This window comes from Prosthecodimorpha staleyi, from assembly GCF_018729455.1.
GTDB lineage: Bacteria > Pseudomonadota > Alphaproteobacteria > Rhizobiales > Ancalomicrobiaceae > Prosthecodimorpha > Prosthecodimorpha staleyi.
In genome coordinates this window covers 1-55766 of the sequence record NZ_JAHHZF010000001.1, presented here as the reverse complement: position 1 = coordinate 55766, position 55766 = coordinate 1, and the positions used below count along the sequence as shown (strand labels likewise).

General features: G+C 67.3%; 54 protein-coding genes, 1 tRNA gene and 1 pseudogene (1 of these 56 running past the window's edge). 12 read left to right on the top strand and 44 right to left on the bottom strand.

What is annotated here, in order from left to right; genetic code table 11:
* On the top strand, nucleotides 1–1056 hold the 3' portion of the coding sequence (locus tag KL771_RS00280; RefSeq protein WP_261966576.1) for a diaminopropionate ammonia-lyase. 150 nt of this gene lie to the left of the window's left edge; the window shows 1056 of its 1206 coding nt (coding positions 151–1206); the start codon falls outside the window, past its left edge; it ends in the stop codon at nucleotides 1054–1056.
* A 441-nt stretch (nucleotides 1057–1497) separates the two neighbouring features.
* Here the strand turns inward: KL771_RS00280 and KL771_RS00275 are convergent, their stop codons facing one another.
* The 7 genes from KL771_RS00275 to KL771_RS28335 form a co-directional block, all read right to left on the bottom strand.
* The gene (locus KL771_RS00275) at nucleotides 1498–2307 is read right to left on the bottom strand and encodes an MBL fold metallo-hydrolase (protein ID WP_261966575.1); all 810 of its coding nucleotides are present in this window, start codon (nucleotides 2305–2307) and stop codon (nucleotides 1498–1500) included.
* Nucleotides 2308–2314: 7 nt separating this feature from the next.
* Nucleotides 2315–3094, bottom strand: a complete 780-nt coding sequence (locus tag KL771_RS00270; RefSeq protein WP_261966574.1) for a TatD family hydrolase — start codon at nucleotides 3092–3094, stop codon at nucleotides 2315–2317.
* Between the two features lie 67 nt (nucleotides 3095–3161).
* The gene (gene metG, locus KL771_RS00265) at nucleotides 3162–4721 is read right to left on the bottom strand and encodes a methionine--tRNA ligase (protein WP_261966573.1); all 1560 of its coding nucleotides are present in this window, start codon (nucleotides 4719–4721) and stop codon (nucleotides 3162–3164) included.
* A gap of 142 nt (nucleotides 4722–4863) precedes the next feature.
* Entirely contained in the window at nucleotides 4864–5943 is a 1080-nt protein-coding gene (locus KL771_RS00260) for a DNA polymerase III subunit delta' (RefSeq protein ID WP_261966572.1), read from the bottom strand.
* Between the two features lie 9 nt (nucleotides 5944–5952).
* Nucleotides 5953–6615 (bottom strand): dTMP kinase, encoded by a 663-nt coding sequence (tmk, locus tag KL771_RS00255; RefSeq protein WP_261966571.1) that lies wholly within the window; start codon nucleotides 6613–6615, stop codon nucleotides 5953–5955.
* 17 nt (nucleotides 6616–6632) lie between these two features.
* On the bottom strand, nucleotides 6633–7922 hold the full coding sequence (locus KL771_RS00250) for a D-alanyl-D-alanine carboxypeptidase family protein (RefSeq protein WP_261966570.1): 1290 nt from the start codon (nucleotides 7920–7922) through the stop codon (nucleotides 6633–6635).
* Nucleotides 7923–8138: 216 nt separating this feature from the next.
* Nucleotides 8139–9746: a septal ring lytic transglycosylase RlpA family protein gene (locus KL771_RS28335; protein WP_390866497.1), complete on the bottom strand. Its 1608-nt coding sequence runs from the start codon at nucleotides 9744–9746 to the stop codon at nucleotides 8139–8141.
* A gap of 413 nt (nucleotides 9747–10159) precedes the next feature.
* On the opposite strand from KL771_RS28335, the gene ugpB reads away from it, so the two are divergent.
* From ugpB to KL771_RS00225, 4 genes are all read left to right on the top strand, one after another.
* On the top strand, nucleotides 10160–11476 hold the full coding sequence (ugpB, locus tag KL771_RS00240) for a sn-glycerol-3-phosphate ABC transporter substrate-binding protein UgpB (protein WP_261966569.1): 1317 nt from the start codon (nucleotides 10160–10162) through the stop codon (nucleotides 11474–11476).
* Between the two features lie 184 nt (nucleotides 11477–11660).
* Nucleotides 11661–12542 carry a sn-glycerol-3-phosphate ABC transporter permease UgpA gene (gene ugpA, locus KL771_RS00235; RefSeq protein ID WP_261966568.1) on the top strand — a complete coding sequence of 294 codons (882 nt, stop codon included), beginning with the start codon at nucleotides 11661–11663 and terminating at the stop codon, nucleotides 12540–12542.
* On the top strand, nucleotides 12542–13390 hold the full coding sequence (ugpE, locus tag KL771_RS00230; protein WP_054362357.1) for a sn-glycerol-3-phosphate ABC transporter permease UgpE: 849 nt from the start codon (nucleotides 12542–12544) through the stop codon (nucleotides 13388–13390). The genes ugpA and ugpE overlap by 1 nt, the downstream gene beginning before the upstream one ends.
* Before the next feature lies 1 nt (nucleotide 13391).
* Nucleotides 13392–14489, top strand: a complete 1098-nt coding sequence (locus KL771_RS00225) for a sn-glycerol-3-phosphate import ATP-binding protein UgpC (RefSeq protein WP_261966567.1) — start codon at nucleotides 13392–13394, stop codon at nucleotides 14487–14489.
* A gap of 197 nt (nucleotides 14490–14686) precedes the next feature.
* Here the strand turns inward: KL771_RS00225 and KL771_RS00220 are convergent, their stop codons facing one another.
* The 26 genes and pseudogenes from KL771_RS00220 to KL771_RS00095 all read right to left on the bottom strand — a co-directional run bounded on the left by KL771_RS00220 (nucleotide 14687) and on the right by KL771_RS00095 (nucleotide 39656).
* The gene (locus KL771_RS00220; protein WP_390866512.1) at nucleotides 14687–15439 is read right to left on the bottom strand and encodes an ABC transporter ATP-binding protein; all 753 of its coding nucleotides are present in this window, start codon (nucleotides 15437–15439) and stop codon (nucleotides 14687–14689) included.
* Between the two features lie 5 nt (nucleotides 15440–15444).
* Nucleotides 15445–16776 carry a lipoprotein-releasing ABC transporter permease subunit gene (locus KL771_RS00215; RefSeq protein ID WP_390866496.1) on the bottom strand — a complete coding sequence of 444 codons (1332 nt, stop codon included), beginning with the start codon at nucleotides 16774–16776 and terminating at the stop codon, nucleotides 15445–15447.
* Nucleotides 16773–18095 carry a proline--tRNA ligase gene (proS, locus tag KL771_RS00210; RefSeq protein WP_261966565.1) on the bottom strand — a complete coding sequence of 441 codons (1323 nt, stop codon included), beginning with the start codon at nucleotides 18093–18095 and terminating at the stop codon, nucleotides 16773–16775. The genes KL771_RS00215 and proS overlap by 4 nt, the downstream gene beginning before the upstream one ends.
* Before the next feature lie 57 nt (nucleotides 18096–18152).
* Nucleotides 18153–18311: a hypothetical protein gene (locus tag KL771_RS00205; protein ID WP_261966564.1), complete on the bottom strand. Its 159-nt coding sequence runs from the start codon at nucleotides 18309–18311 to the stop codon at nucleotides 18153–18155.
* Nucleotides 18312–19232: 921 nt separating this feature from the next.
* Nucleotides 19233–19496 carry a DUF1467 family protein gene (locus tag KL771_RS00200; RefSeq protein WP_261966563.1) on the bottom strand — a complete coding sequence of 88 codons (264 nt, stop codon included), beginning with the start codon at nucleotides 19494–19496 and terminating at the stop codon, nucleotides 19233–19235.
* A 183-nt stretch (nucleotides 19497–19679) separates the two neighbouring features.
* Complete coding sequence (mce, locus tag KL771_RS00195) at nucleotides 19680–20084, bottom strand: methylmalonyl-CoA epimerase (protein WP_054362360.1); 405 nt, start codon at nucleotides 20082–20084, stop codon at nucleotides 19680–19682.
* Between the two features lie 111 nt (nucleotides 20085–20195).
* A complete protein-coding gene (locus tag KL771_RS00190) occupies nucleotides 20196–21305 on the bottom strand; it encodes a hypothetical protein (protein ID WP_261966562.1) in 1110 nt (369 codons plus the stop codon).
* 90 nt (nucleotides 21306–21395) lie between these two features.
* Nucleotides 21396–23077 (bottom strand): annotated as a pseudogene (locus KL771_RS00185) (ribonuclease J).
* Nucleotides 23078–23196: 119 nt separating this feature from the next.
* A complete protein-coding gene (locus tag KL771_RS00180; protein WP_261966561.1) occupies nucleotides 23197–23979 on the bottom strand; it encodes a biotin--[acetyl-CoA-carboxylase] ligase in 783 nt (260 codons plus the stop codon).
* Complete coding sequence (gene nuoN, locus KL771_RS00175; RefSeq protein ID WP_261966560.1) at nucleotides 23979–25406, bottom strand: NADH-quinone oxidoreductase subunit NuoN; 1428 nt, start codon at nucleotides 25404–25406, stop codon at nucleotides 23979–23981. Before nuoN ends, KL771_RS00180 begins: the two co-directional genes overlap by 1 nt.
* Nucleotides 25407–25568: 162 nt before the next feature.
* The gene (locus tag KL771_RS00170) at nucleotides 25569–27080 is read right to left on the bottom strand and encodes an NADH-quinone oxidoreductase subunit M (protein ID WP_261966559.1); all 1512 of its coding nucleotides are present in this window, start codon (nucleotides 27078–27080) and stop codon (nucleotides 25569–25571) included.
* Nucleotides 27080–29218: an NADH-quinone oxidoreductase subunit L gene (nuoL, locus tag KL771_RS00165; protein ID WP_261966558.1), complete on the bottom strand. Its 2139-nt coding sequence runs from the start codon at nucleotides 29216–29218 to the stop codon at nucleotides 27080–27082. Before nuoL ends, KL771_RS00170 begins: the two co-directional genes overlap by 1 nt.
* Nucleotides 29219–29225: 7 nt before the next feature.
* A complete protein-coding gene (nuoK, locus tag KL771_RS00160; RefSeq protein ID WP_054362367.1) occupies nucleotides 29226–29534 on the bottom strand; it encodes an NADH-quinone oxidoreductase subunit NuoK in 309 nt (102 codons plus the stop codon).
* 120 nt (nucleotides 29535–29654) lie between these two features.
* The gene (locus tag KL771_RS00155; protein ID WP_261966557.1) at nucleotides 29655–30263 is read right to left on the bottom strand and encodes an NADH-quinone oxidoreductase subunit J; all 609 of its coding nucleotides are present in this window, start codon (nucleotides 30261–30263) and stop codon (nucleotides 29655–29657) included.
* A gap of 77 nt (nucleotides 30264–30340) precedes the next feature.
* A complete protein-coding gene (nuoI, locus tag KL771_RS00150; RefSeq protein WP_054362369.1) occupies nucleotides 30341–30829 on the bottom strand; it encodes an NADH-quinone oxidoreductase subunit NuoI in 489 nt (162 codons plus the stop codon).
* A gap of 32 nt (nucleotides 30830–30861) precedes the next feature.
* The gene (locus tag KL771_RS00145; protein WP_261966556.1) at nucleotides 30862–31098 is read right to left on the bottom strand and encodes a hypothetical protein; all 237 of its coding nucleotides are present in this window, start codon (nucleotides 31096–31098) and stop codon (nucleotides 30862–30864) included.
* A gap of 10 nt (nucleotides 31099–31108) precedes the next feature.
* On the bottom strand, nucleotides 31109–32161 hold the full coding sequence (gene nuoH / locus KL771_RS00140) for an NADH-quinone oxidoreductase subunit NuoH (RefSeq protein ID WP_261966555.1): 1053 nt from the start codon (nucleotides 32159–32161) through the stop codon (nucleotides 31109–31111).
* A gap of 12 nt (nucleotides 32162–32173) precedes the next feature.
* On the bottom strand, nucleotides 32174–34279 hold the full coding sequence (gene nuoG / locus KL771_RS00135) for an NADH-quinone oxidoreductase subunit NuoG (RefSeq protein WP_261966554.1): 2106 nt from the start codon (nucleotides 34277–34279) through the stop codon (nucleotides 32174–32176).
* Nucleotides 34280–34287: 8 nt separating this feature from the next.
* Nucleotides 34288–34539 carry a hypothetical protein gene (locus KL771_RS00130; RefSeq protein WP_261966553.1) on the bottom strand — a complete coding sequence of 84 codons (252 nt, stop codon included), beginning with the start codon at nucleotides 34537–34539 and terminating at the stop codon, nucleotides 34288–34290.
* Between the two features lie 10 nt (nucleotides 34540–34549).
* A complete protein-coding gene (gene nuoF, locus KL771_RS00125; protein ID WP_261966552.1) occupies nucleotides 34550–35839 on the bottom strand; it encodes an NADH-quinone oxidoreductase subunit NuoF in 1290 nt (429 codons plus the stop codon).
* Between the two features lie 61 nt (nucleotides 35840–35900).
* Entirely contained in the window at nucleotides 35901–36581 is a 681-nt protein-coding gene (nuoE, locus tag KL771_RS00120) for an NADH-quinone oxidoreductase subunit NuoE (protein WP_261966551.1), read from the bottom strand.
* An 11-nt stretch (nucleotides 36582–36592) separates the two neighbouring features.
* Nucleotides 36593–36868, bottom strand: coding sequence for a hypothetical protein (locus KL771_RS00115; protein WP_261966550.1), 276 nt, complete (start codon nucleotides 36866–36868; stop codon nucleotides 36593–36595).
* Nucleotides 36868–38058: an NADH-quinone oxidoreductase subunit D gene (locus KL771_RS00110; RefSeq protein WP_261966549.1), complete on the bottom strand. Its 1191-nt coding sequence runs from the start codon at nucleotides 38056–38058 to the stop codon at nucleotides 36868–36870. Before KL771_RS00110 ends, KL771_RS00115 begins: the two co-directional genes overlap by 1 nt.
* Before the next feature lie 15 nt (nucleotides 38059–38073).
* Nucleotides 38074–38679: an NADH-quinone oxidoreductase subunit C gene (locus KL771_RS00105; protein WP_261966548.1), complete on the bottom strand. Its 606-nt coding sequence runs from the start codon at nucleotides 38677–38679 to the stop codon at nucleotides 38074–38076.
* 36 nt (nucleotides 38680–38715) lie between these two features.
* Nucleotides 38716–39300, bottom strand: a complete 585-nt coding sequence (locus KL771_RS00100; RefSeq protein WP_054362379.1) for a NuoB/complex I 20 kDa subunit family protein — start codon at nucleotides 39298–39300, stop codon at nucleotides 38716–38718.
* The gene (locus KL771_RS00095) at nucleotides 39291–39656 is read right to left on the bottom strand and encodes an NADH-quinone oxidoreductase subunit A (protein ID WP_054362380.1); all 366 of its coding nucleotides are present in this window, start codon (nucleotides 39654–39656) and stop codon (nucleotides 39291–39293) included. The genes KL771_RS00100 and KL771_RS00095 overlap by 10 nt, the downstream gene beginning before the upstream one ends.
* Nucleotides 39657–40199: 543 nt before the next feature.
* Here KL771_RS00095 and xth point away from each other — a divergent pair.
* The 3 genes from xth (at nucleotide 40200) to KL771_RS00080 (ending at nucleotide 41886) form a co-directional block, all read left to right on the top strand.
* Nucleotides 40200–40988 carry an exodeoxyribonuclease III gene (xth, locus tag KL771_RS00090; RefSeq protein WP_261966547.1) on the top strand — a complete coding sequence of 263 codons (789 nt, stop codon included), beginning with the start codon at nucleotides 40200–40202 and terminating at the stop codon, nucleotides 40986–40988.
* Entirely contained in the window at nucleotides 40985–41419 is a 435-nt protein-coding gene (locus tag KL771_RS00085) for a GFA family protein (RefSeq protein ID WP_261966546.1), read from the top strand. Before xth ends, KL771_RS00085 begins: the two co-directional genes overlap by 4 nt.
* Nucleotides 41420–41604: 185 nt before the next feature.
* The gene (locus KL771_RS00080) at nucleotides 41605–41886 is read left to right on the top strand and encodes a hypothetical protein (RefSeq protein WP_261966545.1); all 282 of its coding nucleotides are present in this window, start codon (nucleotides 41605–41607) and stop codon (nucleotides 41884–41886) included.
* A gap of 131 nt (nucleotides 41887–42017) precedes the next feature.
* Here KL771_RS00080 and arfB read toward each other — a convergent pair whose 3' ends face one another.
* Nucleotides 42018–42452, bottom strand: coding sequence for an alternative ribosome rescue aminoacyl-tRNA hydrolase ArfB (arfB, locus tag KL771_RS00075; RefSeq protein ID WP_261967064.1), 435 nt, complete (start codon nucleotides 42450–42452; stop codon nucleotides 42018–42020).
* A 91-nt stretch (nucleotides 42453–42543) separates the two neighbouring features.
* Here arfB and KL771_RS00070 point away from each other — a divergent pair, with 91 nt between their 5' ends.
* Together KL771_RS00070 and mazG are read left to right on the top strand one after the other, a co-directional pair.
* Complete coding sequence (locus KL771_RS00070; RefSeq protein WP_261966544.1) at nucleotides 42544–43014, top strand: lysozyme inhibitor LprI family protein; 471 nt, start codon at nucleotides 42544–42546, stop codon at nucleotides 43012–43014.
* 240 nt (nucleotides 43015–43254) lie between these two features.
* A complete protein-coding gene (gene mazG / locus KL771_RS00065) occupies nucleotides 43255–44085 on the top strand; it encodes a nucleoside triphosphate pyrophosphohydrolase (protein WP_261966543.1) in 831 nt (276 codons plus the stop codon).
* Nucleotides 44086–44145: 60 nt separating this feature from the next.
* Here the strand turns inward: mazG and KL771_RS00060 are convergent, their stop codons facing one another.
* The 8 genes from KL771_RS00060 to KL771_RS00025 all read right to left on the bottom strand — a co-directional run bounded on the left by KL771_RS00060 (nucleotide 44146) and on the right by KL771_RS00025 (nucleotide 49304).
* Nucleotides 44146–44346 (bottom strand): hypothetical protein, encoded by a 201-nt coding sequence (locus tag KL771_RS00060; RefSeq protein WP_054362385.1) that lies wholly within the window; start codon nucleotides 44344–44346, stop codon nucleotides 44146–44148.
* 144 nt (nucleotides 44347–44490) lie between these two features.
* Complete coding sequence (gene kdsA, locus KL771_RS00055) at nucleotides 44491–45333, bottom strand: 3-deoxy-8-phosphooctulonate synthase (protein ID WP_261966542.1); 843 nt, start codon at nucleotides 45331–45333, stop codon at nucleotides 44491–44493.
* An 83-nt stretch (nucleotides 45334–45416) separates the two neighbouring features.
* A complete protein-coding gene (locus tag KL771_RS00050) occupies nucleotides 45417–46184 on the bottom strand; it encodes a hypothetical protein (protein WP_261966541.1) in 768 nt (255 codons plus the stop codon).
* The gene (locus KL771_RS00045) at nucleotides 46181–46387 is read right to left on the bottom strand and encodes a hypothetical protein (RefSeq protein WP_261966540.1); all 207 of its coding nucleotides are present in this window, start codon (nucleotides 46385–46387) and stop codon (nucleotides 46181–46183) included. The genes KL771_RS00050 and KL771_RS00045 overlap by 4 nt, the downstream gene beginning before the upstream one ends.
* A 95-nt stretch (nucleotides 46388–46482) precedes the next feature.
* Nucleotides 46483–47373: a VOC family protein gene (locus KL771_RS00040; protein WP_261966539.1), complete on the bottom strand. Its 891-nt coding sequence runs from the start codon at nucleotides 47371–47373 to the stop codon at nucleotides 46483–46485.
* 3 nt (nucleotides 47374–47376) lie between these two features.
* Nucleotides 47377–47796: a DUF350 domain-containing protein gene (locus KL771_RS00035; RefSeq protein ID WP_261966538.1), complete on the bottom strand. Its 420-nt coding sequence runs from the start codon at nucleotides 47794–47796 to the stop codon at nucleotides 47377–47379.
* A 107-nt stretch (nucleotides 47797–47903) separates the two neighbouring features.
* Complete coding sequence (locus KL771_RS00030) at nucleotides 47904–48641, bottom strand: cytochrome c biogenesis CcdA family protein (RefSeq protein WP_261966537.1); 738 nt, start codon at nucleotides 48639–48641, stop codon at nucleotides 47904–47906.
* 255 nt (nucleotides 48642–48896) lie between these two features.
* On the bottom strand, nucleotides 48897–49304 hold the full coding sequence (locus KL771_RS00025) for a hypothetical protein (RefSeq protein WP_261966536.1): 408 nt from the start codon (nucleotides 49302–49304) through the stop codon (nucleotides 48897–48899).
* Between the two features lie 303 nt (nucleotides 49305–49607).
* Here KL771_RS00025 and KL771_RS00020 point away from each other — a divergent pair, with 303 nt between their 5' ends.
* Together KL771_RS00020 and KL771_RS00015 are read left to right on the top strand one after the other, a co-directional pair.
* The gene (locus KL771_RS00020) at nucleotides 49608–51881 is read left to right on the top strand and encodes a DUF6600 domain-containing protein (protein ID WP_261966535.1); all 2274 of its coding nucleotides are present in this window, start codon (nucleotides 49608–49610) and stop codon (nucleotides 51879–51881) included.
* A 138-nt stretch (nucleotides 51882–52019) separates the two neighbouring features.
* Nucleotides 52020–52109: transfer RNA gene (locus KL771_RS00015), tRNA-Ser, on the top strand.
* Nucleotides 52110–52328: 219 nt separating this feature from the next.
* On the opposite strand, the gene KL771_RS00010 is transcribed toward KL771_RS00015, so the two are convergent.
* Together KL771_RS00010 and KL771_RS00005 are read right to left on the bottom strand one after the other, a co-directional pair.
* Complete coding sequence (locus KL771_RS00010) at nucleotides 52329–53702, bottom strand: hypothetical protein (RefSeq protein ID WP_261966534.1); 1374 nt, start codon at nucleotides 53700–53702, stop codon at nucleotides 52329–52331.
* Between the two features lie 164 nt (nucleotides 53703–53866).
* On the bottom strand, nucleotides 53867–55552 hold the full coding sequence (locus KL771_RS00005) for a PIN domain-containing protein (RefSeq protein WP_261966533.1): 1686 nt from the start codon (nucleotides 55550–55552) through the stop codon (nucleotides 53867–53869).
* Between the last annotated feature and the right edge of the window lie 214 nt (nucleotides 55553–55766).

The window sequence follows — 55766 nt, the reverse complement described above, 5'->3', positions numbered from 1 at the left end:
GTGCGGCTCGACGGTCTGGCCGGCCGGCTCGGGCTCGGCGCCGTGCACTACAAGGACGAGAGCCGGCGCTTCGGGCTGAAGAGTTTCAAGGCGTTGGGCGGGGCCTATGCGGTGCTGCGCATCCTGCAGGAGCGCCTGGCCGGAGAGGGCATCACGGCCACGAGTTCCGATCTTCTGGCCGGACGCTATCGCGACCGCACCGCGGACGTGACGGTCGCGACCGCGACGGACGGCAATCACGGCCGCTCGGTCGCCTGGGGCGCGGGCCTGTTCGGCTGCCGCTCGGTGGTCTTCATCCATGAGGGGGTCAGCGCCGAGCGCGAAGCCGCGATCGCCGCCTATGGGGCCGAAATGCGCCGCGTCCCGGGCGGCTACGACGACAGCGTGCGGGCGGTGGCGCGCGCGGCCGCGGCGGCGGGCTGGTCCCTGGTGGCGGACACGTCGAGCGAAGGCAGCGCTACGGTGCCGATCCGGGTCATGGAAGGCTACATGCTGATCGCCGCGGAGGCGCTGCGGCAGATGGACGGGGAGGCGCCGCCGACCCATGTCTTCGTTCAGGCCGGCGTCGGCGGTCTTGCGGCCGCCCTCGCGGGCTATCTGTGGGAGGCCTACGGGTCCGACCGGCCGCGCTGCATCGTCGTCGAGCCGGTCCTGGCCGATTGCGTCTTCCGCACCGTGGCGGCCGGCCATCCGGTCGCAATCGAGGGGTCGACCGACACCTTCATGGCCTGCCTGGCCGCCGGCGAAGTGTCGCCGGTCGCCTGGGACATCCTGAAAGGTGGGCTCGACGACGTGATCGCCTTGCCGGACGAGGCCGCCATCGCGGCGATGCGGCTGCTCGCGGCGGCCCAGCCGGGCGACCGGCCGATCGTGGCGGGCGAATCCGGAGCGGCCGCGACCGCGGGCCTCGTCGCCGCCGCGCTCGATCCGGGCCTGCGGGCGACGCTGGGTCTCGACCGGTCGGTCCGGGTGCTGGTCATCGGCAGCGAAGGCGCGACCGATCCGGCGACCTACGAACGCGTCGTCGGCCGGCGTGCCGAGGACGTCGACGGGTGAGACGCGGGCCGCGTCCGGCCATGCGGGCGATCGCCGCGCGTAGCCCGGTGCGGCCGCGATCGCGGCATCTGATCCGCGGGCCGATCGCGGCCGCCGTCCTGGTCGCTGCCTCGCACGTCGGAGGGCGTCGCGGTGAGGCCGCATGGTTGGCAGACGCGGACCGTTCCGGCTGGGGCCAGTCGGACAGGGGATCGGTCGGGTCGGAGACCGATCCGGATCGCGACTTCCATATCGATGATTCGCATAAGATGGATTATGGAACTTTTATGTGGACGGTTGTTGGGTCGAACGATCAGGTCGATATCCGGTGATGCCCCCTGCCGCCGCAAGGATCGGCGCCCGCGCAGGCGTCCCCCCGACCATGGATCGCCCAATCCTGGCCACCCGAGCCTGGACCGTCCAATCCCGGACCACCCGAGCATGGGCCGCGCCGGACTTGCGTCAGGCCGGCAGCTCGATCTCCAGGCCGTCATAGGCCGGCTCGACATGGTCGGGCAGCTTGGCCTTCAGGATGCGGTAGTCGAGATCGATGTGCATGTGGGTCAGGATGGCGCGCTTCGGCTTCAGGCGCGCGATCACCTCGAGCGCCTCGTCGACCGAGAAATGGCTCGGATGCGGGACCCAGCGCAGCGCGTCGATGATCAGCACGTCGAGACCGCCAAGCCGGTCGAAGGCGTCCTCCGGCATGGCGCTCACGTCCGGCGAATAGGCCAGACTGCCGAAGCGGAAGCCGAGCGACGTGATGTCGCCATGGCTCTGGCGATACGGCACGGCCGTGATCGGGCCACCCGGGCCGTTCACCGTCACGGGCACGCCATCTTCGATCCGGTGCTCGTTCAGGATCGGCGGGTAGCTGGAGCCCGGCGGCGTCACGAAGCAATAGTCGAAGGCGTGGCGGACGCGCTCGGCGGTGGGCGCGTCCATGTGGACATCGACGCGCTGACGCCGGTTGAGCACGAAGCTCCGGAGATCGTCGATGCCGTGGATATGGTCGGCATGCGGATGGGTCAGAAAGACACCGTCGACCCAGTCGACATCGGCGTCGAGCATCTGTTCGCGCAGGTCCGGACCGGTATCGACCAGCACGCGGGTCGGCTCGCCGTCGCCGTCCCGGCGCGTGACCAGGAGGCTCGCGCGTCGGCGCCGGTTCTTCGGGTTGCGAGGGTCGCACTGACCCCAGTCGTTGCCGATGCGCGGCACGCCCGGCGACGAGCCGCAGCCGAGGATGCGGAAGGTCAGCCGCGGCGCCATGGCATCGTCACCGCGGGACCTTGGCGAACAGCCGGTGGAAATTGTCGGTGGTGATGCGCGCGATCTCAGCGTCCGAGACGCCGCGGACCTTGGCCAGCACGGCGGCCGTCTTGGCCGTATAGGCCGGCTCGTTGCGCTTGCCGCGATACGGCAGCGGCGCCAGATAGGGCGCGTCGGTCTCGACCAGGATGCGGTCTTCGGGCGCGAAGGCGGCGACCTCGCGGATGGTCTCGGCGGTCTTGAAGGTCAGGATGCCCGAGAAGGACAGATAGGCGCCGCAGGCGAGGCCGCGCCTGGCGAGTTCAGCGCCCGACGAGAAGCAGTGCAGGACCATCGGGAACGGCCCCCTCGCCGTCTCCTCCTCCAGGATGCGCGCCACGTCCTCGTCGGCGTCGCGGGCATGGATCACGAGCGGCAGCCCGGTCATGCGCGCGGCGGCGATATGGCGGCGGAAGCCCTCCTCCTGCGCGTCGCGCGGCGACAGGTCGTAATGGTAGTCGAGCCCCGCCTCGCCGATCGCCACACAGCGCGGATGCTCGGCCAGCCGGGCGAGATCGTCGGCCGTGATGTCGAGTTCCTCATGGGCGTTCTGGCAATGGGTGCCGACCGAGCACCAGACACTGTCGAAACGCTCGGCGATCGCCTTGATCGCCTCAAAGCGGCGCACCCGCGTGGAGATGGTCACCATCTTGGCGACGCCGGCGGCGTGGGCGCGCGTGACCACCTGGTCGAGTTCCTCAGCGAAATCGGGAAAATCAAGGTGGCAATGGGAATCGACGAGGGTCATGGCAGGTCCGCTGCCCGGGCCGCGAGCGGCCCGGATTGGCTTGGGGGAAGACGGGACGGGCGCGGGGTCAGGCCCCCTCGCCCGTCTCCGGCTCGACATATTTCGGGAAGACCGGCGCGGGTGCCGGCAGCACCGTGCCACCGGCAATGCGGGTGCCGATCGCGGCGAAGGCGCGCGCCTCCGGCGCCTGCTGGCCGAGCAGGTCGAGCAGCGTGCCGGCCGATTTCGGCATGATCGGCTGGATCAGCAGACCGACGATGCGCAGCACCTCGGCGGTGACCCAGAGCACGGTCTCCATGCGGGCGAAGTCGGTCTTGCGCAGCGCCCACGGCTCCTGGGCGGTGAAATAGCGGTTGGTCTCAGCGACCACGAACCAGATCGCCTCCAGGGCCTTGTGGATCTCCTGGGCATCGAAGGCCGTGCGCGCGGCCGCCATCAGTCCGTCGGCCTGGGCGAGCAGCGTCTCGTCGGCAGCCGCGAGCGGCCCCGGTTGCGGCAGCACGCCGCCGCAGTTCTTGGCGATCATCGACAGCGAGCGCTGCGCCAGATTGCCGAGATCGTTGGCGAGATCGGCATTCATCCGCGCCACAATGGCGTCATGGCTGTAGTTGCCGTCCTGGCCGAACGGCACCTCGCGCAGGAAGAAGAAGCGCATCGGGTCGACGCCATAGGCATGCGCCAGGTCGAACGGATCGACCACGTTGCCGACCGACTTCGACATCTTCTCGCCGCGGTTGAAGATGAACCCATGCGCGAAGACGCGCCGGGGCAGCGGCAGACCGGCCGACATCAGGAAGGCCGGCCAATAGACCGCGTGGAAGCGCACGATGTCCTTGCCGATGACGTGCAGGTCCGCCGGCCAGTAGGTCTTGTACTTCTCCGAGGCCTCGTCCGGAAAGCCGGCGCCGGTGATGTAGTTGGTCAGCGCATCGATCCAGACATACATCACATGGCCGGGCGCATCCGGCACCGGCACGCCCCAGTCGAAGGTGGTGCGGCTGATCGAGAGATCCTCCAGGCCGCCCTCGACGAAGGAGATCACCTCGTTCTTGCGCGAGGCCGGGCCGATGAAGTCCGGCTGGTCGCGGTAAAGGGCGAGCAGGCGCTCCGCATAGGCCGAGAGCTTGAAGAAGTAGCTCTCCTCCTCGGTCCATTCGACCGGAGTGCCGGTGCCGATCGAGCGGCGCACGCCGTCGTCGCCGACCTGGGTCTCGCCCTCGGCGTAGTAGGCCTCGTCGCGCACCGAGTACCAGCCGGCATATTTGGCCTTGTAGATGTCGCCGGCCTTCTCCATCCGCCGCCAGATTTCCTGCACGGAGGCATGGTGGCGCGGCTCGGTGGTGCGGATGAAGTCGTCATAGGAGACGTTCAGCAGCGCGTCCATGTCCTTGAAGACCGCCGAATTGCGGTCGACCAGCTGGCGCGGCGTCAGCCCCTCGCGCGCCGCGGTCTGGTGCATCTTCAGGCCGTGTTCGTCGGTACCGGTCAGGAACAGGACGTCGAAGCCGTCCAGCCGCTTGAAGCGGGCCAGGGCGTCGGAGGCGATCTTCTCGTAGGCGTGGCCGACATGGGGCCGGCCGTTCGGGTAGTCGATCGCGGTCGTGATGAAGAATTTCGGTTTCGTCATGTCTCGGAGCGTCCTGATCGCCGGCGGAGTCCGGCGCTGGAGCACCCCCGCATCCGGGCGGATGCCGGCAGGGCGCTCGTACCCTTTCGGTCTGGAATAACCTGCCTGCGCATCATTCCATAGAGGGTCCCGCAGGGGATACTCAATTCCGCGCAGCTTCGACAAGGGTCCGCACGAGGGAAATCAGGGCGGCACGCTTGTCGAGATTGAGCGCGTCGACGGCGCCGAGGTCGCGGCGGGCGGCGATCTCGGCCTCTGCCCAGAGGGCAGCGCGGCGCCCCTGCCCGGCCAGACCGGCTTCGCGCGCCCGCATCGCGGCATGGCCGAGGAAGAATTCCGTCGCCGTCTCGAAGGCCTCGTCGGCGCCCCGCCCGGCGACCTCGTCGGCGAGCCGGTGCAGGTCCTTCACGTCCAGCGCCGGCAGCCGGCGGGCCAGCGTCTCGACCTTGCGATAGAGCGCCACGCCGTCGCTCTCGATCAGTTGGATCGCGCGGCGCAGGCTGCCGTCGGCGATGCCGGCGGCGGTCTTCAGCGTCGAGGCATCGCTGTTGCGGCCATAGCCGAGGCCGGTCAGGCCGCCGATCAGGTCGTCCTCGGACAGGCTCGGCAGCAACAGGCGCCGGCAGCGCGAGCGGATGGTCGGCAGCAGGCGGCCGGGCTGATGGGTCAGCACCAGGAACAGGCAGCGCGCCGGCGGTTCCTCCAGGATCTTCAGGAGCGCATTGGCGGCGCTGGCATTGAGATCGTCGGCCGCGTCGACGATCGCCACGCGCCAGCCGCCCTCCGCCGCCGTGGAGCCGAAGAAGCCGACCGTGCGGCGGATTTCGGCGACCGTCAGCACGGTCTTGTGGCGCTTGGTCTTCTCGTCCCAGGGCCGGCGCAGGTGAAGGAGGTCGCCATGGGCGCCGGCGGCGATGCGGCGGGAAACGGGGTTGTCCGGATCGACCGCCAGGCTGGTCGCGTCGCGCACTGCTGGGGCTGCGGGGTCCGGATGGGCCAGGACGAAGCGGGCGAAGCGGAAGGCGAGCGTCGCCTTGCCGATGCCCTTGGCGCCGCCGATCAGCCAGCCGTGATGGATGCGCCCCGACCGGTAGGCGTCGAGCAGGGTGCGCTCGCCCTCCCGGTGGCCGATCAGCGTGTGCCGCTCGCGCGGCAGCGGCGCGCCGTCGATCGCATCGGCCTCGGGGGCCGCCTCCAGGGGGGTCGTCGCTGCGCGTGCCATGACGAGGCTCTACCCGGCCCGGCCGTCGGACGCCAGATCGAACCGGCCTGCGACTGCCGCCCAGACCGCGGCGGCGACCGCGTCCGCTTCAGCTCCCGCATCGATCACGACCATCCGTTCCGGATGGCGGCGCGCGAGCGCCAGGAAGGCCTCGCGGCGGGCGACATGCAGGGCGAGGGCGTCCTTCTCGAAGCGGTCGACCTCGTCCGCACCGCGCCGCGTCCGGGCCCGTTCCAGGCCGATTTCCGCCGGCAGGTCCAGGAGCAGGGTCAGGTCGGGCACCACCCCATCCAGCGCCACGCTCTCCAGGGCGTCGATCAGGCCGTCGCCGATCTCGGCCTGATAGACGCGTGTCGAGTCGGCGAAGCGGTCGCAGATGACCCAGTCGCCACGTTCCAGCGCCGGGCGGATGGTCTCGTCGACATGGTCGGCGCGGGCGGCGGCGAACAGGATCGCCTCGACGTCCGGCCCGAACCGTTCGGCGGCACCGGACAGAAGGACATGGCGGACGGCCTCGGCGCCGGGCGAGCCGCCCGGTTCGCGCGTCGAGACGGTGCCGATGCCGAGACCCTGCAGGCGGTCGGCGAGACGGCGGGCCTGGGTCGACTTGCCCGCGCCCTCCCCGCCTTCCAGCGTGATGAACCGCGCCGGCCGGCGAGGGGCGTCGGGCATGCCGACGCCGGCCGCCATCACTTGAGGCCCACGGTCTCGCGCACGAAGCGCACGACCGACTCGTAGGCCGCATCCATCGCGCGGCTGTGCATCGGACCGAGCCCGACCGCCTCGGCGGCATAAAGCGGCTTCTCCTGGATCACGCTGTCGCCGCGCAGGACCTGGAGCTTGCCGATCTGGGCCCCCTTCTCGATCGGGGCCTTGACCGGGCCGCGATAGATGACATGCGCCCTGAGCTTGTCGCGGTTGCCGCGCGGCACCAGGAGCGTGAGGGCCTTCTCGCCGACCAGCGGCACCGATGCGGAGGCGCCGCCGAACACCTTGGCGTCGCCGGGCGACTCGCCGGCCTTGTAGAGGGTGATCTGTTCGAAGGAGCGGAAGCCCCATTCCAGGAGCTTGCGGGCTTCCTCGGCGCGCTCCTTCTCGCTCTTCATGCCGCCCATCACGGCGATCAGCCGCTGGCCGCCCTGCACGGCCGAGCCGACGATATTGTAGCCGGATTCTTTGATGTAACCGGTCTTGAAGCCGTCGGCGCCGATGCCGTCGTTCAGAAGCGGATTGCGGTTCTGCTGTCGGATCTTGTTGTAGGTGAATTCGCGCTGCGAATAGACCTTGTAGAGGTCCGGATGGTTGGCGATGATATAGGTCGCCAGCTTGGCGTATTCGCGCGCGGTGATCTTCTGGTCTGGATCGGGCAGGCCGGTCGGATTGCGGAACACCGACTTGGTCATGCCGATGTCGCGCGCCTTCTTGTTCATCATCTCCGAGAAGGCCAGTTCCGTCCCGGCGAGGCCTTCCGCGACGGCGATCGCCCCATCATTGGCCGACTGCACGCAGATGCCCTGGATCAGGTCGTTGACGGTCACGCGGGAATTGATCGGCGCGAACATCGAGGACGTGCGCGACGGGGCGCCGCCGGTCCGCCAGGCATGCTCGGAGATCGTGAAGTCCTGCTCCAGTGTCAGCTTGCCGGCCTTGATCTGGTCGAACACGACCGCGATCGTCATCATCTTGGCGAGGCTCGCCGGGGCGAACAGCTTGTCGGCATTCTTCTCGAAGAGAACGGTGTTCGATTCGAAATCGATCAGGATCGCCTGCTCGGCCTTCGTTTCGAAGGTCTGCGCCTGCGCGAGGACCGATGCCGGAGCTGCGAACAGCGCCGCCATGCCGACCACGGCCGCAGCCAAGCCAACGACCGCACGACGCGACACCGAACGGGCATGCGACGGCGACCCGGCCTCCGGACGGTCGAGCTCCGGCTCGTACCGGGCCGGACCGAAGCCAGCCTTCCCGACATGTCGCACCATTTGCGCTCACTCCACCGTCCGGGTCCCGCCCGTCGGCGCGGTATCCAGCCAAGCCCGCGCCCCGACGGACCCGGCCGGACGCGCTCCCGAATCCGGGACGATCCTCCGCGCGACTATCCGACATGCCGCAGGCGCGGCCAACCGAATAGTGGGGGCGGGCCGATCCGGCGGGGCGGAAATTGCGGCCCTACCGCCTCGCCGAGGACCGCCGGCCCGTCAGCGGCGGGGCACCGGAACCGCCTCGACGCCTGCGCTGCGGGCCGCAGCGGCGGCGGCAGCCGCGTGCCCGGCCTCGACGACGAGCGTAACCGCCGTCAGGCGGCGACCGTCGGATTTGGCGACGATCTGACTGCGCACATCGCCATGGACACGCATCCGGGCGATCAGGCGCTCGGCATTGGCCGCGTCGGCATAGGCGCCGAGATCGAGCGTGACGGCGGCCGCCGGGATCCGGGAGGTTCCGTCGTTCGGGCTCCTGCCGCCGCCGAGCGCCGAGAACGAGCGCCCCTCGCCCATCCGGGTGAAGACGGCGGCCGTCGCGGCGGCCGGGCCGGCACTGTCCGAATAGGAGAGGCGCGACGACGGACGGACCGGGGCGGGCTGGACGGCCGGCTTCGGCGCCCCGATGACCGGACGCCGGGTCGGCGCGAGCGACAGGGCATCGGCATCGATGCCGTCGTCGTCCGGATCCGGCAAGGCCCCCGGCATGGCCGGCGCGCGCCGGCCGGCGGCGACGGGTTCGGGACCGACCTGCCAGCCGGGCGGTATGGCGCCGCGTGCGGCCGGCTGGCCATCAGCGGGATAGACGTAACGTGGCGACTGGCCGGCGCCCGCCCCGGCCCGGCCGGCACCCGGGTCGGCCGCGCCATAGGACGGCCGCATCATGGCGGGAGACGCCGGACCGGCGCCGGTGGGCATCGGGGCCGCGCCATAGGCGGGGCCCGGTCCGGCGCCGTAGTTCGGGCCAGAGCCGGGACGACCGGCGGCGGCACCGCGGGGCGGCGGCGGGGCGGGCCAGCCGTCGTCGTCGTCCTCGGACGGCGCCGGCCTGCGGCTGGCAGTACGGACGGGAGCCGGCCCGATATCGGGCGGCGCGGCCGCGCGGCCGGCGCCGGGATAGCCGGGCGTTCCGGAGGCGTCGGCCAGTTGGATGCGCGGCGGCACCTGCGGCGCCCGTCCGCCGGCCTCGGCGACCATCACCCGGTCGCCGGCGATCGACGGCGCGCCGCCCTCGGTCAGGGTCGCCATCAGTTGGCGATCGTCGGACCCTTCGACCGGCGCGCGGCCGACATATTGGACGCGGACCTCGGCGAGGCCCTTGCTCTTGAACTCGAGCAGTTCGGCGGTCCGCTCCGACAGGTCAATCTCGCGATTGCCGGCATAGGGGCCGCGGTCGTTGACCCGGACGACGATCGAGCGTCCGTTGCGCAGGTTGGTCACGCGCGCATAGGAGGGCAGCGGCATGGTCGGATGCGCAGCCGAAATGGCGGTGCGGTCGTAGATCTCGCCATTGGCGGTCAGACGGCCGTGGAAGTCGCTGCCGTACCAGGAAGCGACGCCGGTATTGTCGTAGTTCGGATCCTCGCGCGGTACATAGGTCCGGCCAGCGATGTTGTAGGGCTTGCCGACCTGTTCGCGGCCGCCGCCCTTGGGGATCGGCTGGCCGTCGGCATAGACCCGCCGGCTCGCCGAGACGCCGTAGCGCGAGTCGGTGCCGTTCGGCGCGCTCGAGCAGGCCGCAAGCGCCGTGCAGGTCATCAGGAAGGCCGCGCCGCGGCCGAAAGCCTGGAAGCGGGTGCGCGAGGAACGCAGGAACAAGGACATCGCGGCCACCTTGCCGCCCCGCGAGGCGGCACCCTCCCCGGCCCTCCGTTCTGTCGGGCCCGTGAGGTGTTGCGCCAGGGACACCGACGCCCGGAATTCTTTCCGGCCCCGGCCCTGTCCGCTCAAATTTGCATTGAGCCGTTACCCGATCCTTAACCGAAGCGAATTCGACCGGATCCGATGCAATCCGGCGCCAATTTCGATTGCCGGAACGCCTTTCGGCGATCCGTAGCCGGCTTGTCTGTTGCCGGGGACTTGCCAAGCTGGCTTTCGCCCGGGAAGCTGATACGACAGTCGGAAACAAAACCGTCACAGAACCGTGACGCGGGACGGCTAGCCGGTGAGCTTCCATCGGACGTCGCGCCGCCATCGGGATCGACGCAACGACGTCTGGAAACGACCGGGAGACCGCCATGACCACGGTGAAGCCGCTTATCCTCGCCGCTGCCTTCTCGTTCGCCGCCAGCGCCGCCCAGGCGCAGGTCGAGCTGCAGTGGTGGCACGCCATGACCGGCGCGAACAACGACGTGATCGTCAAGCTCGCGGAAGAGTTCAACGCCAGCCAGAAGGACTACAAGGTCGTTCCGAGCTACAAGGGCTCCTATGCCGACACGCTGAATGCCGGCATCGCCGCCTACCGGGCCGGCAACGCACCGCACATCATGCAGGTCTTCGAGGTCGGCACCGCCACCATGATGGCCGCCAAGGGCGCCATCATGCCGGTCCAGACGATGATGAAGGATGCCGGCGAGAGCTTCGACCCGAAGTCCTACCTGCCCGCGATCACCGGCTACTATTCGACCGTGAAGGGCGAGATGCTGTCCTTCCCGTTCAACTCCTCCAGCATGGTGATGTGGGTCAACCGCGACGCCCTGCGCAAGGCCGGCCTGAACCCGGACCAGCCGCCGAAGACCTGGCCGGAGGTGTTCGAGGCCGCCAAGAAGCTGAAGGCTGCCGGCTATGCCACCTGCGGCGTCTCCACTGCCTGGACGACCTGGGCCAATATCGAGCAGCTCGGCGCCTGGCACAACGTACCGCTGGCCACCCGGGCCAACGGCATGGACGGCTTCGACACCGTCCTGCAGATCAACGCGCCGCTCTACGTCAAGCATCTGGAGACGCTGGTCGCGCTGCAGAAGGACAAGACCTTCGACTATTCCGGCCGCACCAACACCGGCGAGGGCCGCTTCACCTCCGGTGAATGCCCGCTGTTCCTGACCTCCTCGGCCTTCTACGGCAACGTCAAGGCCAACGCCAAGTTCGACTATTCCAACGCGCCGATGCCCTATTATCCCGACGTGCCGGGTGCGCCGCAGAATTCGATCATCGGCGGCGCCTCGCTCTGGGTGATGGGCGGCAAGCCGGCGGCCGAATACAAGGGCGTGGCGAAGTTCTTCACCTTCCTGTCCGACACCGACCGCCAGGCCAAGCTGCACACCGAGTCCGGCTACCTGCCGATCACCAAGGCGGCCTACGAGAAGGTCAAGACTTCGGGCTTCTACGACAAGAACCCGCTGCTGGAGACGGCGCTGAAGGAACTGACCAACAAGGAGCCGACCGAGAATTCGCGCGGCCTGCGCTTCGGCGGCATGGTCCAGATGCGCGACGTGTGGTCGGAGGAGATCGAGGCGGCGCTGGCCGGCAAGAAGTCCGCCAAGGAAGCGCTCGACGCCGCCGTGGCGCGCGGCAACGAGATGCTGCGCAAGTTCGAGCAGACCGCCACGCGCTGATCGGCGAGAGGCTCGGGGCGATCGGGGCGGGCCGTCCACCGCGACGTGCCCCGCCCCCTCGGCCCGTGGTCTCCCACCGGCCCTGGCTGCCCTCCCTGCCCGCCCGCACAATCGGCGGCGGCCGCACAAGCCGCCGCCTCGCCGTCCGCGCGATCCGCGCCCCCGCGATCCGAGTGCTCCCGCGATGGAAAAACGCGCCATCTTCCAGGGCCGCCTGCTGCCCTTCGCACTGGTCGCGCCGCAACTGGCCGTGACGCTGGTTTTCTTCTACTGGCCCGCCAGCCAGGCGGTCTGGCAATCCTTCCTGCAGGAGGACGCCTTCGGCCTCTCGTCCGAATTCGTCGGGTTCGCCAACTACCGCGACCTGTTCGCCAAGGCCGACTACTACCGGACCATCGGCACGACGGCCTTCTTCTCGGCGCTCGTCACCGCCCTGTCGCTGTCGATCGCGCTGTTCCTGGCCGTGCAGGCGGACCGGCAGCTGAAGGGCGGCACCGCCTATCGGACGCTCCTGATCTGGCCCTATGCGGTCGCCCCGGCGGTCGCCGGCGTGCTCTGGTTCTTCATGTTCCAGCCCTCGCTCGGGCTCGTCTCGCAGGGCCTGCGCGGGCTCGGCTTCACCTGGAACCCACTGCTCGATTCCACCGACGCCATGGCGCTGGTCGTGATGGCGGCGACCTGGAAGCAGGTCTCCTACAATTTCCTGTTCTTCCTGGCCGGGCTGCAGGCGATCCCGAAGTCGGTCATTGAGGCGGCGGCGATCGACGGTGCGCGTCCCGTCCGGCGCTTCTGGACCATCGTCTTCCCGCTCCTGTCGCCGACGACCTTCTATCTCTTCGTCGTGAACGTGGTCTACGTGTTCTTCGACACCTTCGGCATCATCGACGCGACCACCGCCGGCGGTCCCGCCAAGGCGACCGAGACGCTGGTCTACAAGGTCTATTCCGACGGCCGCGTCGGCGGCGACCTCGGCGGCTCGGCGGCGCAGTCGGTGATCCTGATGGTCATCGTGATCGCGCTGACCGCCGTGCAGTTCCGCTTCATCGAGCGCAAGGTGCAATACTGATGGTCGAGCACCGTCCCTTCGGCACCGCCCTCGCCCACCTGACGCTGCTGATCGGCATCGCCATCCTGGCCTTCCCGGTCTATCTCGCCTTCGTCGCCTCGACCTGGGACGCGGCAACCATCGCCAACGGAAAGATGCCGCTGACGCCCGGCCCGCTGTTCCTGGAAAACTACTGGCGTACCCTGTTCGTCGGCACCTCCGGCACCACCCGCCAGCCGGTCGGCGGCATGCTGTTCAACAGCTTCGTGATGGCCATGACGATCGCGATCGGCAAGATCGTCATCTCGCTGACCTCGGCCTTCGCGGTGGTCTATTTCAGGTTTCCGTTCCGGATGACGATCTTCTGGCTGATCTTCGTCACCCTGATGCTGCCGGTCGAGGTCCGCATCTATCCGACCTACAAGATCGTCGCCGACCTCAACATGCTCGATACCTATGCGGGGCTGACCATCCCGCTGATCGCTTCGGCCACCGCGACGCTCCTGTTCCGCCAGTTCTTCATGACCGTGCCGGACGAACTGGTCGAGGCCTCCAAGATCGACGGCGCCGGTCCGATGAAGTTCTTCCGCGACACGCTGGTGCCGCTCTCGGTCACCTCGGTCGCGGCGATGTTCGTGATCCAGTTCATCTATGGCTGGAACCAGTATCTCTGGCCCCTCCTGATCACCACGCGCGACGATATGCAGACCATCGTGATCGGCATCAAGAAGATGATCGTCACGCAGGATGCCTTGACCGAGTGGCAACTGGCCATGGCGACCGCCGTGCTGGCCATGCTGCCGCCGGTGCTGGTCGTGATCGTGATGCAGAAGCTGTTCGTCAGGGGCCTCGTGGAGACGGAGAAATAGCATGGCCGAGGTCGTTCTGACCGGCGTGGGCAAGACCTATGCGGGCGGCGTCACCGCCGTGACGGATGTCGAATTCACCGTTCCGGACGGCGCCTTCTGCGTGCTGGTCGGCCCGTCCGGCTGCGGCAAGTCAACGCTGCTGCGCATGATCGCCGGGCTGGAGACGATCACCACCGGCACGGTCTTGATCGGTGGGCGCGTCGTCAACGCGGTCGAGCCGGCCGAGCGCGACATCGCCATGGTGTTCCAGAACTACGCGCTCTATCCGCACATGTCGGTCTACGACAACATGGCCTACGGCCTGCGCAACCGCGGCACGCCCAAGGCCGAGATCGAGACCCGCGTGCGCGAGGCCGCGCGCGTGCTCGAACTCGGCGAGCTGCTCGCCCGCAAGCCGCGTCAGCTCTCCGGAGGCCAGCGCCAGCGCGTCGCCATGGGCCGGGCGATCGTCCGCAAGCCACAGGTGTTCCTGTTCGACGAACCCCTGTCCAACCTCGACGCCAAGCTGCGCGTGCAGATGCGCGTCGAGATCCGCCGCCTGCAGCGTTCGCTCGCCACCACCTCGGTCTATGTCACCCACGACCAGTTGGAGGCCATGACGCTGGCCGACATGCTGGTGGTCATGAACAAGGGCCGCGTCGAGCAGATCGGCGCCCCGCTCGATCTCTACCGCCGGCCGGAAACCCTGTTCGTCGCCGGCTTCATCGGCGCCCCGCCGATGAACCTGATCGAAGTCGCCGCCGGCCCCGACGGGCTGCGTCCGGTGACGGGTGACGCCGGCATCATCGGCGGCCTCGGCATCGTGGTACCGGTCTCCGGCGCACGGCTCGGCATCCGTCCGGAACATCTGCATGTCGTCGGCGACGAAGCTGCGCCCGAGGGCGGCATCGCCCTGTCTTACACTGTGACGGCCGTCGAGGCTGTGGGCGCGGAGACCTTCCTGCACGGCCGTCTCGGCGCCAACGGACCGGATGTCGTCATCCGCGAGCCGGGTACCATCGCGGCCGCTCCCGGCACGGTCCGCCGCGTGGTCGCCCGGCGCGACGACCTGCATCTGTTCGACCGCGAATCCGGCCGCCGCATTCCGCTCGACGCCTGATGCCCCCTGCCCCTCTCACGCCCGTTCGGTTCTCGCCGGATGGGCGAAGGGGACGGTGACGGATTGTGGAACTCGGCCGGCGCCCGGGTTGGAGGGATCGTCGATCAGACGGCCGGCTGCGGCGCAGCCGCATGCACGGGCGCATCGACACGGCCAGAACCCGCGGCCGGATTCGGCTGGATCGCGGCCGTACCCAGTCAGATCTCCTCGATCTTGCCGTCCTGGAGGGTGATCCGGCGGTCCATGCGATCGGCGATGTCGAGATTGTGGGTTGCAATCAGAGCCGCGAGACCGGAGGCGCGCACCAGCGCCTGGAGGGCGTCGAAGACATAGTGGGCGGTCTTCGGGTCGAGATTGCCGGTCGGCTCGTCGGCGAGCAGAAGCTTCGGCGCATTGGCGACCGCGCGGGCGATGGCGACGCGCTGCTGCTCGCCGCCGGACAGTTCGGACGGCCGATGGCTCGCCCGCTCGGCCAGCTTCATATAGGCGAGCAACTCGCGCGACCGCTCGGCGGCGATCTTGCGGTCGAGCCCGCGGATCATCTGCGGCATCATGATGTTCTCCTCCGCGGTGAATTCCGGGAGGAGGTGATGGAACTGGTAGACGAAGCCGATCTGCATCCGCCGCATGCGTGTGCGGCCCGCATCGTCGAGCGAGCCGGCCGCGACGCCGCCGATATAGACCTCGCCGGCGTCAGGCTTCTCCAGAAGCCCGGCGACATGCAGCAGGGTCGACTTGCCGGCGCCCGACGGCGCGATCAGCGCCACCACCTCACCGGCCTGGATGGCCAGATTGGCGCTGCGCAGGACCTCGAGATAGTGGTCGCCCTCGCGATAGCGCCGCTCGACGCCGCGCAGCCGCAGCGACGGGATCGCCCTGCCGTTGTTGCCCTGAGGCTCGGCTGGATGAACGTCGGCGGTCGCATCGGCGCCTTCAGGGCGGGCATCCATGGCCATCACTCGTTCCTCAGAGCTTCGACCGGATCGAGCTTGGCGGCCCGCCGGGAGGGCGGAATGGTGGCGAGCAGCGACAGGATCAGCGCCATCACGATCACCGAGACCGTCTCGCCGGAATGCACGACCGCCCGCATCTTGGTCAGGAAATAGACCTCGGGCGGATAGAGCTGCGTGCCGCTCAGCCAGGACAGGGCGCTGCGGATCGGCTCGATATAGCGGCACAGCACCATGCCGAGCAGGAAGCCGGCGAGCGTTCCGGTCGCGCCGATCGACGATCCGGCGATGAAGAAGATGCGCATGATCGCGCCCGAGGTCGCCCCCATCGTCCTCAGGATGGCGATGTCGCGCGTCTTGTCCTTGACCAGCATGGTCAGGCCCGAAACGATGTTCAGCGCCGCGACCAGCACGATCAGCGTCAGGATCATGAACATCGCGTTGCGCTCGACTTCGAGCGCCGAGAAGAAGGTCATGTCCTTGTAGCGCCAGTCGGTCACCAGCACCGGGCGCTGCGCGGCGATCTCGACCGACTTCGTGATCTCGCCGACCCGGTCGGGCTCGGAAACATAGATGTCGATCGCCGAGACGCGGCCTTCCAGATTGAAATAGTTCTGCGCGTCGCCGAGCGGCATGAAGATGTAGGTGTTGTCGTACTGCGTCATGCCGATCTGGAAGATCGCCATGATCGGGAAGGACTTCACGCGCGGGGTGACGCCGAGCGGCGTGACGTTGCCGCGCGGGGTGACGATGGTGATCTGGTCACCGACCTGCAGCCCGAGGCTGCGAGCCAGCCGCGAGCCGACCGCCACGCCGCCGCCGTCCTTGAAGGTGTCGAGCGTACCCTGCTGGACGTTGCCGGAGACGAGGCCGAGCTTGTCCATGTCGTCCTTGCGGACGCCGCGCACGATGGCGCCGAGCGCCTGGCGCGGACCGGAGGCGAGTGCCTGGCCGTCGATGAAGGGAATCGCGGCCGTGACGCCCGGCACGAAGGAGACGCGGTCGGCCACCTCGCCATAGTCGGTGAAGGCGGCATCGGTCGCCTGGACCAGGATATGTCCGTTGAAGCCGAGGATCTTCGAGATCAGCTCATCGCGGAATCCGTTCATCACCGCCATCACGGTGATCAGGGCGGCGACGCCGATCATGATGCCGAGGAACGAGAACAGCGCGATCACCGACACGGCCGCCTGCCGGCGCCGCGGGCGCAGATAGCGCCAGGCGATCATCCATTCGAAAGGCGCAAACGGCCGCGTGCTGCCGGCATCGGCTTCACCGAGCGGATCGCCGCCCTTGGCCGCCGCCCCCTTCAACCGCTCCAGGATGGCTCTGATCATCGCGTTCCGGTCAGCTTGTTGAGGGCGGCCTCGGGGGTCAGCGTCTCGCGCTCGCCGGTGGCGCGGCGCTTCAGCTCGACCAGACCGTCATTCAGCCCCTTCGGGCCGACGATCAGCTGCCAGGGCAGGCCGATCAGGTCCATGGTGGCGAACTTGGCGCCCGGACGGCCGTCGGTGTCGTCGTAGAGCACGTCCCGGCCGGCCTTGCCGAGCTTCTCGTAGAGATCCGCGCAGGCGGCATCGACCTTGGCATCGCCGACCTTGAGGCTGATCAGGCCGACATCGAACGGGGCGACCGAATCGGGCCAGATGATGCCCTGCTCGTCGTGGCTCGCCTCGATCAGGCCGGCGGCCAGACGCGAGACGCCGACGCCGTAGGAGCCCATATGGACCGGGCGCTCGGCGCCGTCCGGCGTCGCCACCTTGGCGCCCATCGGCTCGGAGTATTTGGTGCCGAAATAGAAGATGTGGCCGACCTCGATGCCGCGCGCGGCGACCCGGGCGTCCTCCGGCAGGGCCGCGAAGGCCGCCTCGTCGTGCTTCTCCTCGGTCGCGGCATAGTGCGACGTCCAGGACTTCACGACCGGCGTCAGGTCGGCATCGAAATCCGTGTCCTCACCGGGAATCGGCATTTCGAGCAGCGCCTTGTCGCAGAAGACCTGACTCTCGCCGGTGGCGGCAAGGATAATGAATTCGTGGCTCATATCGCCGCCGATCGGTCCCGAATCGGCGCGCATGGGAATCGCCTTGAGGCCCAGGCGCGCGAATGTGCGCAGATAGGCGACGAACATCTTGTTGTAAGCGTGGCGTGCCGCTTCCTGGTCCACATCGAACGAGTAGGCATCCTTCATCAGGAATTCGCGGCCGCGCATGACGCCGAAGCGCGGGCGCACCTCGTCGCGGAACTTCCACTGGATGTGGTAGAGATTAAGCGGCAGATCGCGATACGAGCGCACATAGGAGCGGAAGATCTCGGTGATCATCTCCTCGTTGGTCGGCCCGTAGAGCATCTCGCGCTCGTGCCGGTCTTCGATGCGCAGCATCTCCTTGCCGTAGTCGTCGTAGCGGCCGGATTCGCGCCAAAGATCGGCCGACTGGATGGTCGGCATCAGAAGTTCGAGCGCGCCCGCGCGATTCTGCTCTTCGCGCACGATCTGACCGATCCGGGTCAGCACGCGGTGGCCGAGCGGCAGCCAGGAATAGATGCCGGCCGACTGCTGGCGGATCATACCGGCGCGCAGCATCAGGCGATGCGAGACGATCTCGGCTTCCTTCGGCGTCTCTTTGAGGATGGGCAGGAAATAGCGGGAGAGACGCATCGGCATGCCTTCGGCTGCAGTCGGGAGAACGGGAATCCGCCGGTTCGCGGCAGTCCGTCACAGAAAGCCGAAAGGGGCCGAAAAGACAAGGGCAAGCCCGGCAACGCCGCAAGGGCCGCCTGTCGCGCCAGCGATCGCCTCGAAATCAGGCACTGCCCAAGAGTTGGCCAGTGCCGTCAGGATTTCGAACAAAATGGAACGGAAACGCCATTTCATCAGACTTTTTGAAATGTCTAAATCGATCCGATGCGAATTGTCGGCGTCCGAGGGGCAAAAAATCGACACAGGCCCTGCACAAATTGATGACAAAGCCGGATCGCCGGGCTATGGTCTCGCCATAAGAAAACGGGTCCGCCAGGGCTGCCATACAGCCCGGCCAAAGTGAGACCCTACGAGGCATCGCGGTCTAAGTCTTGGGAGGAAGCAACCCTGGCGCACCGTTTACGGTAGCTGCCACAATACTCGCCTGCTGTCAGGAGCCGGTGGGTATCGGTAAAGGGTTGAGACGCGCAACTGAAAAAAGCAAGGCGGCGACGCCTTGCTTTTTTTATGTCTGGAGCATGGCCGGACTGGCCTCGACGCCCGAATCCGCGTCCCAAATTCGTCCTATCCGACTGCCCGCCGACGACCTGCCCGCCGACGACGCCATCAGCACCTCCACGAACGCCATTGCTGTACGTGTCGCAAGGAATTGCGGAATGGGTGAAACCCGGCATCGACGACCGCTGGCCGAATCGAGCGGGGAACAACGTCCGACGACCGTCTCTTCGCCGAGGGTCCGCCCTCCGAGTTGTTGCCGGCCGCCGCCAAGCGGCGCGAAGACCACGGCACCGGAATCGGAAGCGATTTTGGGGCGCCGGCGCGCGGCGATGCTTTCAACGGAATCCCACCGGGTGTCCGCTGGGCGTAGCCGCCGACACCCTGCAGGCAGCGCGGCCGTGCCGCTGCGAGCCATCGGGCGATCCGGATCGACTTTGGGCGATCGCACTGAGTCCGGGGGCGGACGACAACCGGATCCCGAGCACGGCGCCAGCCCACGCGCATTGCTCCCCGTCCCGCCTCGCGGTCTGCGTCACGCCGGCGCAAGCCGCCACGCCGACCGGGACGGAGGGATGGCAGCGTCCTGCCCGGCCGCAGTCAGTTCGGCATGCCGGGGATGGGCAGATCGAGCAGCGACCAGCCGTTCTTGCGCGCCCAGACCATGGCGGCCATGATCACGCCGGAGACAACGGTGGTCCAGATCAGCTTCTTCAGCAGCATCGGCCGGGCCGGCGCGCCCGGATCCGTCCCGGATTCGACCGAGCCGGCTTCGTGCTGAGGCCGAACGCCCCAGGGCAGGATGGCGAACAGCGTCACCCACCACAGGACGAAATAGATCGCGAAGCCGGTGCCGTAGCTCATGCTGGTTTCCGAAGTTGCCGCCGGGCGCGGTGCCGGGATGGTCAGCGATGTAGAGCAGTTGGCTGACCGGCGCCAGACGGGAGCCGCGACCATCCTGCCCTGCGGCCATCGCACCGCATCCGGCCGGACCGGTCGGGCGATCCACCGCGCGCACGGCCGGGCCGTCCCGACGCATGCCGGCGGTCACGCCTGTTCGAGTTCCACCAGCGTGCCGAGAAAGTCCTTCGGATGCAGGAACAGCACCGGCTTGCCGTGGGCGCCGATCTTCGGGTCGCCGGAGCCGAGCACCCTGGCGCCCTCGGCCTTCAGACGGTCGCGCGCGGCGAGGATGTCGTCGACCTCGTAGCAGACATGGTGGATGCCGCCGTCCGGATTCTTCTCCAGGAACTTGGCGATCGGCGAATTCTCGCCGAGCGGTTCCAGGAACTCGATCTTGGTGTTGGGCAGTTCGACGAAGACGACCGTGACGCCGTGATCCGGCTGCGGCGTCGGCGCCGTCACGGTGGCGCCGAGCGCACCGCGATAGATCGCCGATGCGGCCTCGATGTTCCTGACCGCGATGGCGACGTGATTGAGGCGTCCGATCATGCCCGTCTCCCCTGACTTTCGGGGCCGAGATGTAGGCCGCCGGCGGGCGGGCGGCAAGTCGGACGATGGGCGCAGGCCGGGCGGCGGCGGCCGGCCGATCGCCGCAGCCGCTCACCGGCCCCAGGACCATATCCGCGCATGCCGAAGCCCGTGGACACGCTCCGCCTCGATCCCTCGCCGGGTGAAGAAATCCGGCCGCCGGCGCGCCTCTGCGGCCCCCTCCACCGTCAGGAACGCAGTGCGCGGAACAGTCGCGGCCTCGGGCGGGATGAGTTTCGACATTTCGCCGGCCGCCGCGGCCTGCATGGCGGCCTCGCGGCGGGCAATACCATCGTGAAGGCGCCCGATCCCGAGAAAGGTTCCGAACAGCCGCGTGCCGGGCGCCGTGCCGCGCAGCTTGCGGGCCGCCAGCAGGCCGGGACACAGGATGCCGCTCGGCCGATCGCCGAAATCGCCAGGCCCGCGTGCCGCGTCTTCGGCGGAAAGCTCGAAGACCGGACTCCAGATGTCGATATCCGTCCCCTGCACGTCCGCGGTCTCGACGCAACTCCATGGAAGGTAGTGGCTGTCGGCGTGGAATCGGAGCAGTCGGGAGCCATCCGGGCGGGTCGCTTCGAGCGCTTGCCGGGCGGTGGGAAAGAAGTGCAGATCGAGCCAGAGTTCAATTTCGGCCCGCGACCGCGCCTGCATCGGCCCGATGCCGGGGCGGCGATCGAGCCCCTCCAGCGCCCCCGCGCAGAAGCCGGGCGACAGCAGCAGGTTGCGACGGGGGACGACGTCCCCCGGTTCGCAGCGCTTGTCATCGTCGATCAGAACGCCGTCGACCTTGTCGTCCTCGGCCACCCGCTGGAAGAGTTCGGCGCCGGTCACGGGCACATATCGATCGTCGAGATATGACGATGCGGACGGATCGGTGACCGCCTGGTAGACCCTGGCGCCACGGTTGATGCCGTCATAGGCAGGCCGTCCACGCGAGCGGGTCGCCAGCATGAAGCGCGCGGCGAGGATTTTCCGAAGATCGCTGGCCGCCGGGACCGCCAGCATGGCCCGCAGCCGTCGCGTCGCCTCCGGCACGGGTTTCGGCGGCGGCGCTTCGGCCGGCTGGCCGGCGGCCTCTTCGAACAGGCCGCGCAGCCAAGCCTCGGTTCGCGCCGAGGCCGCCGCACGTTCCGCCTCCCAGCGTTGCAGCAGGATCGATTTCGGCGTCTCGTCCCCAGCCATGGCGCAGCCCTGCCCGCCCGGCATCCGGCCTGACGCTAAGGCAGGCGCATGCCCCGGGCGGAGCAACAGTAGCCGAACCGTGCCGGTCGGTCAGTCGACTTCGTGAACGATCACTTCGACGATCGGCTTCTTGCCCCAGCGCTCGGCGACTGCCGCGCGCACGGAGCGCTTGACGGCATCGGCGACCAGATCGAGATCACGCCGCTTGGCCTTGGGCAGGCCGGCCATGGTCTGCTCGGCGGCGTCGACCACGACATCCTCGAAGTCCTTCCCGGCCTCGTCCTCCGACGGGATGCCGATCAGCACGGCTTCTGGCTCGGCGGCGACCACGCCCTTGCTGTCGAGGGCCAGCGAGACGACGATCACGCCGGCGAAAGAGGCCTTGCGCCGCTCGCGCACGCCGCTGTCGTCGGGCAGCACGACCAGGCGGCCGTCCTTGAACAGGCGTCCGGCGAAGACCTCGTCGACGACCTCGGCCTGATCGGGCGCCAGCCGGATCATCTTGCCGTTGCCGCCGATCACTGCCCGCTTCACCCCGGAGCTGCGGGCGAAATCGGCATGGACGCTGAGATGGACCGCCTCGCCATGCACCGGAATGGCGACTTCGGGCTTCACGGCCTCATACATGCGGGCCAATTCGCCCCGGCGCGGATGACCGGAGACATGGACCAGCCCGTCGCGATCGGTGATCACGTGAACGCCGGCGGTGGCGAGCTGGTTCTGGATCGTATTCACGGCCTTCTCGTTGCCCGGAATGGTGCGAGACGAGAAGATCACCGTGTCGCCATGCGACAGGGCGATGTTGCGGTGCTCGCCGGAGGCGACCTTGGCGAGCGCGGCGCGCGGTTCGCCCTGGCTGCCGGTCATCAGCGCCACGACGCGGTCGCGCGGCAGGTAGCCGTAGGCATCCTCGCCGAGGAAGCCGGCAGGCCCTCGAACATGCCGAGTTCGGTCGCGACATCGATCGCCCGGTGCATGGCGCGGCCGAGAATGACCACGCTGCGGTCTGCGGCGACCGCAGCTTCGGCGACGGCGCGGATGCGGCCGACATTGGAGGCGAAGGTGGTGACGGCGACGCGCTGCGGCGCCTTGCGGATGATCTCGGTCAGGCTGGTGGCGACCTCGCGCTCGCTCGGCGAGATGCCTTCGCGCACCGCATTGGTCGAATCGCAGATCAGCGCGCGTACGCCCTCCGCCCCATAGGCGGCCAGGCGATCGAAATCGGTCGGCGCGCCGAGCACGGGGGTCGGATCGACCTTCCAGTCGCCGGTATGGATGACGGTGCCGAGCGCGGTGCGAATCGCCAGCGCATTCGATTCCGGGATCGAATGGGCGACGTTGATGGCTTCGATCTCGAACGGCCCGAGCGTCCAGCGCTCGCCGGCCTTGTAGCGGCGCACGGCGATCTCGGGAGCGCCGGCATGGCCTTCCGCCTTGGCCTCGAGCAGGCCATGGGCGAAGGGCGTCATATAGACCGGCACCTTCAGACGCGGCCACAGATCGAGCAGCGCGCCGAAGTGATCCTCGTGGGCATGCGTGATGATCAGCCCGAGAATGTTGCGCTTTTCGGATTCCGCGAAGCGCAGGTCGGGAAAGATCACGTCGACGCCCGGCTCGTCGAACTCGTTGGCAAAGGTGATGCCGAGATCGACCATGATCCACTTGCGGTCGGCCTCTGGCCCGAAGCCGTAGAGGGCGCAATTCATCCCGATCTCGCCCACGCCTCCCAGAGGCAGAAAGACCAGGTCGTCGCCCTCACGCCGCTTTCGCATTCCGGAACCATCCTCACTCGTCGCTCGCCCGATCCGCCGGGTGCCCGAGTATACGGTAAGCGAAGCCTCTGGTCGAGGGCGGCGAGGGTTCCGGCTGCCGCCTCTTTGGCCAATTCCGGTCAAGGCGCGGCGGAAGCGGATGGGCCGAAATGAACCTCGCCGGCCGTGATCGTGTGGCGCCCGCCATCCGGGGCGGCGAGGACCAGCCGGCCCTCGGCGTCGATCCCCTCGAAGCGGCCGGCGAGCGTGCGGCTGCCGAGCGTCACTGAGACCGGCGCGCCGAGCCCGGCGGCGCAGGCGCGCCACGCCGACAGGACCTCGGCAAGCCCCCGCCCCTCGTCCCACAGCGCCTCGATCTCGACCCAGGCTTCGGCGAGACGCTCGAAGACTTGGGCGGCCGGGACGGGTAGTCCGGCGCCGGCCAGCGAAGCCACCGCATAGGGCATCCCCTCCGGGGCGGTCACGACATTGACGCCGATGCCGATGACCAGCGCCATGCGGCCGTCGCCGCACCGCTCGGCCTCTAAGAGGATGCCGGACAGCTTGGCGCCGTCGAGGAGCAGATCGTTCGGCCATTTCAGCGCGAGGCGGTCTGCGGCGAGGAGACCTGAAAGGGCCCGGTGCAGCGCGAGCCCGGCGACGAAGCCGTAGGTGGCTGCGGCCTGCGGCGCGACGTGCACGATGCGCAGGAAGCTCGCGGCCATGTTGCCGGTCGGCGTCGCCCAGGTCCGGCCGCGCCGGCCGCGCCCGGCGGTCTGGGTCTCGGCATAGAACCAGACGCCGCCCGGGTCGCCCGCACGCGCCCGCTCCATGGCCGCGGTGTTGGTCGATCCGATCGTCTCGAAACATTCCAGACGGATGCCCGCCGCCCGCGCCTTCGGGCCGAGCGTAGGCCGATCCATCAGAACAGGCTCGCGGCCGCCGTGGTCGCCGCCGTGCCGATCGGGTTGGCGATCAGCACATAGCCGAGCACGAACAGGCCGGACAGGCCGAGCACGAATTTCAGTTCGAGCGGCATCGGTTCGAAGGCCGGCTTGGGCTCGTCGAAATACATGATCTTGATGATGCGCAGGTAGTAGAAGGCACCGACCACAGAGGCGAGCGCGCCGACGATGGCGAGGCCGAGCAGACCGGCCTTCACGGCGGCCATGAACACGTAGAGCTTGGCGAAGAAGCCGGCCAGGATCGGGATGCCGGCGAGCGAGAACATCAGCATGGCGAGCAGGAAGGCCAGCACCGGGCTGGTCCGCGACAGGCCGGCCAGTTCGCCGATATCCTCGACCGGGCCGTCCTTGCGGCGCATGGCCAGAATGCAGGCGAAGGTGCCGAGCGTCATGGCCAGATAGATGGCGACATAGAGGATGACGCTTTCGACGCCCTGCTGGGTGCCGGCGGCGAGGCCGACCAGCGCGTAGCCCATGTGGCCGATCGACGAATAGGCCATCAGGCGCTTGATGTTGCGCTGGCCGATGGCGGCGAAGGCACCGAGCACCATCGAGGCGATTGAGATGAAGACGACGATCTGCTGCCAATCCTTGGCGATCGGGCCGTAGCCGTCGATGACCACGCGCACCATCAGGGCGGCGGCGGCGATCTTCGGCGCGCCGGCGAAGAAGGTCGTCACCGGGGTCGGCGCGCCTTCGTAGACGTCCGGGGTCCACATGTGGAACGGCACCGCAGAGATCTTGAAGGCGAGGCCGGCGAGCACGAAGACGATGCCGAAGACGATGCCGAGCGAGGAACCGTGCGCCTTGAGCGCCGCGGCGATGCCGGCGAAGTCGGTATGGCCGGTGAAGCCGTAGGTCAGCGAGGCGCCGTAGAGCAGCATGCCCGACGACAGCGCGCCGAGGACGAAATACTTCAGGCCGGCTTCCGTCGAGCGGACATTGTCGCGGTCGATCGCGGCGATCACGTAGAGCGCCAGCGACTGCAGTTCGAGGCCGAGATAGAGCGAGATCAGGTCGTTGGCCGAGATCATCACCATCATGCCGACGGTGGCGAGCAGGATAAGCACCGGATATTCGAAGCGGTCGAACCGCTCCCGGCGGGCGAAGTCGAGCGACATCAGGATGGCGAAGCCCGAGCCGGCCAGCGCGAGCAGCTTCATCAGCCGCGCGAAGGGATCGAGCACATAGGCGCCCGAGAAGGTCGTGCCGTATTTCGGCGCGAACAGCAGCATCAGGAAGGCGACCGCGATCAGCGCCATGGCGCCGAACGACACCGTCCGGGACGACTTCTCGCCGGCGAAGGCGCCGAACATGAGGAGCGCCATCGCGCCGACCGCGAGGAGGATCTCCGGCAGGGCCGGGGACAGGGCGGGGAGAGCCATCACGAGTGTCGTTCCCTTCGGTGCCCTCGGTTCGATCCCCTGCCCTCTCAGAGGCGAAGACCGGCGAGGCGGACGTCCATCACATCAATTCGGCGGCGGCGCCAAATGCGGCGCCGCGGGACGGGTCGGCCGGCGGAGCCCCTGCCCCGCCGGCCGACAGGATCAGTGCATCAGCGCGGCCGTCTTGGTGACCGCCTCGATCGCCGCCTGATACTTAACCACGAGCGCGTTGGTCGAGGCCGCGATCGTGTTCAGGATCGGGGCCGGCCAGACGCCGTAGAGGATGGTGACGGCGACCAGCGGATAGAGGATCGCCTTTTCACGCCGGTCCAGGTCAAGCATGCCGGAGAGGCTCGACTTCTCCAGCGTCCCGAACACCACCTTGCGGTAGAGCCAGAGCGCGTAGCCGGCCGACAGGATGACACCGGTCGTGGCGAAGAAGGCGACCCAGGTGTTGGCCTGGAAGGCACCGATCAGCGTCAGGAATTCACCGACGAAGCCCGAGGTGCCCGGCAGGCCGACATTGGCCATGGTGAAGATCAGGAAGGCGACCGCGTACCAGGGCATGCGGTTGACCAGTCCGCCATAAGCGGCGATCTCGCGGGTATGCATCCGGTCGTAGACGACGCCGACGCAGAGGAACAGCGCGGCTGAGACGAAGCCGTGGCTGATCATCTGGAAGATACCGCCCTGGATGCCCTGCATGTTGCCGGAGAAGATGCCCATGGTCACGAATCCCATATGGGCGACGGACGAATAGGCGATCAGCTTCTTGATATCCTCCTGCATCAGCGCGACCAGCGAGGTGTAGATGATCGCGACGACCGAGAGGGTGAAGACCAGCGGCGCGAAATGGTCGGACGCCAGCGGGAACATCGGCAGCGAGAAGCGCAGGAAGCCGTAGCCGCCCATCTTCAGAAGGATGCCGGCCAGGATCACCGATCCGGCGGTCGGCGCCTCGACGTGGGCGTCCGGTAGCCAGGTATGCACCGGCCACATCGGCATTTTCACCGCGAAGGAGGCGAAGAAGGCGAGCCACAGCCAGGTCTGCATGCCGGCCGGGAACTTGTGGCCGATGAGGGTCGGGATGTCGGCCGTGCCGGCCTGCCAGTACATGGCGACCATCGCGACCAGCATCAGGATCGAGCCGAGCAGCGTGTAGAGGAAGAACTTGAACGAGGCGTAGACCCGGCGCGGTCCGCCCCAGACCCCGATGATGATGAACATCGGGATCAGGCCGGCCTCGAAGAAGACGTAGAACAGCATCAGGTCCGTGGCCGTGAAGACGCCGATCATCAGCGTCTCGAGGACCAGGAAGGCGATCATGTATTCCTTGACGCGGCGATCGACGCTGTCCCAGCTGGCCAGGATGCAGAAGGGCATCAGGAAGGTGGTCAGGATGACGAACAGCACCGAGATGCCGTCGACGCCCATCGAATAGTTGAAGGTGCCGCCGATCCAGGCGGCCTTCTCGGTCAGCTGGAAGCCCGGATTGGCCGTATCGAAACGGGCCAGGATCAGGAGCGAGACCAGGAAGGTGAAGACCGTGGTGACCAGCGTGGTCACGCGGATCCGGTTCTTCGCCACGGCATCCTCGCCGCCGACGATGGCGACGAAGAACACGCCGACCAGCGGCAGGAAGGTGACGATCGAAAGCAGGGGCCAGCCGGACATCAGTGCGAGCCTCCGAGCATCATGTAGGTCACCAGCGCGGCGATGCCGATCATCATCACGAAGGCATAGTGGTAAAGGTAGCCGGTCTGCAGCCGCACCACCTGCTGGGTGATGTCGACCACGCGGGCCGAGACGCCGTCCGGCCCGAGGCCGTCGATGACGCGCCCGTCGCCCTCCTTCCACAGGAAGCGGCCGAGCCACTTGGCCGGGCGGACGAAGATGAAGTCGTAGAGCTCGTCGAAGTACCACTTGTTGAGCAGGAACTTGTAGAGCCCCGGATTCTGCGCCGCGACCGCACCCGGACGCGACGGGTCGACGACGTAGAACCAGTAGGCGGTCACGAAGCCGATCACCATGGCGATGAAGGGCGAGGCCTTGACCAGCATCGGCGCGTTGTGGGTCTCCTCGATCATCCGGTTGTCCGGACCCGTGAAGAGCGCGCCCTTCCAGAAGGCGTCGTAGTGCCCCTTGATGGCTTCCCAGCCATGGCCGTAGCCATTGAACAGGCCGGTGAACAGCATGCCGGCGAAGACCGCGCCGAAGGCGAGGATCATCAGCGGCACGGTCATCGAGCGCGGGCTCTCATGGACATGATCCATCACGTCCTGCGGCGCGCGCGGGGCGCCCCAGAAGGTCATGAAGATCAGGCGCCAGGAGTAGAAGGACGTGAACAGGGCCGCGACCACCAGGAGGATGAAGGCGTAGGTGGCGAAGACGCCGTGGCCCATGAAGGCGCTCTCGATGATCGCGTCCTTCGAGTTGAAGCCGGCGAAGCCGACTTGGCTGAAGGGCACGCCGAAGCCGGTCAGCGCCAGGGTGCCGATGACCATCATCGAGTAGGTCAGCGGGATGTGCTGCTTCAGCCCGCCCATGCGGCGGATGTCCTGCTCGCCCGAGACGGCATGGATCACCGAGCCGGCGCCGAGGAACAGAAGCGCCTTGAAGAAGGCATGCGTGAACAGGTGGAACACACCGGCCGAATAGGCGCCGACGCCGAGGGCGGCGAACATGTAGCCGAGCTGCGAGCAGGTCGAATAGGCGATCACGCGCTTGATGTCGTTCTGCACCAGGCCGACCGTCGCGGCGAAGAAGGCCGTGGTGGCGCCGATGAAGGTGACGACGGCGAGCGCAGTCGGCGCGAGTTCGAACAGCGGCGACAGGCGGGCGACCATGAACACGCCCGCGGTCACCATGGTGGCGGCGTGGATCAGCGCGGAGACCGGGGTCGGGCCTTCCATCGCGTCCGGCAGCCAGGTGTGCAGCAGGAACTGCGCCGACTTGCCCATCGCGCCCATGAACAGGAGCAGGCAGATGACCGTCAGAGCATCCACATAGCCGTTCAGGAAGTGCAGCTTGTGACCGACCATCGCCTGGGCATTGGCGAAGATGGTCGTGAACTCGATCGAGTTGAACAGCACGTAGACGCCGAAGATGCCGAGTGCGAAGCCGAAATCGCCGACCCGGTTGACCACGAAGGCCTTGATCGCAGCCGCATTGGCCGAGGGCTTCTGGAACCAGAAGCCGATCAGCAGGTAGGAGGCGACGCCGACGCCCTCCCAGCCGAAGAACATCTGCAGCAGGTTGTCGCTGGTCACCAGCATCAGCATGGCGAAGGTGAACAGAGACAGATAGGCGAAGAAGCGCGGCCGATGCGGGTCGTGGCTCATGTAGCCGGTCGAGTAGATGTGGACCAGCGCAGAGACCGAGTTGACGACCACCAGCATGACGGCGGTCAGGGTGTCGACGCGGATGGCCCAGTCGACCGACAGGGTGCCGGACTGGATCCAGGCGAACAGCGGCACGCGGACCGCTTCGCCGGCGCCGAGGCCGACGCTGACGAAGGCGACCCAGGACAACAGCGCGGCGACGACCATCAGGCTCGACGTGACCAGCTCCGCCGCGCGCGATCCCGGTGCGGAAGGATGGTGGTCGTCATGGCCGTGGCCGTGATCGTCGGCGGCGTGACCGTGGTCGTCATGCCCGTGGGAGGCATGACCTTGGGAGCCGTGACCGTGGCTGTCATGTCCATGGCCGCTCAGCGCTGCCGCGCCGTCAGGCGCAGTCGGATGCGCGAAGAGCGCGATGGCGCCGGCGATCAGAAAGCCGATCAGCGGCAGGAAGACGATGGCCGAGTACATGAGCCGGTCAACCCTTCATCGAATTGATGTCTTCGACCGCGATGGAACCGCGGTTGCGATAGAAGACCACCAGAATGGCAAGGCCGATCGCGGCTTCTGCCGCCGCAACGGTGAGAACCAGCAGGGCGAAGACCTGGCCCACGAGATCGCCGAGGAAGGCCGAGAAGGCGACGAAATTGATGTTCACCGCGAGCAGGATCAGCTCGACCGACATCAGGATGACGATGACATTCTTCCGATTGAGGAAGATGCCGAACACCCCGAGCGTGAACAGGATCGCGGCCACCGAGAGGTAGTGCGACAATCCGATTTCCATGGGTCACCCCCGTTCGGGCACCGGCCACAACCGGCCTGACGCCCAGACTTCCTCGAAATGCTCCGGCGCAACCGTCGAAATGCCCCCCGGCCCCCCGGACGGCGCGCCGAAACCGAAACCTCAGAGGCCCTTGCCGGTCTCCACCGAGACGACCTCGATCGAACTGGCCGGGCCGCGTGCGACCTGGCGGGAGATGTCTTGCCGGCGCACGCCTTCCTTGTGGCGGAGCGTCAACACGATGGCACCGACCATGGCGACCAGCAGGACCAAGCCGGACGCCTGGAAGAAGAAGACGTATTTCGTGTAGAGCACCGTGCCGATCTGCTCGATGTTGCTGCCCGTCGCCGTGATCGGCACCGCCCCCTTGCCGACCAGGCCCGGATCGATCACCCAGCCGCCGAGCACCATCAGCAGTTCGACCAGCAGCACCGCGCCCAAAACGGATCCGATCGGCAGATACTGCAGGAAGCCCTGGCGCAACTCGACGAAGTCAACATCGAGCATCATCACCACGAACAGGAACAGGACCGCGACGGCGCCGACATAGACCACGACCAGGATCATGGCCAGGAACTCGGCGCCGACCAGCAGGAACAGGCCGGCCGCGTTGATGAAGGCGAGGATCAGGAACAGGACCGAGTGGACCGGGTTCCGAGCCGAGATCACCATGAAGGCCGACGCGACCGTGACGGCCGCGAAGAGATAGAAGAAGAGGGCTTTCAGGACCATCGGGAACCCCTGAGCCGGCCGGGCCGGCGATTGATAGTCTCGTTCCGGACCGGGCGCGACCCGGCAATCCGTCTACTCTAGCGGTAGGGTGCATCCATCTCGATGGAGCGCGCGATCTCGCGCTCCCAGCGGGCACCGTTGGCGAGCAGCTTGTCCTTGTCGTAGTACAGCTCCTCGCGCGTCTCGGTGGCGAACTCGAAGTTCGGTCCCTCGACGATGGCATCGACCGGGCAGGCTTCCTGGCAGAAGCCGCAGTAGATGCACTTGGTCATGTCGATATCGTAGCGCGTCGTGCGCCGCGTACCGTCATTGCGGCGCGGGCCGGCCTCGATGGTGATGGCCTGGGCCGGGCAGATCGCCTCGCACAGCTTGCAGGCGATGCAACGCTCCTCGCCGTTCGGATAGCGGCGCAGCGCGTGCTCGCCCCGGAAGCGCGGCGAGATCGGATTCTTCTCGAAGGGATAGTTGATGGTCGCCTTCGGCTTGAAGAAGTAGCGCATGGACAGGACGAAGGCCTGCACGAACTCCTTCAGGAACAAGGCCCTTGCAGCCTGATCGAGTGTCATCCTCACGCTTCCCTCGTCATCCGCCGACCGGCTCACCCGCCGACGGTCGATCCGAACCAGTAGCCGAGCCCGGCGAAGACCAGGGCATTGACCACGAAAACCACCTTCATCACCAAGTCCAGCGCGGTCGGGCCGATCCGGATCAGCGGAGCGGCCGTTCCCTTGCGCTCGGCCGCCCGCCGGATCAGCATCGCGATCAGACCGTAGTCGATCAGCCCGACCCCCAGCCCCACGACCGCGCCGACCAGACCCGGCAGCGACACTTCCATCGGCCTCTCCTCAGGGCGCGAGCCCGGTCAAGCGCAGGAAGCCGGCCACCGCGACCACCGCGAAGAGCGAGATCGGCAGGAACACCTTCCAGCCCAGTCGCATCAGCTGGTCGTAGCGGTAGCGCGGCACGAATGCCTTCACCATGGCGAACATGAAGAAGACCAGGAGCGCCTTCAGGAGGAACCAGAAAATGCCCGGGATCCAGGTGAAGGGCGGCAGCGCGATCGGCGCCGTCCAGCCCCCGAGGAACAGGATCGTGGTCAGCGCGCACATCGTCGCGATCGCCACATACTCCCCGAGCATGAACATCATGTACGGGGTCGAGCCGTACTCGACCATGAAGCCCGCGACCAGTTCGGATTCCGCCTCGACCAGATCGAAGGGCGGGCGGTTCGTCTCCGCGAGCGCGGAGATGAAGAAGATCACGAACATCGGGAACAGCGGAATGAAGTACCAGTTCAACACCGTCAGCCACGGCACGCCGAGCAGGCTGGCGAGGCCGCGGGTTTCCTGCGCATGCACGATCGCCGACAGGTTCAGCGAGCCTGCGCAGAGCAGCACGGTGATGATCACGAAGCCGATCGAGACCTCGTAGGAGACCATCTGAGCCGCCGACCGCAGCGCGGCCAGGAACGGATACTTCGAATTCGAGGCCCAGCCGCCCATGATGATGCCGTAGACGCTGAGCGACGAGATCGCAAAGATGTAGAGGATGCCGACATTGATGTCGGCGATCACCCAGCCCTGCGCGACCGGCATCACCGCCCAGGCGGCGAGCGACAGGATCACGGTGATCAGCGGCGCCAGCAGGAACAGGCCCTTGGACGCGCCCGCCGGGATGACCGGCTCCTTCAGCACGAACTTCAAGAGGTCGGCAAAGGACTGGAACAGGCCCCAGGGACCGACGACGTTCGGGCCGCGCCGCAGTTGGACGGCTGCCCAGATCTTGCGGTCGGCATAGAGGATGTAGGCGATCACGACCAGGAGCACGACCATCAGCAGCACGGACTGTGCGACCATGATGATCAGCGGCCAGAGATAGGAGGACCAGAAGTCAGCCATTGTCGTCCGTCCTCATTCGGCCGCCGCGGCCGCGGTCGTTCGCGCGCGGGCGAGCGCGGAGCACTCGGCCATCACGGCGGACGCGCGCGCGATCGGGTTGGTCAGATAGAAATCCTGGATCGGTCCCACGAAGCCGGCCCGGTCCATGGCGCCGCCGACATCGGCGAGCGCCGTCACGTCGCCGGCAGCCGCCGGTGCGATCGTGTCGATCCGGGCGAGATGCGGATGGGCCGCATAGAGCTTGGAGCGCAGGCCGGCAAGGCTGTCGAAGGGCAGCGTCTTGCCGAGCACGGCGGACAGGGCGCGCAGGATCGCCCAGTCCTCGCGCGCCTCGCCGGGCGGGAAGGCGGCGCGGTTGGCGAGCTGCACCCGGCCTTCGGTGTTGACGAAGGTGCCGGACTTCTCGGTGTAGGCCGCGCCGGGCAGGATCACGTCGGCGCGGTGCGCGCCGGCATCGCCATGGGTGCCGAGATAGACCACGAAGGCCGAGCCGAGCGCCGCGGTATCGATCTCGTCGGCGCCGAGCAGGAAGACCAGATCGAGGTCGCCGCGTCCGGCCGCCGTCACGATACCGGCCGTGCCGAGACCGCCCTCACCCGGCACGAAGCCGATGTCGAGCCCGCCGACGGCGGAGGCGCCGTTGTGCAGGACCGAGAAGCCGTTCCACTCGTCCGAAACCGCGCCGACATCGCGGGCGAGGCGGGCGGCGGCGGACAGGACCGCGAGGCCGTCGGCCCGGGCGATGGCGCCCTGCCCGACCAGGATCAGCGGCCGCTTTGCCGCCTTCAGGACCTCCGCGAAGGCCAGTTCGCCGCGGGCCAGCGCCTCGAGCGTATCCGGACCGGCGCCGAGATGGACGTGGTCGTAGGTCAGGTCGACCGTCGTGCCGATGACGGCCGCCTTGAAGCCGCCCTGGCGCCAGCGCTTGCGGATGCGGGCGTTGAGGATCGGCGCGTCCTTGCGCAGGTCGGCGCCGATGATCAGCAGCGCGTCAGCCGCCTCGACACCCTCAATGGTGGTGTTGAAGAGATAGCTGCCGCGACCGAATTTTGGATCGAGCCCACTCAGAGCCGGCCGGCCGTCGATCGACGCGATGCCCAGCGCGGTCGCCAGCGTCTTCAGGGCGTAGAGTTCTTCCACCGAGGCGAGATCGCCGGCGATCGCGGCCATCCGATTCGGCGCGGTCGCCTTGACCTTCGCGGCGATGGCCGCGAAGGCCTCGCCCCAGGAGACCGGCTTCAGGCGGCCGTCCGTCCCGCGCAGGTAGGGCCGATCGAGCCGCTGGGTTCTGAGGCCGTCGACCACATGGCGGGTCTTGTCCGAGATCCATTCCTCGTTCACGGCCTCGTTGAGCCGCGGCAGGATGCGCAGCACCTCGCGGCCGCGGCTGTCGACGCGGATGTTCGAGCCGAGCGCGTCCATCACGTCGACCGATTCGGTCTTGGTCAGTTCCCAGGGCCGGGCGGTGAATTCGTAGGGCCGCGAGGTCAGCGCGCCGACCGGGCAGAGATCGACCACGTTGCCCTGCAGTTCGGAGCGCATCGCGGTTTCGAGATAGGTGGTGATCTCGACATCTTCGCCGCGGCTGATCAGGCCGAGGTCTCCGACGCCGGCGACTTCGTTGGTGAAGCGGACGCAGCGGGTGCACTGGATGCAGCGGTTCATGCTCGTCTTGACGAGCGGGCCGATATACTTGTCCTCGACGGCGCGCTTGTTCTCGGCATAGCGCGAGGTGTCCACGCCATAGGCCATGGCCTGGTCCTGCAGGTCGCACTCGCCGCCCTGATCGCAGATCGGGCAATCGAGCGGATGGTTGATCAGCAGGAATTCCATCACGCCTTCGCGCGCCTTCTTCACCATCGGGGTCTTGGTGAAGACTTCCGGCGCCTCGCCGTTCGGACCGGGACGCAGGTCGCGCACCGCCATGGCGCAGGAGGCCTGCGGCTTGGGCGGGCCGCCCTTCACCTCGACCAGACACATGCGGCAATTGCCGGCGATCGACAGCCGCTCATGGAAACAGAAGCGCGGCACCTCGGCCCCGGCCATCTCACAGGCCTGCAGCAACGTCGACTCGGGCGCGACGTCCAGTTCGATGCCGTCGATCTTGATCTTGGCCATATCGGTCCTCAGGCCTTCTCTTCCAGACGCGTCACGCGATCACGGAGTTCTTCAAGTTCCCGCTGCAGCATGTCCGTCTTGACGTTGGCGTGCCCGGCAATGCCGAACGACGTGTAGAGCGTCTCATGCACTTCATCGAGACGGCGCTCGATCTTGGCCAATCGCCCGTCAACCGTGTCGAAACGCTTAGAATGCTCAGCCAACTTGGTCTGGATATCGACCAAGATGCGAAGCATCAGTTCGTTTTCGTTGGTCGACACGGCTCCCTCCTCACTCCGCCGCCACCAGCGGGCGCGCGCCGTGACGGGCATCGATGCGCGCTTCGATCTCGTGGCGGAAGTGGCGGATCAGGCCCTGGATCGGCCAGGCGGCGGCATCGCCGAGGGCGCAGATGGTGTGCCCTTCGATCTGCTTGGTCACCTGGAAGAGGGTGTCGATTTCCTTCTTGGTGGCGTCGCCATGGACCATGCGCTCCATGACGCGCCACATCCAGCCGGTGCCTTCGCGGCACGGCGTGCACTGGCCGCAGCTCTCGTGCTTGTAGAAATAGGACAGCCGCGCGATCGCCCGGACGATGTCGGTCGACTTGTCCATCACGATCACCGCCGCCGTGCCGAGGCCGGAGCCGAGGCCGCGCAGGGTGTCGAAGTCCATAGACGCATCGGCGATCTGCGCCGCCGGCACCAGCGGCACCGAGGAGCCGCCCGGGATCACGGCGAGCAGGTTGTCCCAGCCGCCGCGGATGCCGCCGCAATGCTTGTCGATCATCTCGCGGAAGGAGATGCCCATCTCCTCCTCGAAGGTCGCCGGCTTGTTGACGTGGCCGGAGACGCAGAAGAGCTTGGTGCCGGTGTTGTTCGGCTTGCCGAGCGCGGCGAACCAGGCGCCGCCCCGGCGCAGGATGGTCGGCGCGACGGCGATGGATTCGACGTTGTTGACCGTGGTCGGGCAGCCGTAGAGGCCGACATTGGCCGGGAACGGCGGCTTCAGGCGCGGCTGGCCCTTCTTGCCTTCCAGGCTCTCGAGCAGCGCCGTCTCCTCGCCGCAGATATAGGCACCGGCGCCGTGATGCACGTAGAGATCGAACGGATAGCCGTGGATGTTATCCTTGCCGATCAGGCGGGCCTCATAGGCTTCGTCGATCGCGCGCTGCAGCGCCTCGCGCTCGCGGATGAACTCGCCGCGCACGTAGATATAGGCCGCGTTGGCGCCCATCGCGAAGGAGGCGATCAGGCAGCCTTCGACCAGATGATGCGGATCGTTGCGCAGGATCTCGCGATCCTTGCAGGTGCCGGGCTCGGATTCGTCGGCATTGACGACCAGATAATGCGGCCGTCCGTCCGACTTCTTCGGCATGAACGACCATTTCAGGCCGGTCGGGAAGCCGGCGCCGCCGCGGCCGCGCAGGCCCGAGGCCTTCATCTGGTCGATGATCCAGTCGCGGCCCATGTCCAGGATGGCCTTGGTGCCGTCCCAGAGCCCGCGCGACATCGCGCCCTTCAGGCTCTTGTCCTGAAGGCCGTAGATGTTCGTGAAGATGCGGTCCTTGTCCTGGAGCATGCTCAGTCCCGGCTCACGAGAAGGTCACGGATGCGGTCGGCGAGGCTGGTCATCGGCGCCCTCATTCCCCCGCCGGCTTCGGCGTCGCCGAGCCGTCGGTCACGATGTTGACGCGGTAGGAGCCGTCATAGAGGCCGGGATCGGTCAGCGTGACCGCGCCGCCCTCGGGGACCGAGAGGTGGCGGCCGTTCTGCGGACCCGGCGAGGGCGTGTCGCCGCGCTCGAAGATGTCGAGCACGCCGTTCAGCGTGTCCGGCGTCAGGTCCTCGTAACAGTCCGACCAGATCTGGACCATCGGCGCATTCACGCAGGCGCCGAGGCATTCGACCTCTTCCCACGAGAAATTGCCGTCGGCGGACAGTTCGTGCGGATGCGGGGCAATGCGAGTCTTGCAGACCTTGATCAGGTCGTCCGAGCCGCGCAGCATGCAGGGCGTGGTGCCGCAGACCTGGACATGCGCCTTCTTGCCGACCGGGGCCAGCTGGAACATCGTGTAGAAGGTCGCCACTTCGAGCACGCGGATATACTGCATGCCGAGCATGTCGGCGAGATAGCGGATCGCCGCCTCCGACACCCAGCCGTCATGCTGCTCCTGCGCGCGCCACAGAAGCGGGATCACCGCCGAGGCCTGCTTGCCTGCCGGATACTTGGCGATGGTCGCCTGCGCCCAGGCCAAATTCTCCGCCGAGAAGGCGAAGCTGGCGGGTTGGACTTCGGCGGGTGCCAGTCTGCGAACGGCCATCGGAAGCGCCTTCAGTTCAGCGGAATGCAGGGATTGGCGACGGGTTTGGCCTTCGCCTCCGAATAGGTCGTGCCGCGCAGCTCCGAAAGCACGCAGGCATAGTGCTTGGCCTCGCGGCGCAGGATCACCACGACCTCGCCCGGCCGGCCGTTGCCGGTCGTCGAGACGACCGTATAGGCGTCGCCGAGCAGTTCGGCCATCGACTTGGTCGGCTGGTCGGCCAGCGACTGCGCCGCCGCCGGCCCGGCGGCTGCAAGGACGAGAGCGAGGGCAGCGAGACGGCGCATCAGCGGTCGACCTCCCCGAAGACGATGTCGAGCGAGCCGAGGATCGCCGACACGTCGGCCAGCATGTGGCCACGGTTCATGAAGTCCATCGCCTGCAGATGGGCGAAGCCCGGCGCGCGGATCTTGCAGCGATAGGGCTTGTTGGTGCCGTCGGAGACGAGATAGACGCCGAACTCGCCCTTCGGCGCCTCGACGGCCGCATAGACCTCGCCCTCGGGGACGTGGAAGCCTTCGGTGTAGAGCTTGAAGTGGTGGATCAGCGCTTCCATCGAGCGCTTCATCTCGCCGCGCTTGGGCGGCACCACCTTGTTGGTCGTCGACGAGACCGGGCCGACCCGCTCCTTGCCGAGCAGGCGCTCAACGCACTGCTTCATGATCCGGACCGACTGGCGCATCTCTTCCATGCGGATCAGGTAGCGGTCATAGCAGTCGCCGTTCTTGCCGATGGCGAGATCGAAGTCGAGTTCGGCATAGCACTCGTAGGGCTGCGCCTTGCGCAGGTCCCACTTGGCGCCGGAGCCGCGCACCATCACGCCCGACATGCCCCAGGCCCAGGTATCGGCGAGGCTGATCACGCCGATATCGGCGTTGCGCTGCTTGAAGATGCGGTTCTCGGTCAGGAGTTCATCGAGATCGTCGACGGTCTTCAGGAACGGATCGCAGAAGGCGCCGATGTCGGCGACCAGCCGGTCGGGCAGGTCCTGGTGCACGCCGCCGGGCCGGAAATAGGCCGCATGCATGCGCGAGCCGGAGGCCCGCTCATAGTACATCATCAGCTTCTCGCGCTCCTCGAACCCCCACAGCGGCGGGGTCAGCGCGCCCACGTCCATGGCCTGGGTGGTCACGTTGAGGAGATGCGAGAGCAGGCGGCCGATCTCGGAATAAAGCACGCGGATCAGCTGACCGCGCTTGGGCACTTCCAGGCCGACCAGCTTCTCGACCGCCAGGCAGAAGGCGTGCTCCTGGTTCATCGGCGCGCAATAGTCGAGCCGGTCGAAATAGGGCACCGCCTGCAGATAGGTCTTGGCCTCGATCAGCTTCTCGGTGCCACGATGCAAGAGGCCGATATGCGGATCGACGCGGGTGACGACCTCACCGTCGAGCTCGAGCACCAGACGCAGCACGCCGTGCGCGGCCGGATGCTGCGGTCCGAAGTTGATGTTGAAGTTCCGCAGTTGCCCGTCGGACATGGTCGCGCACTCTCGTCAGTTCGACTTGGCTTTTTCGTCGCCGGGCAGCACGTATTCGGTGCCTTCCCACGGGGACAGGAAGTCGAAATTGCGGAATTCCTGGTTGAGCCGGACCGGCTCGTAGACGACCCGCTTCTGCTCTTCGTCGTAGCGGACCTCGACGAAGCCGGTCATCGGGAAGTCCTTGCGCAGCGGATGACCGTCGAAACCGTAGTCGGTCAGGATGCGGCGCAGGTCGTGATGGCCGGTGAACAGGATGCCGTAGAGGTCGTAGGCCTCGCGCTCGAACCAGTCTGCACCCGGATAGAGCCCGGTCGCGGACGGCACCGGCGTCATCTCGTCGGTCTGTACCTTGATGCGCAGGCGCGTATTCAGGCTCGGCGAGAGCAGGTGGTAGACCACGTCGAAGCGCTGATCGCGGGCCGGATAGTCGACACCGCAGATGTCGATGAAGCTGACGAAGCGCAGGCGCGCGTCGTCGCGCAGGAAGGCGAGCACGTCGAGGATGGTGGCCGGCGTGGCCGTCAGCGTCAGCATGTCGACGCCGACCGCCCAGCCCTCGACCTTCGGCCCGAGTGCGCCGGCGATGTAGTCCCCGAGTTCCGTCGGTGCCTCGTTCATGGGCTCCTCACTTCTTGGGTCCGGGGCGACGCGCGGTCAGCGCTCGATCGTCCCGGTGCGCCGGATCTTCTTCTGCAGCAGGAGCACGCCGTAGAGCAGCGCCTCCGCCGTCGGCGGGCAGCCGGGCACGTAGATGTCGACCGGCACCACGCGGTCGCAGCCGCGCACCACCGAATAGGAATAGTGGTAGTAGCCGCCACCATTGGCGCAGGAGCCCATCGAGATGACGTAGCGGGGCTCCGGCATCTGGTCGTAGACCTTGCGCAGCGCCGGGGCCATCTTGTTGGTCAGCGTGCCGGCGACGATCATCACGTCGGACTGGCGCGGGCTGGCGCGTGGCGCGAAGCCGAAGCGCTCGGCATCGTAGCGCGGCATCGACATCTGCATCATCTCGACCGCGCAGCAGGCGAGGCCGAAGGTCATCCACATGAGCGAGCCGGTGCGCGCCCAGTTGATCAGATCGTCGGTCGCCGTGACCAGGAAGCCCTTGTCGGCGAGCTCGGCATTGATGTCGAGAAAGAAGGGATCGGTGGCCCCGATCGGCTTGCCGGTCGACGGATCGATGAGGCCCTTGGGGCTCGGGGCGACCAGCGGGCCGCCCGTCGGCTGGATCAATCCCATTCCAGGGCTCCCTTCTTCCACTCGTAGACGAAGCCGATGGTCAACACGCCGAGGAACACCATCATTGACCAGAAGCCGAACCAGCCGATGTCGCCGAACACGGTCGCCCAAGGGAACAGAAACGCCACTTCGAGATCGAAGATGATGAACAGGATCGAGACCAGATAGAACCGCACATCGAACTTCATGCGCGCATCGTCGAAGGCATTGAAGCCGCACTCGTAGGCGGACAGCTTCTCCGGATCCGGGCTCTTATAGGCGACCGCAAAGGGCGCGATCAAAAGAGCAAGTCCGATCACGGCGGCAACGCCGATGAAGACCGCGATCGGCAGGTAGTTGCTCAGAAGGTCATTCATGACCGTCGACCTCGTCGAACGCCGCTTGAAGCGGAAGGCGGGCAGGCTAGACCGTTCAGGGATCTCCCGATCCGCCCCGGCGCCCAGAGAGTGCCGCCGGAGGGCATTTCGTAGTTTCCCGTAGCGCCGCGGAACCCGTGTCCGGAACCCGTCCGACGCCGCCTTTTCCGCACCGCAACCGCCGCACGCTTAGCCCAGCGTGGGGGCTCGCGCAAGCGCATTCCCGCCCGCCCCGCGGCACTGTGAACCCATCAATTCGGACGAGTTCTCAGCGCCGGCGCATCCGCGCCGACCCGCCCCGTCACGCAGAGCGTCGCCATGCCGATGGGAGGCCGGAACCGAGCGTCGGGTGCGGCGCCCGGCCTCCCGCCGCCGGCATGGTTCCGATTCGTCTTCGGCCGCGCCAATCTGGCATACCAGCCGGCCGCCTCCGGAATGGCTGGTCCCGGCAGCGGTGCCGGCGACCGGCGCGATGCGGGCCCTGTGATGACAAACCGCGCACCTCCGCTAAGATGGCGCCGACTCTGGCATTTCGGACGGACGATGAAGATCGCGACCTGGAATATCAACGGCTCCAAGGCGCGGATCGACGGGCTCGTCGCCTGGCTCGCCGAAGCACGCCCCGACGTGGTCTGCCTGCAGGAGATCAAGACGGTCGACGAGGGCTTCCCGGTCGCCGAAGTGCGGGCGCTCGGCTACCACGCGGCAGTGCACGGCCAGAAGGGCTTCAACGGCGTGGCGGTGCTTTCGCTGGCCGAGCCGGTCGCGGTCGGTCGCGGCCTGCCGGGCGATCCCGACGACGTGCAGTCCCGGTTCATCGAGGCGACCTTCGCGACCGCCGCCGGGCCGCTGACCATTGCCGGGCTCTATCTGCCCAACGGCAACCCGATCGGGACGGAGAAGTTCTCCTACAAGCTCGCCTGGATGGACCGCCTCGAACGCCATGCGGCACGGCGGCTCGGCGAAGAGATCCCCTACCTGATGGTCGGCGACTACAACGTGATTCCCCAGCCGATCGACGCCCGCCATCCGAACAACTGGCTGAACGACGCGCTGTTTCAGCCGGAAAGTCGGGCGAGCTTCCGGCGCCTGGAAACACTCGGTTTCGTCGATGCCGTGCGGGCGACCTCCGACGGGGCGCTCTACACCTTCTGGGACTACCAGGCCGGCGCCTGGCAGAAGAATGACGGCATCCGCATCGACCATTGTCTCCTGTCGCCCCAGGCAGCCGATCGGCTGACGGCCGTCGGCATCGACCGGCATGTGCGCGGCTGGGAGAAGCCGTCCGACCATGTTCCGGTTTGGGTTGAACTCAGCATGGGGGCACCATGAGCGAGACGACCAGTGACGAGGACCCGCATGAGGGCGGCTGCCTGTGCGGGGCGATCCGCTACCGGCTGAAGGGCCTGCCGCGCGACGTGGTGCATTGCCATTGCAGCTTGTGCCAGCGCTCGTCGGGGGCACTGTTCGTGACCTGGGCGACGGTGGACTTGCGGGATTTCGAACTCGTGATGGGCGAGCCGGCGTCCTACCGGTCGAGCCCGACCGCCAAGCGCCTGTTCTGTCCGCAATGCGGCTCGCAGCTGTTCTTCCACATCGACGACGATCGCCGGATCGACGTGACGGTCGCCACGCTCGATGAGCCGGACCGGGTCACGGCGACGCGCAACACCTGGGTCGACACGCGCCGCGAGGCCGCCAAGGGTTTCGACCGCGACCTGCCCGACTATACCGACGAGGGGCCCGAATCGGCCCATCATTGAGGCGGCGCCCACAGACGCCGTTCACGCGATCGTCGTTCACCGGGCGCGCGTCACGGTGCTATGCTGCCGCGATGTCGTCGGCCCGCCCCTTCCGGCCTATTCGCGATCCGGCCCGCCCGCCGGCGCGGTTGGCCATTGGCGCGGCTCGGAACGGCGCTGTCCTGGGCACTGCCGTCCTGCGGGTCTTGGTCCTGTCCAGCGCCCTTCTGGGCGCCGCGCCCCCGGCGCGGGCCGACTGCACCTGCCGCGCCCGCGGCCAGGACTACGCGCTCGGCACGACCATTTGCCTGCCGGTCGGCCTGATGCGCTGCGAAATGGCCACGAACGTCACCTCCTGGACACCGATCGGCCGCGCCTGCCCGGAAAGCCGGATGTCGATGCCGTTCCTGGTCGCCGCGGCCGATCCGGCCGACGACGCGGGCCATGACCACGAGGATCGCGCCGAACCCGGCATCGACGCCCGATAGATTGATCGCCCACCCACATGGCGTCAGCCCCGGCGCCGTGTCGCCCCTGCCCGGCCGCCGTTCCGCCGCCCTTTTGAAAGCCCTGTCGGGTCCGAGGGTGGATCCGCCACCACTCCTGCCCGGTCCGCCGCTCAGTCGTGATCCGTCCGGCCGCGATCCGACTTGATCACGCTACGGCGCTTCTTGGCCGCGATCCGGCGCTCCTGCGATCCCTTGGTCGGCTTGGTCGGCCGGCGCGGCGGCGGCGGCGGCGCGGCGGCCTGGGCGATCAGCGCCACGAGCCGCTCGCGCGCGTCCTGGCGGTTGCGCTCCTGGGTCCGGAACCGGTCGGCCCGGATAATCAGGATGCCGTCCTGCGTCAGCCGCCGGCCCGCAAGCCGCAGCAGCCGATCGCGCACCGGCTCCGGCAGGTTGGGCGAGCGGACCGCATCGAAGCGCAGTTCCACCGCCGTGGAGACCTTGTTGACGTTCTGCCCGCCCGGCCCGGAGGCACGCATGAAGCTTTCGGCGATCTCGTTTTCGTGGATCGCGATTCGCGCGTCGACCCTGAGCCAGCCCTCCTGCATTTCGTCCATCGGGCCGGTTCCCAGTCTCGTTCCTGCCGGCACCCCATCGGCTCCGGGGGAGCCGGCGCGGTACCGTTCTGTCGGGCGCACTATGGCGCGAGCCGAGCGGATCGTCGACGGGGCGTGCGCGGCTGACGAAACCGTTTCGACCGCGACCGTGTCCCAAGGGCATCTCCCCGATCCCCTGCCGCTGTGGCAGGATGCCGGCCGTCTCCCCGACGGCCGCCAAAGAGAGATCGCCATGCGCCTCGTCGCCACCACCCTCCTTCTGCTCGCGGCCGGCACGGTTGCGGCCTCGGCGGCCGGGTTCGATTGCCGGCCCTACTACGCTTCGCGAACCTGTCCGGAGATCGTGATTTGCGACACGCCGCAGATCTCCGCGCAGGACGATCAGATGAGTCAGGTCTACCGGCTTTTGATGAACCGTCTGCCGGCCAGCCGGGCCGTTCGGCTGCGCGATGACCAGCGCGCCTGGCTCGACCAGCGCAACGGCTGCGGCTGCGACGCCAACTGCGTCCTCAACGCCTACGACCGGCGCCTGAACGAGCTCGACCGTTACTGAAGTCCCGGCAGCCGGACCGGGTCGCGATTCGGCCGCGCAATCCGAAGGGACTCGATACGGTCGGCCCGCTTGCGTTCGCCCCGCCGTCGCGCCATTGAGGCATCGGGACAACGTCGCGTCGGTCCGGCGGTCGCCCGCTTTCGGAAGACGATGCCGACGACCCGAGGCGGTCCGTCGCGACCTGAACAGGTCGGTCGAGCGTCCCTCCGCCCGCACCGCGACCGCCGATCGGAGACTGCCATGACCCCGTCCCGCGACATTGCCCGGCTGATCGAGATCATGGCCGCGCTGCGCCACCCCGAGACGGGCTGTCCGTGGGATGTCGAGCAGGATTTCCGCTCGATCGCGCCCTTTACGGTCGAGGAGGCCTTCGAGGTGGCGGACGCCATCGAGCGCGGCGATCCCGACGACCTGCGCGAGGAATTGGGCGACCTCCTGCTGCAGGTGGTCTACCACGCGCGCATGGCCGAGGAGGTCGGCACGTTCGATTTCGGCGCGGTCGTCGAGGCGATCACAGCCAAGATGATCCGCCGCCATCCGCATGTCTTCGGCGACGAGACGGCGCGCTCGGCCGGCATGGCCAAGGGCGCCTGGAACCGGATCAAGGCCGAGGAAAAGGTCATGAAGGCGGCCCGCCGCGCAGCACGTGGCCTCACCGAGACGGCGCCGAGCCTGCTCGACGACGTGCCGGCGGGAATGCCCGGGCTGGTCCGGGCGGTGAAGCTTCAGGACAAGGCCGGCACGGTCGGCTTCGACTGGAACGATCCGAAGGCGGTGATCGCGAAAATCCGCGAAGAACTCGACGAGATCGAGGCGGAGATCGACCGCACGCCGCGCGATGCCGCCGCCACCGAGGCCGAACTTGGCGACGTGCTGTTCGCCGTCGCCAATCTCGCGCGCCATCTGAAGCTCGATCCGGAGGCCGCGCTGCGCGTCACCAACGAGAAGTTCCGCCGTCGCTTCGCCCATATCGAGGCGGTGCTGGCGGCGCGCGGCTCAAGCCCGGCACAGGCGAGCCTCGACGAGATGGAGGCGATCTGGCAGCAGGCCAAGTCGGCGATGGCCCCGTGAGGCTGAGGGTATGGCACGAGCCCGGCGCCGCCCGCGCCGGTCGTGCCGTGCATTCGACGCTCAGCCGAGCTTCGCGCCGCCGCGGATCTTCGCCGCAACGCCGATCGACAGCGGAATGGCCAGCACGACGCCGGCCAGGGCCGCGATCGGGATCGCCTTGTTGAGGGAGTGCTGCAGTTCCGGCATCAGGATCACGATGGTCACGCCGGTACCGGCGAGCACTGTCGCGAGCATGATCCAGATCAATACGGCGGGTCTCATGTCCCGTTCTCCGAACCGGGCCGTCGACCATCGCGGCCCTTCGACGGAGCGGAGACTGGACCCGGCATTCCGTCGGAGCGTTGCGCCAGATCATGGCGCGCCCCGATTCGGCTTCGATGACGGCGCCGTCAGGGTTCACCCGGATCAGGCGGCGGCCGGCCTCTGCTTGGCCAGACGGTCGAAGGCGATCAGTTCGGCGAGGAGCGCCTCCATCTCGTCGAGCCGTACCATGTTGGGGCCGTCGGAGGGTGCGCGGTCCGGGTCCTGGTGGGTCTCGATGAACACGCCGGCGACGCCGACCGCCACCGCGGCGCGGGCCAGCACCGGCACCATGCGCCGGTCGCCGCCCGAGGAGGTGCCCTGCCCGCCCGGCTGCTGCACCGAATGGGTCGCGTCGAAGATCACCGGCGCGCCGGTCTCGGCCATGATTGGCAGCGCGCGCATGTCGGAGACGAGCGTGTTGTAGCCGAAGCTGGCGCCGCGCTCGGTCAGCATCACGTTGGGGTTGCCGGCGCCGATCAGCTTGGCGGCGACGTTCTTCATGTCCCAGGGCGCCAGGAACTGGCCCTTCTTGACATTGACCACGCGGCCGGTCCGGGCCGCCGCGATGAGCAGATCGGTCTGGCGGCACAGGAAGGCCGGAATCTGCAGGATGTCGACCACCTCGGCGACCGGCGCGCACTGCTCGGCGTCATGGACATCGGTCAGCGTCGGCAGGCCGAGGCGCTCCTTGATCTCGGCGAAGACCGGCATGGCCGCCGCGAGCCCCATGCCGCGCTGCGCGTTGAGGCTGGTGCGGTTGGCCTTGTCGAAGGAGGTCTTGTAGACGAGGCCGATGCCGAGCCGCCCGGCGATCTCCTTCAGCGCCGAGGCCATCTCGAGCGCATGCTCGCGGCTCTCCATCTGGCACGGGCCGGCGATCAGGGCGAGCGGCAGGCGGTTGCCGAAGCGGACGGGGCCGACGGCGACTTCGGAATTCGGATTCATGCGGAGCGCTCCTTCTGGAGGCCGAGGATTTAGCCGGAACCGCCCGCCGGGGCAACGCGGGAGGCTGCGGACGGCGCCGACCGCTATCGGTTTCCCAACTTTCGTTCCAGGCGGGTGAGGCTGCGTCGATAGGTGGGACGGAGGCTGCCTTCGCGCCAGCGCTGATCGAAGGCCGCATCATCCAGAAAGGCCGCGAGGACTGCCACGATGTTGAGACGATCGCCGAAACGCCTGTGACTTGCGCGCCCGGCATGCCTGTCGCGAATGACGAATTCAAGCTCACGCAACGTCCACATCGCTTCCGTCAGCAATCCGAGCTCGACCATTTCGCCCACGAAGCGCCGCAAGACATCGATGCTGACCCTCGCCTGGTCCACGGTCCGCTCGTCATGCCGGCGCAGTTGATTGATGTTGGCGAGGCGGCTCGCCAGAAGATGGAGCGGGTGCATCACCGTCACCTCGATCGTGGCGCCGAACTCCAGCGTCGCTTCGAGACGGACGGCATTTCGCATCAAGGACCCGGTCTCGACACCGGCGATGCCGGTCAGGAAATCGATCGTGACCGCCCGCCCGCCGAGTTCGATCGTCACCACGCTGGAGTTGGGCGTCGCATCGTCGGCCGTCGGAAACACCGGTGGCGGCGCGTAGAAACTCGCCGCCAGACGCTCCGCGGCCCTCCCGGTGTGGACGAAATCCAAATCACGGCTGACGATCAACCCATCAGGATCGAGGGCGTAGTGACGGCTCCAAATGAAGGCGGCTTGACCGCCGACGATAACCACGTCCTCGTCGCCGAAGCCTGCCAGAATTCGAGCGATCTCGGCGCCGCTCAGAAAGTCGCCCTGGCTCACTTCATGCCCGGTTCGGATGCCAGTCTTCGCACGGCAACGATCCGAATGCGGTTCGGCGCGACCCGCGCCAGAACGCCATTGGCGGCATTGATTTCATCAGCCGATCTGCCGCCTGACCGCAAGGTCTCGAGATCGCGCTTGCGCGACTCCGCCTTGGCTTCGGATCGTGATGGAGCAGGTACATGCGGTGGTGACTCGGCCATGACGCGTTGCCTCCGAACGAACCGTGTTTCGGCTCTCCAGCCGTCTGACGTCTCAGTCTAGCACAACTCGGTGCGCGGATCGGGCCCCATGGCCCTCACCGCGCCTCGAAGGCGAGAGCCGTGCCGAACAGCGTGCTGGGCGGGACGACCAGCCGGCCGGCGATCGGCTCCGCCGGGAGCCCGCCCTGGCTGAGGGCGCGCTCGGCGGCGGCCGGATCGGCGACCGCGATGCGGAAGCCGGCGAAGCGGGGCTCGTCACCGCCGGCAGGATCGGAGTTGAGCCCGTAGATCAGTCGTGCGCCGTGCGGCGTGACCGCCTCGATCGTCCCGCGTGCGGTCTCGACCGCGATGCCGTGTCCGGTGATGCGCACCCGGTCGGAGCCGGCATAGGCCGCCAGGCGCGACTGCAGCGCCATCGGATCGGGCGCCACAAGGGTGACGGCCGCGATATCGACGGCCGTGTTGGCGTGGTGCTGGAAGTCCGATTTCCAGAAATTCTCCGGATAGTGCTGCGCGCAGGTGAAGAAGCCGGCCTCGCCGCCGGCGCCGATCCGCGTGAAGGCGAGCGAGAAGGCGACCTTGCGTTCGCTGCCGTCCGGTCCGCGCGCGACACGCTCGAAATCGAAGCGCGGAAAGGTCGGCAGACCCCTGCGGGCGAAATCGGCGATATCCGCGTCGGCATCGCGCGAATCGAGCACCAGCATCGAGAAGCCCTCGCGCCGGGCGAGGAAATCGCGGTTGAAGGCGCCGAACGAGAAGCCGCCGGGCTCCGCTGGCCGGATCAGCTCCGGGCGGTCGATGCCGAGGACTTCCAGGAACGAGCCGCCGAGCTGGACCAGATGGTTGGCCGTGCCCCAGGGATGCTGGGCGCGCGGCGTCACGGTGAAGCCGAGCCGGCCATAGGCGGCCGCGGCGGCTTCCAGATCCTTCACGGCGAGGACCAGGTGGTCGAGGCCGCGGCCGGCCGGGCCTGCGCTGCCGGCCATCGCTCAGGTCGCCATCGCGGCGGCGTTGACGATGCCGCCGGTCAGCGAGGCGGAGCCGAGCAGAAGGCCCGCGGCGAGCTGTCCCTGCTCGATGCGCCGGCTCACGTCGCGCAACATGATCAGGCGGAAGAAGTAATAGACCAGAACCTGAACCACGATGGCGATCGCGCCCCAGAGCAGGAACTCGGCCAGCGCACGGGTATGCATGGCAGCCGAGGCGAGCGGCAGCGCAAAGCCGAGCATGGAACCGCCGAAGGCGACCGCCGCGGCGACATTGTCGGCGCGGATCAGGGCCAGTTCGTCATGGGCGGTGGCGAGCGTGTAGACCGCGACATAGACCAGGATCATGCCCAGCGACAGGCCGACATAGATCAGGAAGGGAACGAGCCCGCTGAGGCTGTCGCCGAGTAGAGAGAGATCCATTGCCGCCGCTCCCGGTTCGCATAAGCCAGCGAGCCCGGTTCTACCCGACCCCGGCCGAGCCGGATAGTCCCGCCGGCCCGATCAGCCGCCCCGGCCAGCCGGCCCGGTCACCCGATCGTCGACAGCGCCGGGAAGGTCTCGATCAGCCAGAAGGCCATGCGTTGCATGCCGCCGGTCAAGAAGGCGATGCCGGCGGCGACCAGGAGGACGCCCATCCCCTTTTCGACCCAGCCGAGCCGGGCGCGGATGCCCTTCATCAGGGCCAGGAACGGGCCGGCGAAGAAGGCCGCGGCCAGGAACGGCAGGCCGAGGCCGAGCGAATAGACTGCCAGCAGGGCGGCCCCCTCGCCGATCGTGTCGCGGCTGCCGGCCACAGCCAGGATCGCCGACAGCACCGGCCCGATGCACGGCGTCCAGCCGAATGCGAAGGCCAGCCCCATCAGGAAGGCCCCGAAGGCGCCGGCCGGCCGGCGCTTCATCTCCACCCGTGCCTCGCGGTACAGCAGCGGAATCCGAAACACACCCAGAAAATGCAACCCCATCAGGATGATGGCGATGCCGGCAAGAGGTCCGAGCAGGTCGAGGTAGTTGCGCACAAATTGGCCGAGCGCGGAGATGCTGACGCCGAGGACGACGAACACGGTGGTGAAGCCGGCGACGAAGGCCGCCGAGGCCAGCACCACCCGGCGCCGCGCCGCACTCTCCGCCGCCGCGCCCTGATATTCGTCGATCGTGACGCCGGCCATATAGGCGAGATAAGGCGGCACCAGAGGCAGCACGCAGGGCGAGATGAAGGAGATCAGGCCGCCCCCGAAGGCAACGGCGAGCGGCACGCTGGACGACATGGACGCTTACTCTCCCGCTCCCCGGCGCTCTCGCACCCGCTCCCGTGGGGGCGCCCGGCCGGCGCTTCCCACCGTGGCCGCCCTCCCCCTCGACCGCGCTATACCGGATCGCATCCGGCCCGCGAAGTCACCAATCCGCGACTTGACGGGAGTCCCGGCCTGCCTGCCTTGCGAAAAGTCGGGTCTCGGGCGGAAATCCTGCCTGGATTTCCCAGGGGCGGCCTGCTTCCGCCGACAACGAGCCGGCCGGTTCGCTCATCGGTATACGCGCCAGGGGTTCGTTACGTCCACGAAACGGCCCGTCTCCGCATTTCCCCATATGGTATGCGGGCCGAGCTGCATGGTGAAGACGGCGCTCATGACGACATCGGGCCGGCCGGCGGCGTCGGCGTAGCCGAGATGGGCGAGCGTCTCGGCGCCGATGCCGAGGGACGCCGCCAGGGCGCCGGTCGGGTTGAGATATCGGAACTGCAGCGGACGCTCCGCGCCGGGCGGGAGCTGCGGCGGACCCACGAAGGCGCGCTTGCAGTCGTGCCTGTCATGCGTCGCCACGTCGATCGCCTCCGCCATGTCGGCGAGTGCCTGGTCGTGCGGGTTGCCGAGACGGTCGCCGAGATCGGCGAGCGGCCGAACACGGACGGTTCTGATCGGATCCTGCGTCATGGAGCCCCCTCCTTCCGGCTGCAGCCCCCTTTCCCGAAGGTGAACCCGGTGCACCGGCTTGTGCAAGCCCGCGGCCCCTCCGCAATTTCGGGAACCGGATCCGTTCAGCGGCCGTTCATCCCGAGGCCGCCCGAATGCCGCCCCCGTGCCGCGGATCCGCCGTGCTGTCGCCCCCAAACCGGCTCGCGCGACTGTCACGGTTGTGTCAGCTCGGCGCCGGCCGGGCCTTTCGGGCCAGCGGACCGACCGCGAAAAAGAAGACCGGGTGCCACCTCGACGGCATCCGGCGATTGGAGGAATTGGATGTCCATCTTGAAAGCCGCCCTGACGGGCGCCGTGGCGACGGTCCTGACCGTCGCGTCGCCGATCGCGTCATCGCTTCTCGACGCGCCTCTGCCGCTCTTGGGTTCCGGCGCGGCCCGCGCGCAGGGCGATTTCCAGGCGCCGGCCTTCTTCAACGAACTCCAGCCCTACGGCTACTGGGCCTATCACCCGCAATATGGACAGATCTGGTCGCCGGCCGATGTCGACGAGTATTGGCGTCCCTACGAGGACGGCCGCTGGACCCTGACCCCGGAATGGGGCTGGTATTTCGAGGCATCCTCCGACTGGGGCGATATCGTCTTCCACTACGGCCGCTGGGCCTACGACCCGAACTGGGGCTGGTTCTGGGTCCCCGGGACCGAATGGGGGCCGGCCTGGGTCAGTTGGCGGCAGGGCGAGGGCTATGTCGGCTGGGCACCGCTCGGCCCGGAGAACGAAGCCTACCAGGACGACGAGGATTATTGGAGCGTCGCCCAGGCCGATGCCTTCGTGGCGCAGAGCGCACTCGCCTCCCAGTATGTGATCCGCGGCGGCCCGATGGTGCGCCAGATCTGGTCGGTCACCCGCTTCAACGGGCAGCCCGTCGCCGGACGTCCGCGCAATGCTTTCATCGATCTCGGCGCCATCCAGCGCCGCTATCCGCGCGTGGTGGTCAAGCCGCGGCCGGTGGTGTTCAAGGTCGCGATCGGCCGGGACGGCCGGCCGATCGGCTTCCGCGACCGCACGCCCGGCGGTGTCGTCATCCGCTACGAGCGCGTGCGGGCCCGCGAAGGCGGTCCGAGCCCGGTCGCCACACAGCGGCTGATCGAAGGCGTCCGCTCCGGACGCATCAAGATCGACACCCCGATCGTGCGCGAGCAGTTCTATCGCGCCACCCGCGACGGCCATGTCCGCTTCGAAGGCGATCGCGAACGCGAGATCGGCGACCGGTTCCGGCGCGACCGCGATGGCGCGCGCCGTGACGAGGACCTGCGCATCATCCTGGACGGCGTCCGCTCCGGACGCGTGAAGGGCGACGTCGACGAAACCAAGATCAAGGTCCGCACCTTCGACGAGGGCCGCGGCGAAAGGCGCCCCGGCCGCGGCGACGGCGAACGGCGCGGCCAGGGCCAAGGTCAGGGCGGCCAGGGTCAGGGCAACCAGGGCCAGGGTGGTGCCGGCTCCGGACAGCCGAACGGCAATCCGGGTATCGTCCCGCCGGGCGGCGGCAAGGTCCCCGGCCCGGGCGACAACCGCATCCCCGGCGGCCAGCCGAGCTTCGGTCAAGGCCAGGGTGCTGGACAGGGGCCAGGCCCGCTGCCCGGACGGGGCCAGGGCTCCGGCCAGGGGCAGGGTTCCGGGCAGGGCCAGGGTTCCGGGCAGGGACAGGGTTCAGGTCAGGGACCGGCCACCATTCCGGGCGCCGGCGGTCAGCCCGGCGGCGGCAAGCCGGCCGGCCAGGGCGAGACCCGCGGTCCGAGCGGCCAGGGCACCGGCCAGGGTCAGGGTTCAGGTCAGGGGCCGGCCACGATGCCCGGTGCGGGCGGTCAGCCCGGCGGCGGCAAGCCGGCCGGCCAGGGCGAGACCCGTGGTCCGGGCGGCCAGGGTTCCGGTCAGGGTCCGGGTTCCGGTCAGGGTCCTGCCACGATCCCGGGTGCGGGCGGTCAGCCCGGCGGCGGCAGGCCGGCCGGTCAGGGCGAGACCCGCGGTCAGGGTGGCCAGGGCGCCGGCCAGGGCCAGGGTTCAGGTCAGGGTCCGGCCACGATGCCCGGTGCGGGCGGCCAGCCCGGCGGCGGCAAGCCGGCCGGCCAGGGCGAGATCCGCGGTCCGGGCGGCCAGGGCACCAGCCAGGGTCGGGGCGCCGGTCAGGGCCAGGGTTCAGGTCAGGGTCCGGCCACGGTGCCGGGTGCGGGCGGTCAGCCAGGCGGCGGCCGCGGCACGCCGGGCGCCGGCGACGGTCAGCCGGGCCAGGGCGAGATGCGCCGTCCGGGCGGTCAGGGCCAGGGCGGCGCCGGTCGCCAGGACATGGATCCGCGCCGCTTCGAGCAGCGCGGCAACGACCAGAACCAGCCGCGCGGCGGCGGACAGCGCCTGGATCAGACCGCGCCCGGCCCACGTCCGAATGCCGGACAGGGCGCGCCCGGCGGCGGCCAGCCCGGTTCCGGCGGTGGCGGCCAGGTCCGAGGCAACCAGGGACAGGGCGAGGCGTCTCCCGGTCCCGGCCAGGGCGGCGGACGCCGCGCCCCCTGCCCTGCGGGCGAAAAGACCTGCTGATCGCAGGCCCACCGGTCAGGCCGGTCCGTCGGGCACCCTCGCCCGGCGGACCGCCCCCGCCCCGATCGCCCGAACGCCGGCCCGATCGCGCACCACCCCTTGCCAATCCCCCGATTCCTGCGCATTGATCCCCGCGCCGGACGGGTGGCCGAGTGGTTTAAGGCAGCGGTCTTGAAAACCGCCGTAGGTGCAAGCCTACCGTGGGTTCGAATCCCACCCCGTCCGCCAAACACCGCCGATTGCCCTCCATAGCGCGATATTGCCGCCAAATGCCGCATCACCAAGTGGCATAGCGAACCGCCGAACGCCGCCGTTTCTGCGCTACAGCCCGCTCATTTCGATCAGCAGTCAGGCTTGGGATGAAAGGAGTACCCACGAAAGTTCTGGTCTGCGTGGCTGGAAGGCAGATATCGTTGCTGGCGCTGCCTTACAGGAGGTTGCCACTGTTTAACGTACCCTCAACTGCGCCGGGTCATCGCCTGACGCGTTCTTTTCGAACCAGTTGAGGCAGCCTAGCAACGCCAGCCGCGAAAGGGCTTCTGCCAGCCCGCGCATTTCCGACCAGTCCTGTGACAACCGTTCGCTGGTTCCATGGACGGTTCGGCTGCGCCCTTCACCGTACAGCCGGGCGACGGCTTGCTTCATTGTGAGTCCCCCGTTCTTGTAGATGCTATCGTTTTCACTCCACCCCACTCGCGCAGTCAGCAGCGCTCGAATCTCCGACTCACCGTTGCCGCAGGCCAGCCCATCCAGTACTGCGACAAATTTGACGACTGCCATTGCATCGACCGCTTCACGGCATGCTTCGTGAAACCAGAGTAGCGCCTGCATGAGCACATTGTTCAGAGCGGGCCGAGAAACCTGCCCTGTCGCGTGGGTAACGAAATCCAACACTTCACCTGCAGCAGCGAACAACGGGGCCAGTCTCTTGGCTTGGACTTGCCATTCACCGGGCTTGAAGGTGTACCCCGATGGCAGATGCGAGAGCTTTGAGCCAGCGAGCGTGATCTTGCCCGGTTCAAATGTCAGAATACGAAGCTGCCGGAGGTTCCGGTCGATAAGGAGTCGAAACCCGTCAAGAGCCGAAGAGGGTTTGTCCCAAGCAAGGGCGACAACCGCTAATGCCATTCGCGCCGCAATGATCGCCTTATGCTTTCCGGATTCAGGGGGAAGCCCCCTAGTCTTTACACTACACACGAATGGGCATGCCCCGACGATAGCTAGAACATCCTTCTCCCTGATCTGGTCAACGGCATTTTTCCGCTTGGCGAGCTTGCCTCCCGCCCACTTTCTCCTGATCCTTTTGGCCATAACCTTGCCGATCTTCTGCTCTGCCACCATGCGGTCCAGCCACTGGTGACGAGCCTCAATTACAACAGGGCCGACGCGGATGGGATCGATGTCATCCTTACTTTCAAACAATGTGCAGCCTACTGCATATTCCTGGTTCCCATTTTTCGACCTGGCCTGATCCAGTGCCCTTCGCAACTCCTTCCTCACGATGTCAACTGCAAGGGGATCGTCCAGGTCAATCGACGCCAAAGGCGGCCCGAGCGACTTCCGAACCAGCGCTCGCCATTCGGCATTGGAAAACTGACGGGTCGCGGCGGTGTCGTTCTCAAGGAGCAACGTCGATAGCTCGGTAATTGAACGCTCAATGTTTTCGTTCACGAGCAGCGAGCCGTGCTCACCCGCATCAATTAGGCCAGGGAAGCCGTGATTTGGGCCGGGAAAGTCTTGCGCAGCCTGTATAGCTTTCAATTCGGCGAGTATGCTGCCGATGATATCTTTGAGCCCTGCCAACGCCTCCCCCTTTGCCACCTAAGACCGTGTTCTCGCAGGCTTTCACTAAGGATGGAAAACCTCGGCAAGTCGTTGAGGGACAGCGAACGGCAACTTTCGACCTTATATGCGGACACTCAAGTCCTAAAGACGTTCCCCAGAAGCTGCCACTTCAGTAGCGAGCGAGCAAGATAAGGGGCGATCTAGCGGCCGCAGCGTTCGACCATCTCATCCGCGATCACCACGAGATTGTAGGCTTCAACCTTTCGGCTGACAGGTATCAGAAGCTCCACCGGTTTAGTGAGGTTTTCGGCTTCGACCGTACACCGCACTGCGCCAGTGACGTCTCCATCGTCAGGAAACAATACGTCGACCTCGAAAAACTCCTCACCGCGCTGATGACGGAACAGATCGCAGGTCAGAGCGCCGCGTTTGGTGGGTTTCCCCTTCGGCCACCGGTCGTAGTAGAACCCCTCAGGATTATGCTTCTCTGGCATCAACGGCATCCGGATAGCAGGGACATCGATATATGTTGGCTTAGCAATATCGGTGGTTTGAATAAGCGATCTGCGCAGGCGGTCATGCTCCTCTGCCATTCTCAGCATGTCCGACATTGGCCCTATGCCACGCGTTAGGTCTGCGAGCGCTCCTCTACTGTGAAGGTTGTCGAACATCGACTGCGCGCTACGCATTGCCGCCAATTGGGGACCGAGACCGCTCATCACTCCGCGCGACGCCTTCTCCAGTTCGGATATCCTCAGACCACTGCCGGGCATTCTCAGTGTAGCGATATCAACGCCTTTCGACGCAGTAGGCGGTCGCTTCACGATGCGTCGAATCGCTGGCGGAACAGGAGGTGCGGGCAGCCTGGGAATCGGGGGGAGCGCTGGTTGCCCGTCGTCGTCATTCTGATCCTCGTCATCGTCTGGATCATGTGCGTCACGGCTCAAATGGATGTTGCCGATAGCCTCAAACGACACGCGCATCCTTGATGCCGGTCGAGTTCCGCCGTTGGCAACACCAAATGTTAGCGCCACTTCGGTCTCGGGCTCGATGCGGCCCTTGTGCAGCGATTCAAAGATTGAGCGGCACGCGTCGATCCATTTCGGGTAGGCTTCGGACGAGTATTTCCCGATCGCTTCAGCGTCCGGCGCTTCGTAGGAAATTTCGGTTCCATCGGCCTGAACCTCGGCTTCCGGAGCAGAAAAATCCTCCATCGGAGGGTGACGCGCTTTCAGTTTGTCGATCAGTCGGTCAATTTCGGGCGGCTCAAGTGCCAACGCGACCCGACGGACCACATTAGCCGCTGTTGCATCGCCTGAGACGTTCGCGATGCTAATGACAGGCTCCTGCGCTCTGTAGATCGAGATATCTTTTTCCAGTTCCTTGATTCGCTTCGCTTCGGTCGTCTCTTCCGGCGGTCGCTTCCAACTCTCCGGGATCAGAAAGAAGGAAACGCCGAGACCCTGCGCAGTGGACGCCGCGACGCTATCATCTGTCAGCATTGTGACGGAGGCGAACGTTTCATCCTTCGAAATGGTGGCGACAGTCCCGACGATCCGGTCGTCGTTGATGCCGTAGTCAAGTGAGCTGGCGAGTTCGGGAGCGGGCTGGACGATGGGCATGAGCCGGAGGACGACACGCGGCCCGGCTTCCTGGATAACGACTTCCGGCGGAAGGGCCGCAAGCATTCCACGTATGCGCCCCGAAATCTCGATCGCCCGCTTGCGCGTTCTGCCGCCGCTCTTCTTGTGCTTGTCGATCTCTGCCAAAACCGGTTTGGTCAATGCGATAACAACCGGGTCCACGGCGAGGTCGGACCAGGGAAGCTCTTCTAAGCGCTTGCACTCGAAGAAGAGATTCGTATCGGCTACAAACACATGCTCCATTCGCCCCTCGCACTAGCGAAAATGATGGTGAACCAATCGCCTGTGTGGAAGTCACCGTCTTCGTTGCTATATAGAGAAGTCAGAACATTTGCGCAACGAAGCTGCCTACTGAGCTCATAGCGCAGAATATCGGTAATCTAGGACCTGTTGACAAATAGGATTCCGTTCTTCGACCTCCCGTGATTCAAGGTTGCCTTCGAGAGGAGGCAGTCGT

Coding starts and splice junctions, on each gene's coding strand:
- KL771_RS00275 (WP_261966575.1), bottom strand. CDS start 2,307: ATGGCGCCGCGGCTGACCTTCCGCATCCTCGGCTGCGGCTCGTCGCCG.
- KL771_RS00270 (WP_261966574.1), bottom strand. CDS start 3,094: ATGACCCTCGTCGATTCCCATTGCCACCTTGATTTTCCCGATTTCGCT.
- metG (WP_261966573.1), bottom strand. CDS start 4,721: ATGACGAAACCGAAATTCTTCATCACGACCGCGATCGACTACCCGAAC.
- KL771_RS00260 (WP_261966572.1), bottom strand. CDS start 5,943: ATGGCACGCGCAGCGACGACCCCCCTGGAGGCGGCCCCCGAGGCCGAT.
- tmk (WP_261966571.1), bottom strand. CDS start 6,615: ATGCCCGACGCCCCTCGCCGGCCGGCGCGGTTCATCACGCTGGAAGGC.
- KL771_RS00250 (WP_261966570.1), bottom strand. CDS start 7,922: ATGGTGCGACATGTCGGGAAGGCTGGCTTCGGTCCGGCCCGGTACGAG.
- KL771_RS28335 (WP_390866497.1), bottom strand. CDS start 9,746: ATGTCCTTGTTCCTGCGTTCCTCGCGCACCCGCTTCCAGGCTTTCGGC.
- ugpB (WP_261966569.1), top strand. CDS start 10,160: ATGACCACGGTGAAGCCGCTTATCCTCGCCGCTGCCTTCTCGTTCGCC.
- ugpA (WP_261966568.1), top strand. CDS start 11,661: ATGGAAAAACGCGCCATCTTCCAGGGCCGCCTGCTGCCCTTCGCACTG.
- ugpE (WP_054362357.1), top strand. CDS start 12,542: ATGGTCGAGCACCGTCCCTTCGGCACCGCCCTCGCCCACCTGACGCTG.
- KL771_RS00225 (WP_261966567.1), top strand. CDS start 13,392: ATGGCCGAGGTCGTTCTGACCGGCGTGGGCAAGACCTATGCGGGCGGC.
- KL771_RS00220 (WP_390866512.1), bottom strand. CDS start 15,439: ATGGATGCCCGCCCTGAAGGCGCCGATGCGACCGCCGACGTTCATCCA.
- KL771_RS00215 (WP_390866496.1), bottom strand. CDS start 16,776: ATGATCAGAGCCATCCTGGAGCGGTTGAAGGGGGCGGCGGCCAAGGGC.
- proS (WP_261966565.1), bottom strand. CDS start 18,095: ATGCGTCTCTCCCGCTATTTCCTGCCCATCCTCAAAGAGACGCCGAAG.
- KL771_RS00205 (WP_261966564.1), bottom strand. CDS start 18,311: ATGAAATGGCGTTTCCGTTCCATTTTGTTCGAAATCCTGACGGCACTG.
- KL771_RS00200 (WP_261966563.1), bottom strand. CDS start 19,496: ATGAGCTACGGCACCGGCTTCGCGATCTATTTCGTCCTGTGGTGGGTG.
- mce (WP_054362360.1), bottom strand. CDS start 20,084: ATGATCGGACGCCTCAATCACGTCGCCATCGCGGTCAGGAACATCGAG.
- KL771_RS00190 (WP_261966562.1), bottom strand. CDS start 21,305: ATGGCTGGGGACGAGACGCCGAAATCGATCCTGCTGCAACGCTGGGAG.
- KL771_RS00180 (WP_261966561.1), bottom strand. CDS start 23,979: ATGGATCGGCCTACGCTCGGCCCGAAGGCGCGGGCGGCGGGCATCCGT.
- nuoN (WP_261966560.1), bottom strand. CDS start 25,406: ATGGCTCTCCCCGCCCTGTCCCCGGCCCTGCCGGAGATCCTCCTCGCG.
- KL771_RS00170 (WP_261966559.1), bottom strand. CDS start 27,080: ATGTCCGGCTGGCCCCTGCTTTCGATCGTCACCTTCCTGCCGCTGGTC.
- nuoL (WP_261966558.1), bottom strand. CDS start 29,218: ATGTACTCGGCCATCGTCTTCCTGCCGCTGATCGGCTTTCTGATCGCC.
- nuoK (WP_054362367.1), bottom strand. CDS start 29,534: ATGGAAATCGGATTGTCGCACTACCTCTCGGTGGCCGCGATCCTGTTC.
- KL771_RS00155 (WP_261966557.1), bottom strand. CDS start 30,263: ATGGTCCTGAAAGCCCTCTTCTTCTATCTCTTCGCGGCCGTCACGGTC.
- nuoI (WP_054362369.1), bottom strand. CDS start 30,829: ATGACACTCGATCAGGCTGCAAGGGCCTTGTTCCTGAAGGAGTTCGTG.
- KL771_RS00145 (WP_261966556.1), bottom strand. CDS start 31,098: ATGGAAGTGTCGCTGCCGGGTCTGGTCGGCGCGGTCGTGGGGCTGGGG.
- nuoH (WP_261966555.1), bottom strand. CDS start 32,161: ATGGCTGACTTCTGGTCCTCCTATCTCTGGCCGCTGATCATCATGGTC.
- nuoG (WP_261966554.1), bottom strand. CDS start 34,279: ATGGCCAAGATCAAGATCGACGGCATCGAACTGGACGTCGCGCCCGAG.
- nuoF (WP_261966552.1), bottom strand. CDS start 35,839: ATGCTCCAGGACAAGGACCGCATCTTCACGAACATCTACGGCCTTCAG.
- nuoE (WP_261966551.1), bottom strand. CDS start 36,581: ATGGCCGTTCGCAGACTGGCACCCGCCGAAGTCCAACCCGCCAGCTTC.
- KL771_RS00115 (WP_261966550.1), bottom strand. CDS start 36,868: ATGCGCCGTCTCGCTGCCCTCGCTCTCGTCCTTGCAGCCGCCGGGCCG.
- KL771_RS00110 (WP_261966549.1), bottom strand. CDS start 38,058: ATGTCCGACGGGCAACTGCGGAACTTCAACATCAACTTCGGACCGCAG.
- KL771_RS00105 (WP_261966548.1), bottom strand. CDS start 38,679: ATGAACGAGGCACCGACGGAACTCGGGGACTACATCGCCGGCGCACTC.
- KL771_RS00100 (WP_054362379.1), bottom strand. CDS start 39,300: ATGGGATTGATCCAGCCGACGGGCGGCCCGCTGGTCGCCCCGAGCCCC.
- KL771_RS00095 (WP_054362380.1), bottom strand. CDS start 39,656: ATGAATGACCTTCTGAGCAACTACCTGCCGATCGCGGTCTTCATCGGC.
- xth (WP_261966547.1), top strand. CDS start 40,200: ATGAAGATCGCGACCTGGAATATCAACGGCTCCAAGGCGCGGATCGAC.
- KL771_RS00085 (WP_261966546.1), top strand. CDS start 40,985: ATGAGCGAGACGACCAGTGACGAGGACCCGCATGAGGGCGGCTGCCTG.
- arfB (WP_261967064.1), bottom strand. CDS start 42,452: ATGCAGGAGGGCTGGCTCAGGGTCGACGCGCGAATCGCGATCCACGAA.
- KL771_RS00070 (WP_261966544.1), top strand. CDS start 42,544: ATGGCGCGAGCCGAGCGGATCGTCGACGGGGCGTGCGCGGCTGACGAA.
- mazG (WP_261966543.1), top strand. CDS start 43,255: ATGACCCCGTCCCGCGACATTGCCCGGCTGATCGAGATCATGGCCGCG.
- KL771_RS00060 (WP_054362385.1), bottom strand. CDS start 44,346: ATGAGACCCGCCGTATTGATCTGGATCATGCTCGCGACAGTGCTCGCC.
- kdsA (WP_261966542.1), bottom strand. CDS start 45,333: ATGAATCCGAATTCCGAAGTCGCCGTCGGCCCCGTCCGCTTCGGCAAC.
- KL771_RS00045 (WP_261966540.1), bottom strand. CDS start 46,387: ATGGCCGAGTCACCACCGCATGTACCTGCTCCATCACGATCCGAAGCC.
- KL771_RS00040 (WP_261966539.1), bottom strand. CDS start 47,373: ATGGCCGGCAGCGCAGGCCCGGCCGGCCGCGGCCTCGACCACCTGGTC.
- KL771_RS00035 (WP_261966538.1), bottom strand. CDS start 47,796: ATGGATCTCTCTCTACTCGGCGACAGCCTCAGCGGGCTCGTTCCCTTC.
- KL771_RS00030 (WP_261966537.1), bottom strand. CDS start 48,641: ATGTCGTCCAGCGTGCCGCTCGCCGTTGCCTTCGGGGGCGGCCTGATC.
- KL771_RS00025 (WP_261966536.1), bottom strand. CDS start 49,304: ATGACGCAGGATCCGATCAGAACCGTCCGTGTTCGGCCGCTCGCCGAT.
- KL771_RS00020 (WP_261966535.1), top strand. CDS start 49,608: ATGTCCATCTTGAAAGCCGCCCTGACGGGCGCCGTGGCGACGGTCCTG.
- KL771_RS00005 (WP_261966533.1), bottom strand. CDS start 55,552: ATGGAGCATGTGTTTGTAGCCGATACGAATCTCTTCTTCGAGTGCAAG.